We start from the raw sequence: 56436 nt of genomic DNA on the forward strand, positions 1-56436 counted from the left end.
CCGCCGGGCGCTTGCGTGTACTGCTCAGACCTCGAGCTCGCGCTCGATGCGGGTGAGCTTGTGGCGGGCCAGCGCCAGGTTCGCGCGGGACTTGTCGAGCATCAGGTACATGAACAGGCCCTTGCCCGACCGCGAGGTGACCGGACGGATCACGTGGTACTGCGTGACCAGCGTGACCAGGATGTCCTCGATCGGCTCCTCGAGACGCATCAGCTCGAGCGTGCGCATCTTCGCCCGGACGAAGTCGGTGGTGCCGGCGGCGATGATGTCGAGGTCCAGGTCGGACACCGAGGTGAGGGTGCCCAGCGGCATGCCGCTGTTGTAGTCGATGAGCGCGACGCCGATCGCACCCTCGATGTTCATGGCTTCTTTGAGCGAGGCTTCCAGGTTCATTACTTCTACTCCTGTTCGTACTGTTTCGTCATGCTTGTCACTACTGTCGCCGGTCTGATCGGCGACCGGTTCGATTCGCGCCCCCTCCGGCGTGGCCCGCTCCGGCGCGGCCCCCTCCGGTGCGGCCCTGGCCGGCGCGGCGCGCGCCTCCGTCGGCGGCCCCGGTGCGGTGACCTCGGGCTCGGGCGGCGGTGCCACCGGCGGGAACGGCGACGAGGCCGCGTACTCCTCGTCGACCGGCGCGCGGACGAAGACCGGGTACTCGGCGTCCGCGTCGTACCGTTCCTCGGGCGCACCCGAGCCCCCCGACGACGGCGGCGGACCGCTGCCGTTCGCCACGGCCGCGTCGGCCGTGAGGTGGGGTAGCTCGGCGTCCGACGCCGTGCGACGGCGATGCCGTCCACGCGCGCGCGCCCACCACCGGTTGCTGTTCAGTGCCAACCGCCCAGGGTTCCGCGCGCGGTGCCCTCCGCCGCGTCCACCAGTGCGCCGACCCGGTCGGCCAGCGCCCTGGCCTCCAGGTGCAGGCGGCCGAGGTTGGTGTCGGAGGTGGCCAGCACGGTCAGCACCGCGTAGGTGCCGGCCGCGTACGTCACCACGTACCCGTACGCGCCGCGCACCAGCGCCTCCTGGAACCGGCCGTGGCCGGCCTCCGCAGCCACCCGCTCGGAGAGGCCGAGCGTGGTCGCGGAGAGCGCGGCCATGCCCTCGGGCTGCACCCCGAAGGTGTCGTGCGCGATCAGGAGACCGTCGGCCCGGGAGACGAGGCTGCCCGACACGAACCGGACCCGGTCACGTAGGGCCCGGATCTCGGTCATCACTTCGTGCTCGAGGTTGTCCACGCGTCTCCCTTCTCGGTCAGCGGGCGTCGGATCGAAGGTGTTCAGGAGAATTCCTGCAGTGCGTCACGGAATCGGCGCAGCGAGGAGATCGACGGCGCTTCGGCGTAGATCTCCGGCGGCGGCGACGGCCACCGCGGCCCGGGGCTGGTGACCAGGGCGGGTGCGGGTTCTCCGGGTTCCTGCGGCGCGCGCCCCTGCTGGCTCGGCCGCACGACACGCGTCGGGACCCGTTTCGGCAGCGGCGGCAGCGGTTGGATCCGCTCCCCGGCCGGCCGCTCGGGCTCGATCGGGTCTCCCCGCCGGGGCAGCGGCACGGCCGCCCCGTTCACGGCCTTCCCGCTCGCCCCGTCGCCGTTCACCCGGCGGGGCAGCGGCGCGGGCTCCGCGTCCGGCGCACCTTCGGCTTCCCCGACCGAAGGTGCGCTGGCCGCGGTCCGTGCCGGCGGTACGGGCTCGGCGGCACCCCGCCGATCGCCGGGCCCGAACAACTCCGACAGGGTCGAGGCGGCCGGAATCGGCTTCGTTCGGCCGACGGCCGGGCGGTAGGGAGAGACCGCCGGACGTGCCGCCGCACCGGTGGCCGACGGCGAGAGCGCGAGCCCGATCGCCGCGAGCCGCCGCACCTCCAGCAGCGTGGCGAACCCTCCGCGGCCGAGCATCCGGGCCAGCTCGAGCGGTGTGCGCCGCCCGTCGGCGTTGAGCAGCAGCTCCCAGCGCAGGCCGTCGACGACGATCTGTTCCTTGGGCAACCGCGTGACCAGCGTGAGCGCCGCGGCGTCGAACTCGGACGAGGGGAACACCGTGGTCAGCTGGTCCTGCCGGTGCGTGACCTCACGGACGAGCCGCTCGACGTCGACGCGGAGCGTGCCGCCGAACCAGGACCGCTCACCCTCCGCGAACTTCACCGACGTCGGCTCGAGCGTGAGCGCGAAGTACGCGGCGTCGAACAGCGCCCCGTTGACGCAGAGCTCCAGCTCGCCCTGGCTCAGGTAGCCCTGTTCGACCAGCAGCGCGCCGACCCGCCCGGTCGGAGCGCCCACCGTGAGCACCGACTCCCACACGTCCTTCGAGAGCCGCCCGGACGCGGTGAGCAGCGTGCCGATACCCGGCGCCGAGCCGGCGTCGATGTGCGCGACGGCCCCCTCCACCAGGTAGAAGACCGCGCCGGAGAAGGCCTCAACGTGCAGCGCACCGGTCGCGCCGAGCGTCGCGAGCTCGCGGAGCGTCGCCGCGACCGCATTCATTGCAGTACCAGCTCGTCGGCGAGGCGACGCAGCTCCAGGCGTGCCATCGCGAGGTTGCTCTGGCTGCGGTCGAGCCAGAGATGGAGGAAGAACCGGCCGTCGAACTGCGTGTGGAGAAAACGGAGGAGGTCGTAGCGCCCCTGAGCGGTGAGCACGATGTCCTCCCAACGGTCCTCGTCGTCGGCCGCGCCGCCGAACCGTTCCGGCCCGACGAACGCCGAGTTGTCCCGGGCGGCCCGCACCACCTCGGTGGCGCCGGCGGCCGCCGCGTCGGGGCCGCCGTAGGGCCAGTCACCGACCGTGCCGACGACGAGGCCGCTGGTGAAGTCGACGATGTTCGCCCCGCGTGCGCCGGAGATCGCCATCGCGCGCTGCAGGCTCTCGTCGATTCCCGGCATGCCTTCGGACCTCCGTGACGGTGACACCATTCACCGCGCGGTGGTAAACGGCAATTTCCGTAGCGGCGGCCGTTCGCCGCCTACGGCACATCCTGCACCCTAGCGCGCACTTAACGCTGCTTCCACTGTGCTTAACAAAGATCTGGGATTTGCACCCGATCTACTCCCACATGTCACAAAGCGTCGTCGGACGATTACCGACAGCCCAATACGAGGTAGGCATTCCGACACCCCTCGGTGCATAAGAATGCGGCACCCACCCGGCTTCGCCGCTGCTCACCGGGGGTCCGGATCGGTCCGTGCCCCCGAACGGGAGTCATCGGACCCGGTCGATAACCGTCCATTGAGTACGATGGGAAGAGATTTCGATCGCACCGGAAACGTCGATCACCCGCAGATAACGGGGCGACGGAAAAGCCCACCGTGTCACTCTCCGAAAGGGGTACGGTTGACGCTATTCAGCTGAGTGAAAAGCAGCCGAATTCCGGGAACTCATCCGCCGCAGCCGATGTTCTGGGGGCCAGCCCTCCCCCGGCAGGCGTGTCGCCCCCACAGCGGATGTCCGTTCCGTAGGCAAGGATGACGAACGTGACCGCCTACCTCGCTCTTCTCCGCGGCATCAACGTCAGCCGCAACCAGCGGATCGCGATGGCCGATCTGCGCACTCTGCTCACCGGCCTGGGCCTCGACGACGTCACCACCTACCTGCAGAGCGGTAACGCACTGTTCCGGAGCGACCGCACCGATCCGGTCGCGATCGCGGCCGAGATCGAAGCGGCGATCACCGGCGAGCTCGGGCTGACCGTCCGTGTCCTGGTGCGCGACGAGGACGACTTCCGGCGCGTGCTGGACGCCAACCCGCTCGGCGACGTGGCGACCGACCCGTCGAAGCTGCTCGTCACGTTCCTGTCGGCGCCCACCGCCGAGGCGCGCCTGGACGAGGTCGACCCGGCCACCCACGCGCCCGAGGTGATGGCGGTCGGCCGGCGCGAGGTCTACGTCTGGTACCCGGACGGCGTCCGTAAAGCCAAGCTGAGCCCGCCGTTCTTCGAGAAGCGCTACCCGAAGGACGCCGACGCGGCGGCCACCGCACGCAACTGGAACACGCTGAGCAAGCTGCTCACGATGCTGGACTGAGCAGGCGCAGCCCGTTGTCGTGCAGCACCGCGCGGAGCCAGTCGTCGCCGAGGTCGAGGCGGACCAGGCTCTCCACCTGGTGGGCGTAGGGGTACGGGATGTTCGGGAAGTCCGAGCCGAGCACGACCCGGTGCGCCAGGTCACGCAGCCGGGGGCGCAGCGCCGCCGGGAACGGCGCGATCCGCTCGACGAAGTCCGTGAACGTCATCGTGGTGTCGAGGTGGACGTTCGGGTAGGCCTCGGCCAGCGCGAGGAACTCGGCGTACTCCGGCTGTCCGAGGTGAGCGACGACGAGCGTCAGCGACGGGTGGCGGGCCAGCACCTCACCGATCGGGCCCGGGCCGGTGAACCGGCCGGGCATCGGCCCGCTGCCGCAGTGGCACACCACCGGCACGCCGGCGTCGGCGAGCAGGCCCCACACCTCGTCGAGCAGCGGATCGCGCGGGTCGTACGCGCCGACCTGCACGTGTGCCTTGAACGCTCGGATCCCGCTCTCGAGCGCGCGCCGGACGTACTCGGCGGCCCCCGGTTCGGGGAAGAAGGTGCCGGTCGGGACGCTGTTCGGCGCGTTCTCGGCGAACCGCAGGGCCCACTCGTTGAGCCAGGCGGCCATCGCGGGCTTGTGCGGGTAGAGCAGCGCGGTGTGACGGATCACGCCGAGCTCGGCGAGGCGCGCCAGCCGCGCGGTCTCGTCGAGCCGGTACTCGATCGGCCATTCGAGCACGTCGAGCGCGTCGAAGTAGGCCCACACCTTGTGGAGCACCCGCTCGGGCATGAAGTGGACGTGGACGTCGGCGAACCCGGGGATCCCGAGCTCCCGGCAGAACGCCGGGAGCTCGGTGTCGGTCATGGCCACACCGGCATCAAACCGCGTCGCGCAGGACCACGTCCTCGTATCCCGCCGCTCGCCAGGCCAGGATCGCGGCGCCGAGCCGTCCCGCGTCGCCGCCGAGCGGGCTGTTCGCGACCGGGGGCGCCTCCCGCCAGGCCAGCGCGCTCTGCAGTTCGGTCCGCACCGGGCGCAGCAGCGTGTCACCGGCTCCGGTGAGCCCGCCGGCCAGCACGATCAGCGCCGGGTCGAGCAACAGCGTGGCGGTGGCCAGTGCCAGCCCGAGCGCCTCGGTCGCCTCGCGCCAGACGCGCGCGGCCACCACGTCGGAATCCAGCGACGACGCGACGTCCGCGGCGGTCGCTCCGGCCCGGGTGCCGCCGGCCGCCGCGTACCGGCGGGCGATCCCCGACGCCGACGCGTAGACCTCCAGGCAGCCACGCTGACCGCAGGCGCAGCGCTCGCCGTCCGGGTAGACCGGCAGGTGACCGAGCTCGCCGGCGCTGCCGTCGGCGCCGGCCAGCGGCTGGCCGTCGACGATCAACCCGGCCGCGACCCCGGTGCCGAGCACGACCACCATCAGGTCCCTGGCGTCGCGCCCGAGCCCGATCTCGCTCTCGGCCACCGCGGCGGCGCGGCAGTCCTGCTCCAGCACCACCGGGACGCCGACCTCCTCGGCGACCAGCGCGGCCAGCGGCGTGTCCCGGAAGCCCAGGTTGACCGCGTGCCGGGCGACGCCGGCCGCGGTGTCGACGATGCCGGGCACCGAGAGCCCGACACCGACCGTGCCCGCGTCGGCCAGCTCTTTCGCCACCGCCCGCACCCGGGAGACGACCTCGGCCTCCCCGAGCGACGCCCCGGTGTCGCGGTCGAGCCGGACCAGTTCCCGCCCGTCCGCGCCCACCAGCGCGCCCTTGATCGTCGTCCCTCCGATGTCGAGCGTGACGACCGACGGGCCGGTCATTTGACCGATCCGGCGGTCAAACCGCCCACCAGGTGCTTCTCGATCACCGCGAACAGCACGACCACCGGCACGATCGCGACGATCGACGCGGCGAACAGCTGGTCCCAGTTCTGGTCGTAACCGGTGACGTACGAGCTGATGCCGACGGTCAGCGGCTTCTTGTCGTCGTCCTGCATGAGCGTCAGCGCGACGACGTACTCGTTCCACACCGCGATGAACGTGAAGATCGTCGCGGTGACGACGCCCGGCAGCGTCAGCGGCAGCATGACCCGCAGCATCGTGCCGAGCCGCCCGTTGCCGTCGAGCTCGGCGGCCTCTTCGAGCTCACGCGGCAGCGCGGCGAAGAACCCATGCAGGATCCAGACCGCGAACGCCAGGTTGAACGCCGAGTTCGTGAGGATGAGCGCGCCGTACGTGTTGACCATCGACAGCTCGAAGAACTCGCGGTAGATGCCGACGACCAGCGACGTGGGCGCGAACATCTGCGTGACGAGCACCAGGAACAGGAACGCGGTCTTGCCCGGGAACTTGAACCGGGCGCTGAAGTAGGCCGCCGGGATCGCGACCAGGATGACGATCGCGGTCGAGGCCAGCGACACCAGCAGCGACGTCTTCAGCCAGTTCTGGAACCGGGAGTCGCCGAGGATCTCGCCGTAGGCGTCCAGCTGCCAGTGCTGGGGCAGGAACGTCGGTGGTGACGCCAACGCCTCCGAACCCGGACGCAGCGAGTCGAGCAGCATCACGATGTAGGGGGCCAGGAAGACGACCGCCACCAGCAGCCCGAAGATCGGCAGGGCGACCGGGCGGATCTGCCGCCAACTCATGACTCCTCCTCTCGCCACTTCACCAGCCGCAGGTAGAGGACCACCGCGACCAGGATCAGGAGGACGTTGAACACACCGGCCGCGGCCGAGGCGCCCACGTCACGATCGGCGCTCTTGAACGCGAGCTTGTACATGAAGGTGATCGTCGTGTCGTGCGTGTAGCCCGGGTTCCGGTCGTTGAGCGTCCAGACAATCGGGAACGAGTTGAACACGTAGATCATGTTGAGCACGGCGCTGACCAGCAGGGCCGGCCGCAGCAGCGGGAACGTCACCTGCCGGTAGGCCTGCCAGGCGCTGGCACCGTCGATGCGCGCGGCCTCGTGGACGTCGTCCGGAATGGAGTTCAGCCCGGCGAGCAGCACGTACGCGGTGAACGGGATCGAGACCAGGACACCGACGAGGATCATCGACGGCATGGTCCAGGTGTCGTTCCCGAGCCAGTCGATCGGCTCGTCGATGACGTTTATCGACGTCAGGAACACGTTCAGGATGCCGTGGTAGTAGTCGAAGATCAGCGTGAACAGGCGCGCGGTGATCACCAGCGACGCCGCCCACGGCACCAGCACGGCCCAGCGCACCACACGCCGGCCGAAGAACTCCTTCGACAGGAACTGGGCCAGGCCCAGGCTCAGCACGATCGTGATCAGCACGACCGCGGCCACCCAGATCAGCGTGTTGAGCAGCACGGTGCCCAACGCCGGGTGGCTCAACACGTGCGAGTAGTTGTCGACGCCGGCCGAGCCGCGGCGCAGACCGGTGATCGAGTAGTCGCCGGTGGAGGCCCGCACGAGCTCGATCGCCGGGTAGATCACGACACCGAAGATCAGCGCGAGCGCGGGGCCGAGCCAGATCAGCGCGACCCACCACGGCGCGCGGCCCCGCGTCGTCTTCCGGATTTTTGTGGCCGGCGCGCCAGCGCCCGGCGCACCGCCCCCGTTGCTGGAGGCGGGCGCCGGGCTGTCAGTGACGGCGCCGGGCTTGGAGTCAGCCCGGAACGCCATGTCAGCCGCCGTTCTCTGCGGTCTTCTGCAGGTCGTCCAGCACCTTCTTCGGGTCACCCGACGGGGAGACCGCGGTGCCGAGGTTCTGCTGGACGGCGAGCTTGATCTTGTCCCAGGCCGGGTCGTCGGTCGGGGTCAAGTGGATGTTCGGCAGCGTGTCCAGGTAGACCTTGAGCGACGCCTCGCTGGAGAACTCCTCCAGGCCGGACTTGGTCACCGGGAGGAAGCCCTCGGACTTGATCCAGGTGTTGACCTGGTCCTTGGCGTAGTAGAGCTCGTAGAACTTCTTGATCGCGTCCTGGTTGCCCTTCTTCTTGAAGGACATCAGGTAGTCGGTGACGCCGTAGGTCTGCGGCGCGCTGCCGTCCTTCGTCGGCATCGGAGCGATGCCGTACTTGACGTTCTTGAACTTCGTGTCGAGGTCGCCCTGGAGCGGGCCGAAGCCGACGATCATGCCGGCCTTACCCGAGGTGAACAGCGGGAAGGCGCCGTCGGTGCGGTTGGTCTTCCCAGGGTTGTTCTGGGTGACCTTGTCCTTGACCGAGAGGTCCTTCAGGAACTGCAGCGTCTCGACGTTCTTCGCGGAGTTGATCGTCCACTTGCCGTCGGACTTCCAGTCGCCGCCGTTGTTGAACAGCCAGATCGAGTACTCGGCCTGGGCCTCTTCCGGGCCGAGCGGCTGGGCGTAGCCGATGTTGCCGCCGCCGAGCGCCTGGACCTTCTTGGCGTCGGTGACGAATTCGTCCCACGTCTTCGGAGGAGCGGCGATGCCGGCCTTGGCGAACAGGTCCTTGTTGTAGAACAGGGCCCGCGCCGACGACAGGTCGGGCATTCCGTAGAACTTGCCGTTGTACGTGCCGCTCTTGACGAACGCGTCGATGAGGTCCGACTTGACCGCGTCGGTCAGCACCTCGTCGGAGTTGTAGAGCAGGCCGTCCTTGGCGTAGCTGGCGTACGCGTTGAGGTTCAGGATGTCCGGCGGGTTGCCGTTCTGAACCATCGTGCTGGCCTGCTGGTCGATGTCGTTCCAGCTGATGATCTGCAGGTTCAGCTTGACGCCGGTCTTGTCCTCGTACGTCTTCTTGAACGCGTTCCAGAAGGTGGCCGTGTGGTCCTTGCTGTATTCGGCGATGACGACCTTGATCTCCTTGGCGCTGTCACCGCCACCGGAGTTGTCGGCGTCGCTGGCACCGGTGCCGCCGCTGCACGCGGCCAGCCCCAAGGCCAGCGCGGTCGCACCGGCCAGACGCGCGATCCAGCGCGTCCTGCCTGTTGCACCCATGCGTGTTCCTTCCGTCGAACGAGGAGGGGGTTATTAACGAATGGATCGTTAGTATCGCGCGGGTGTGACGCACGTCAATCGGTCCTTCGGTACGTGACCGACTCGTTATGGCAGTCGTTGCTCGGCGTGATCCAGCGCGCGACGCACGGCACCGAGGGCCACCGCATCGCTGCCGAGGTCGGAGAGCACCAGGCGCGGCGACGTGAGGATCCGCGGGCGCAGGTGCCGGTCGATGGCCGCGAGCAACGTCTCCCCCGCCCGCGACAGACCACCGCCGATGATCACTTCACGCGGGTCGAGGATGAGCAGCAGGGCCGCCAGACCACGGGCGAACCGGGCCGCGATGCGGTCCACCACCTCGAGCGCGGCCGGGTCACCCTCGGTCGCGGCGGCGAAGACGGCCGCCACCGCGTCGGGAGACGGCGCGAGGGCCTCGGCCGCGTGCGCCAGGTCGGCGATCGTCTGCGCGCCGACCGCGTGCTCGAACGCGCCCTTCTCGCTCACCGCGTTGGCCGCCCGCGCGCCCAGCAGCGGCGCCGGATCCGGGCCGTCGAGCCCGGAGAACACGTCGACGAACCCGATCTCGCCGGCCGCGCCGTTCGCACCGCGGTACGGCTTGCCGTCGATGATGATGCCCGCGCCGATCCGGACACCCCAGTGCACGAACACCAGGCTGTCGCTGCCGACCGCCGCACCGCACCAGCGTTCGCCGAGCACCGCGAGGTTGATGTCGTTCTCGATCAGCACCGGGCTCGGCGTGATCGTGCGCAGCTCGTCGAGCACCGGCAGGTGGGCCAGGCCCGGGATGCCGGGCGCGAGCAGCACCTCGCCGCTGCTCTCCTCGACGATGCCCGGCGTCCCGACCACGATCGCCCACACGTCCTCGCCGGTGAGGTCGGCTTTCGCCAGCGCCTCGGCGATCGTGTCGCGCACCGACTGGAGCAGCCGCTCACCGGTGGCCATCTGACGCGACGCCACGACCGTGCCCGCGAGGTCGGCCACCATCGCGACGACCTTGTGCGACCCGACGTCGACCCCGACGACGTACCCGGCCTCGGCACGGAACCGGATCCACTGCGCCGGGCGCCCCATCGAGACCTGCGCGGTCTCGTCGACGTCCGCGACCAGGCCCGCGTCACGCAGCTCGGCGACCGCCCTGGTGACCGCCGGGCGCGAGAGGCCGGTCGCCTGCATCAGGTCGGCCACCCGGGCCGGCGAGCGTTCCCGCACCGCACGCAACACGGCGCGCGAATTGATCTGCCGCAACACGTGCGGTCCCCGGGCGGACTCGTGCGGCTGCACCGTGTGCCTCTTCTCTCGTGCGGCGGAAACTAGACCGTAACCCGCCGACACCGGCCACCGTCACCGGAGACCACGAAGCACGCTCCGCGGTCTCCGGGACGAGTGGATCAAGGCACCATCCACGACAGCACGGCCGTGGACTGCAGCCAGCTGAGCAGGCAGATCCCGGCCAGGAACACCACGCTCCACCCGACGACCCGGCGGAAGATGTCGCCCTCGCGGTTGTCCAGGCCCACCGCGGCCGCGGCGATCGCGAGGTTCTGCGGGGAGATCATCTTGCCGAGCACGCCCCCGGAGCTGTTCGAGGCGGCCATCAGCGTCGCCGACAGGTCGGCCTGGTTCGCGGCCGTCACCTGGAGCGCCCCGAACAGCGAGTTCGCCGACGTGTCCGACCCGGTCACCGCCACCCCGAGCCACCCGAGGATCGGCGAGATCAGCGCGAACAGCCCACCCGCACCGGCCATCCACGTACCCAGAGTGACGGTCTGCCCGGACGCGTTCATCACGAACGCCAGCCCCAGCACCGCCATCACGGTCAGGATCGCCCACTTCAGCTGGTTCAGCGTCGCGCCGTACGCACGCAGGGCCCGCCCGACCGACACCTTCAGCACGACCATCGTGATCAGGCCCGCGACCAGCATCTGCGTCCCCGGCGTCGTGAACCAGTTGAACTTGAACGCGACCGAGGAGAGCTCCTTGCCGGACGTGTTGGTCAGGTGCAGACCCGGCCAGTCGACGATCGTCGTCGCCCGTTCCAGGAATTCCTTGATCGGCCCGATCTGACAGATCACGAAGACACCGATGATGATCGCGTACGGAGCGTAAGCACGCACGACCTCGGCCCTGGAGTCCGGCGCGACGGGTTCCCGTTCCTCGGCGACGGGTTCGGCCGGCCCTTCGGCGCTCAACGCGTGCGCCGTGACCGGCGTCGCGAGCGGACGGCGGAGCCGCACCGCCACCACGAGCGCCGCCACCGACACCAGCGACGCCACGACGTCGGCCAGCGGCACCGAGACGAAGTTCGACGTCACGTACTGGGCGAACCCGAACGCCAGACCGCACACCAGCGCGTACAGCCAGGTCTCGCGCAGGCCACGGGCACCGTCCACGATGAACACCAGCACCAGCGGGACGAACACCGCGAGGATCGGCGTCTGTCGCCCCACCATCGCGCCGAGCGTGTCGCTGTCGATGCCGGTCACCGTGCCGAGCGTCAGGATCGGCGTGGCCATCGCCCCGAACGCCACCGGCGCGGTGTTCGCGGTCAGCGCCAGCACGGCCGACTTGATCGGGGAGAACCCGAGCGCCATCAGCATCACCGACGTCACCGCGACCGGCGTCCCGAAGCCGGCCAGCGCCTCGATCAGCGCCCCGAACGAGAACGCGATGATGATCGCCTGGATCCGGCGGTCGTCGCTGATCGACGTGAAACTACGCCGGAGGACGTCGAAGTGTCCGGTCTCGACGGTCATGTTGTAGACCCAGATCGCGTTGATGACGATCCAGAGAATCGGGAAGAAGCCGAACGCCGCGCCCTCCGACGTGGCCAGCAGCGCCTGACCGACCGGCATCCCGTACACCGCGATCGCGACGACGAGCGCCACGGCCAGCGCGATCAGCGACGCGACCCAGGCACGCAGCCGGAACACTCCGAGTAGGACGAACAGTACGAGTAGCGGGATCGCCGCGATCAGCGAGCTCCAGGCCAGCGAGTGGGCGACGGGATCCAGCACCTGTTGGTACACGGGGGCCACCTCTCCGAAGAGCAGCAGTGCCCGTCCGATGATGGCCCCAACTATCGCGAACCGCGATCAATCCGCATCACTCAGTGAGAATCGGGATTACTCCACGTACCCAGGGCCACTGCCGTGGCGCGCTCCACCGCGGCCTGCACCACGGCCGGCTCCGGCAGGTCGTCCAGATCCTCGAGCAGTACCTGCAGCGCGGCGGTCACCGCGCCGGTGAACGCCCCCACCATCGCGGCCGCCGTCACCTCGTCGAGTTCGGCCGGGAACTCCAGCGCCAGACTCCGGGCGATCTCGCGGGTCACCTCGGACTGGATCTGCAGGCCGCGGCCGCGCACCGCGGGCACCGTCCGCACCAGGTAGAGCCGCAGTGCGGCGTACCGGCTGCTCAGATCGTCGCTGTCCTCCCCCACGATCCGGAGCGCGCGGAGCAGCACGTCGACCGGACCGTCGCCCGGACCGCGACCCTCGATCGCCTCCTTCGCCGCGCGCAGCCGCGCGTCGGTCTCGGGGAAGAGCAGGTCCTCTTTCGTCGGGAAGTAGCTGAAGAACGTGCGCGTGCCGATCTCGGCCGCCGCCGCGACGTCGGCGATCGTCGTCCGCTCGTAGCCGTGCCGCTCGAACACCTCGCGGCCGTGCTCCACCGCGCGGCCCGCGACGACGCCGAGTTCGTCTTCGGCGACACGATCACCGCACTCCACGAGGACGCCGCGGGAGTCGACGTGTCGTTCCGGCGCGGTACGTCCCGCCGGTTCGACTACGTGATCGGCGCCGACGGTCTGCACTCGACCGTCCGCCGGCTGGCCTTCGGGCCGGAGGAGCGGTTCGTGCACCACGCCGGGCTCTACATCGCGACGCTCGTGCTCGGGGGCGCACCCGCCGAACCGCACGACGTGATGCTCTACAACCAGCCGCGACGCCTGGTCGCACTGCACCCGGCCCGGGGCGAGGCGGGCGCGGCGTTCATCTTCCGCGGCCCGGCGCGGCCCAGTTCCGAGTACCGCGATCTCGAGCGTCAGAAGCAGATCGTCACGACGGTGTACCGCGACGCCGGGTGGCGGGTCCCGCAGCTGCTCGACGCCGTCCGAAACGCTCCGGACCTGTACTTCGACGCGGTGAGCGCGGTCCGGTTACCCCGGTGGTCGACCCGCCGCATCGCGCTGGTGGGCGACGCGGCCTCGTGCGTGTCCCTGCTCGGCGACGGGTCGAGCCTGGCCATGGCCGGCGCCCACACGCTGGCCGGCGCACTAGCCGGCGGCGGCGGGTTCGCCGCCTACGAGGCCGAACACCGCACGCTCACGAACCCCAAACAGCGCCGGATCGCCCTGGCCGCCGGCCTGCTCGTACCGAAGACGGCACTGGGCCTCGCGCTCCGCAACACCACCGGCCGCCTCCTCGTCAGGCGTTGAGGCGGCGGTAGACCGGGGCCAGTTGTTTGTGGAGGGTGCGGTACGAGGCGAAGAGGTCGTCGTAGATCGCGCGCTTGGCGGCGTCCGGGGTGAAGCAGTGGTCGTTGCGGGCCAGGTCGCCGATCTCGGGGAACGTGACCATCCCGGTGCCGACCGCGCCGATCCAGCCCGCGCCGCGGGCGTTGACCGCGACCGGCCGGGCGTCGCGGCGGATCTCGACGCCGAGTACGTCGGCGAAGATCTGGCACCAGGCGTCCGAGCGGGCCCCTCCCCCGGTGATCACCAGCGACGACACCGGCGCACCGAGGAACTTGTCCACCGCGGCGCTCAGCCAGCGGGTGTTGAACGCGACCCCCTCGAACACCGCGCGCAGCAGGTCCGACCGGTTGGTGTCGAGCGAGATGTTGAAAAAGCCCGCCCGGAGCTTCGGATCGTCGACCGGTGCACGCTCGCCGTAGAGCCACGGCGTGTAGACGACGCCGTTCGCGCCCGCCGGCACCGTCGGCAGGATCCGGTCGAACGCGTCGAAGATCGAACCCTCGTCGCGGCTGACGTGCCCGGCCCCGACCAGCGGGTCGTCGTACTCGACGATCTTGTCGCGCAGCCAGGTGAGGTTCGCGCCCGCGGTGGCCTGCAACGCGGTCATCAGGTACCGGTCGGGCACCGCGCACGGCACCGACGCGATCTGCGCGAACACGTCGGTCTTCTTGCGGCGGACGTGCGCGGCGATCCACGACGACGTCCCGATGTACAGGTGCGGCTGGTTGTCGGCGACCGTGCCGGCCCCGACCGCGGCGGCCGTGTTGTCGATCGCACCGGCCACGACCCGGGTGGCGAGCGGGAGCCCGAGATGCGCGGCGGCCTCGCGGGACAGCTCCCCGATCACCTCGGTGCAGGCGACGATCGGCGGGAACTTGTCCCGGTCGATGCCGGATCCGGCGACCAGCCCGGCGTCGTAGTGGATGTCTGCGGGGTTCCGGTTGTCGGTGACCCAGGACGTGAGGATCGAGTCGACGGTCGCGACCGTCCGGCCGGTCAGCTTGAGGTTGATCCAGTCCAGGACGTTGAGGAACGACACCGTGCGCTCGTAGACCTCGGGCAGCTCGTCGCGGACGTAGAGCATGTGCGCGGCCGGATCCTTGCCGGTCGTCGACGGCATGCCGCCGGTGAGCCGCAGCCAGCGCGGGATCCGGCGCACCGCGATGCCGTCCATCGCCGGGAACCCGGCGAACTGTTTCTTGAGGTGCCGCGCGCCACGCATGTCCAACCAGGTGATGCACCGGGTCAGCGGTTCGCCGGCCGCGTCGACCGGGATCGTGCCCTCGCCCTGGGTGGAGGAACAGATCGTCGTCACGGCACGCAGGTGGTCCGGGTGGGCGCGGCCGAGGTCCGCGACGACCTCGGCCAACGCGTCCCACCAGTCCCGCGGATCCTGCTCGGCGCCGCCGCCCGGCAGCACGTGGAGCTTGACCTCGCGCTCGGCCCAGCCGGTCACGGTGCCGTCGGCCGCCACCAGCGCGGCCTTCATGCCGGAGGTGCCGAGATCGATCGCCAGCACCTGCGGTTCTCCGGTCACACGCCCTCCACCAGGGAAAACACCTGCTCGAACCGGCCCAGGGCGTCGTCGATGACCTCGTCGGTGTCGGCCATCGACGTGTACATCCGCGACCCGGCGAGCGTGATGATGCCGTGCGCAGCATAGGCCGCGCTCATCTGCTCCATGAGCCGCTTACGCGGCTTGTTCTCCTTCAGGAGCTTCACCGGGTGACGCATGTCGAGCAGCATCACGCCGCTGACTTCCAGGTGGACGATCGAACCCTGGTTGTAGGCCACGTACGGCAGACCGAAGTCCCCGATGAGGCGCTGCAGACCCCGGGTGAGGCGGTCCCCGGCCCGCCCGGCCTTGACCGGGGCGTTCGTCCGGGCCATCTCCTCGATCGCGAAGTAGCCGGCCGCGCAGGAGAGCGGGTTCGCGCTCAACGTGCCGCCCACCTGCACGTGGGAGCCGTTCTTGCCGTCCAGGCCGGAGCCGAACACGGCCATCACGTCGGCGCGGCCACCGACGCCGCCGGCCATCGGGTAACCGCCGGAGACGGCCTTGCCGAGCACGGTGAGGTCGGGCGTGACGCCGAAGTACCCGGACGCTCCGCCCATTCCCAGCCGGAACCCGGTGACGACCTCGTCGAAGATCAGCAGCGCGCCGAACTCGTCGCAGAGCTCGCGGACCTTCGCGTTGTAGTCCTTCGGCACCGGGCGGGTGCCCGACTCCGGGCCGACCGGCTCGACGATGACCGCGGCCGTGCCGCCCCGGGCCCGGTTCTCGATCAGCTTGCGCTTCAGAAGACGCAAGTCGTGCGGGAAGGCCTCGCGGGTGCTGTTCGTGGCCCCGAACGGGATGCCCTTCGCGTTCATCCGGTACGTACCCGGCACGCGCAGGCCGTAGACCATCGTGTCCGACCAGCCGTGGTACGCGCCACCGACCTTGATCACGACGTTCTTGCCGGTGAACGCGCGGGCGCCGCGCACCGCCGCCATCACCGCCTCGGTGCCGGAACCGAGCGAGCGGTACATCTCGATGTGCGGCATGTACGTGTGGATGATCTCGGCGAGTTTGAGCTCGTACTCGTGGAAGAGGCCGGTGACCGGACCGGACCTGGTGATGACCTCCGCGACCTTCTCGTTCACCGGCGCGTAGTTGCTGCCGAGCAGGGTGGGGCCGCCGGCCTGGAGGAAGTCGATGTAGGTGTTGCCGTCGCGGTCGGTGAGGTAGGCGCCTTCGGCCTTCTCGATCGCCAGCGGGAACGGGTAGTTGAAGGCCAGGTTGTGCTGGACGCCGCCGGGGATGCGCGTCTTGGCGCGGTCGGTGATCTCCTTGCTGGCCGTGCACTTGGTCTCGAAGTAGTTGAGGACGTCGAGCATCGCGTCGTGACGCAGGCCCCGGACCGGCTGGGCGACCAGCGCTTTGAGGCGCCGCATCGTGTCGGGGACGTCTGGGTAGGCGCTGATCGCGTAACCGAGGTCGGCGACCGTCTCGTCGGGCGTCTCCGCGGCGCGGGGGGCCGGGGTGGGCTCGGAGGGAGCGCCGACCGGGTCGTCGCCGGCGGCCGACGCCAGGTCGGCGATCGCGCCGATCGGGCCGGTCCCGGCCGGGCCGGTCGCCGGCTCGGACGCGTCCGGGTGCTGGAGCGCGGCCGAGCCCGCGAGCTCGGGGGTGCCCACGCTGGGCAGGTCCTCGCCGTCGGGCACCCGGATCGGGGTCACCGCCGCGGTGATCTGCGCGGCGATCTTCTTCTCGTCCTTGCGCAGCTTGGTGAACGCGACCTCCCTGATCGCGTCCGGAATCGTGTAGATCTTGCCCGACTCGGTGGTCAGCGCGAGCAGGTACGCGAGCGACACCTTCTCCAGCAGCGCCATGTTGAACACGGCACGATCGGGGTCGGTGCCGACCGCGATGATCCCGTGGTTCGCGATGATGAACGCGTTGTCACCGCTCGTGACCTGCTTCTGCACCTTCTTCGCCAGGAACGACGTCCCCGACGGCGCATACGGGATGATCGCGACTTTGCGCCCGAGGAACCGCACCTGCTCGTCGGTGAGCGCCGGGATCTCCTTGCGCAGGAACGCCAGCGCCGACGCGTACGGCTGATGCGTGTGCACGATCGCGTTCACGTCCGGCCGCTCGCGGTAGATGTTCGCGTGCATGCCGCACTCGATCGACGGTGCCAGGCCCGACGCGTCGTCGTCCGGAAGCGGTTTGCCGTCGAAACCGACCAGGCAGATGTCCTCGGGACGCATCTTGTCGTAGTCGTAGTTGCTCGGCGTGACCGCGTAACAGTCGTGGCTCGGCACCCGGACCGAGACGTTGCCCTCGGTGGCCTTCAAGTACCCACGTTCGAGAAGGGTGCGGCACATGTCGACGACGTGCTGACGCGAGCGCAGGTGCTTCATCGGGCCTCCCGGAGTCGTGTTCCTCATCCTGGCGGTACCGGGGAGCGAAATCTCCGTCCCCGGATCAGTAGGTTTTCGGGCACGATTTAGCACGTGGAGATAGATACGCCGTGGCGACGCCTGCCGCCGGACCTCGCCACCGCGCTGCGGCCCCGCTTCGAGGAGACCGTGCGCGAGATCGCCGACGCGGTGACCGCGGCGTCGCCGGCGTTCCGGGGCATCTCCGACCCGAAGTTCTCCCGCGACGTGAACACCGCGGTCACCGTGGCGCTGGGGCGCTTCCTCGACCTCGCCGGGACGGAGTTCCCCGCGCTTCCCCTCCAGACCCGGGCGGTGTTCGTCGGCCTCGGCGCCGCCGAAGCCCGCGAGGAGCGGGGGCCGGACGTGCTGCTCGCGGCGTTCCGCACGGCCGCGCGGCTGATGATGCGGGCCTGCGGGGAGGCGTTGGCGGAGTTGCGGCCGGTCAGCGCGGCCGAGCTGATCGACCTGTCGGACGCGATCACCGCGTTCGTCGACGAGTTGTCGGCCGGCAGCACCGAGGGGTACTCGCGGCAGCTGCGTGAGCAGGCCGGCGAGGGTGACCGGCTCCGCCGCCAGTTCGCGGAGCTGCTGCTGCGCGGCGGAGCCGCCGAGAGCGTGGTGCGGAGCGCCGCGGCCCGGATCGGATGGGCCGGGTCGCCGGCGATCGTGCCGGTGCTGCTGCCGCTGGACTCGGCCCGGGAGGCGCGGTTCCGGTTCGGCGCGTCCGGGATCGTGGTCGAACGGGACCGCGACGCGCTGCTCCTGCTGCGCTCGGGCACCCGGGCCGCGCTCAGCGAAGCGCTGGCCGGCCGTTCCGCCGTGGTCGGGCCGTCGCTGGCCTGGGAACGCACCCCCGAGGCCGTGCACCTCACCGAGCTCACCGCCGCGCTGCTCGACGGGCGCCCGGAACCGGCGTTCGTGGAGGACCACCTGGCCACGCTGGTGCTGCGCGGAGAGCCCGGCGCGCTGGCCGTGCTGCGGGCCCACCGGCTCGCTCCGCTGGACCAGGTGCGCCCATCGCAGCGCGAGCGCCTGTTGACGACGCTGCACAGCTGGCTGCGGCACTGGGGTGCGCGTAACGAGGTGGCGGCCGACCTGTTCGTCCACCCCCAGACCGTGAGTTACCGGCTCAAGCTCCTCCGCGATCTGCTCGGTGACGCGCTCGACGATCCCGGCGCCCGCTTCGAACTCCTCCTGGTCCTCGCCGCCGGAGCCCAGGCCACCCGCCTCTGAGTAATCCTGCTCATGACGACGAAGGCGCTGGTCACGGAGCATTTTTGCCATGACGAACCCCCTCCAGCGCAAGATCACGACCGGCTTCTTCCTCCAGGCCGGTATCTCGTTCGGCGTCGCCGTGATCGCGACCGGCGCCGCCGTGGTCAACCTGCCGGTCGGCCCGTGGCCGCGGGCGTTCCTGGCGCTCAGCCTGCTCTACGTCGTCACGGCGACGTTCACGCTGGCCAAGTGCGTCCGCGACCACCAGGAGTCGACCGAGGTGGTGAGCCGCGTGGACCAGGCCCGGATCGACAAGCTTCTCACCGAACACGACCCGTTCGCGTCGACGCACTGACCGGCCCACGTCCACCCGGATTGGACTGCGTGAACCCCCGGCGGGTTCGCGAGACTGTGCGGGTGGACGAACTACGCACCGATCGGCTCCGCCTCCGCCGCTGGCAGCCCGACGACGAGCCCGCGATGGCCACGATCAACCGCCATCCCGACGTCGGCCGGTACCTGAACCGCCCCGTCGACGAGGCATCGGTGAACGCGTTCTACGGCGTGATCGTCGACCACTGGGAGACGCACGGCTTCGGCCCGTGGGCCGTCGAACACGAGGGCGAGTTCGTCGGATTCGCCGGTCCGGCCCACGTGCCGCCGTTCCTGGCCGAGGCCGGTCCCGCCCCCGAACTGGGCTGGCGCCTGCACCCGGACGTGTGGGGGCTGGGGCTCGCCACCGAGGCCGCGACCGCGGCCAGGGACGACGCCTTCGAGCGGCTGGAGCTGCCCGAGATCATCTCGATCATCCACCCGCAGAACACCCGGTCACAGCGGGTGGCGACGAAGCTCGGCCTGACCCGCCACCGGCAGATCCACAACCCCGCACTGGGCATCTCAACGGACATCTGGCTCGGCCGGGCCTAATCTGCACGGGTGGACGTCGACACGCTGATCCGTAACACCACGATCGTCACGATGGACGCCGAACGGCGCATCGTCACCGACGGTGCGATCGCCTGGTCCGGCGACCGCATCGTGGCCCTCGGAAAAACCGCCGACGTCGACGTGACCGCGAAGACGACGATCGACGGGCGTCGTTTCCTCGTCACCCCCGGCTTCGTGAACGGCCACGTCCACCTCACCGAGGCCCTGCTCAAAGGCTTCATGCCCGAAGCACTGCCGTTCGACGAGTCGCTCTTCACCTGGGTGATGCCGCTCTACGAGGCCCACACCCCGGCCGAACAGCAGGCCGCCGCCCGGCTGGCCGCACTCGGCATGATGCGCACCGGCACCACCACGTTCCTGGACGCCAGCACCACGGTGGCCCTCGACGAGGTCTTCGAAGCGGTGGAGCCCACCGGCCTGCGCGGGCGGTTCGGCCGCTGGCAGCAGGACCGCGCGTTCGGACCGGACGGCCAGCTCGAGGCGACCGACGCCGCGCTCCGCTCGCTCGAGGCCGACCTGGCCCGCTACCCGGGCGGCAGCGGCCAACGCCTGGCGGCCTGGCCGATGCTCGTCGGCCACAACACCAACACCGACGAGCTGTGGCGCGGCGCCAAAGCCCTGGCCGACGCCCACGGGGCGGGCATCTCGGCGCACCTGAGCCCGGCCCCGAACGACGCCGAGTGGTTCGTCGCGAACACCGGCCGGCGCCCGGTCGAGCATCTCGCGCACCTGGGCGTGCTCGGGCCGAACCTCAACCTCGTGCACATGGTGCACGTCGACGCCGCCGAGCTGGCCCTGCTCGCCGGGTCGGACACCAACGTCACGCACTGCCCGGCCGCCGCGCTGAAGGGCGGTTACGGGAGCGCAGCGGTGGGCCGCTTCCCGGAGATGGCCGCGGCCGGCGTCAACCTGGCTCTGGGTACCGACGGGTCCGACATCGCCGACATGATGAAACCGATGAACCTGATGGCCGGCCTGTTCAAGGACGCCCGGCGGGACACGTCGCTGTTCCCGGCGACGAGCGCGCTCGAGATGGCCACCGTGAACGGCGCCCGCGCGATGGGCCTGGCCGACTCGATCGGCAGCCTCGCCGTCGGCCGGAAAGCCGACGTCGTCCTCCACGACCTGGACCGGCCCGAATGGCGACCGCTGAACAACTACGTGCGTCAGCTGGTCTGGTCGGCGGACGGGCGGGGCGTGCACAGCGTCTGGATCGACGGCAGGCGCGTGGTCGACGACTACGTCTGCACGACGCTCGACGAAGAGAAGGTGCTGGCCGAGGCGCAGGCGGCCGCGGACGCGATCATGGGCCGCTCGGGCCTGCCGTACGTCTACGAATGGCCGGTTGTCTGACTCCTGGTCGCTTCCCCTCAGCAGTGCGACGCGCTGGCCGATGACTGATCGTCCGGTGAACGTCAAGAAGAGGCGACCCGAATGAGCTTCAGACACCGCATCAGCACGCGTTTGATCGTCGGATTCGCAGCGCCGTTGCTGATCCTGGTGATCGTCGGAGCGATCTCGTACCGGAACACGAACCAGCTGGTGTACACCGGTAGCCGGGTCACCCACACCTACCAGGTGCTGGACGGCCTGGACGACATCATGGACGCGGTGAAGGACGGCGAGACCGGTCAGCGCGGTTACCTGATCACCGGTGAGGACTCCTACCTCGCGCCCTACACCGCGGCGAGCGACAGCGTCGGTTCACGCATCGACAAGGTCGCGTCCCTCACCGCCGACAACCCCGTCCAGCAGAAGCGCATCGAGACGCTCCGGGCGCTCGTCGAGGCCAAGTTCGCCGAGCTGAAAGAGACCATCGACCTGCGTCGGAGCAGCGGTTTCGCAGCCGCGCAGCGCGTCGTGCTGGAGAACAAGGGCAAAGCGGTGATGGACCAGATCCGCTCGGTGCTGGACGCCATGAGTTCCGAGGAGTCGGCCCTGCTGGGCGCGCGGGCGAAGACCACCTCGGACACCGCGACCCTCTCACGCACGTCGATCATCGTCTCGATCGTGGTCGCGCTGGCGCTCGTCGTCACGCTGGCCCTGCTGATCAGCCGCAGCATCCTCCGGCCGCTGCAGGCCCTGACCACGCGGATGGCCGACATCGCCGACGGCGAAGGCGACCTGACGAGCCGCGTCGACGACACCCGCCGCGACGAGTTCGGCCCACTGGGCAGCGCGTTCAACCGCTTCGCGGAGAAGATCGCACGCTCGGTACGCGAAATCGACCACGAGGCCTCACGCATGGCCGCCGCCGCCGGCTCGGTCGCCGAGGCCGCGACACGCATCTCCAGTACCGCGGCACGCACCTCCCATCAGGCCAACGCGGTCACCGACTCGGCCCGGGAGATGAGCGTGTCGCTGGAGACCGTGGCCGCCGGATCCGAAGAAATGGGCGCGTCGATCGGCGAAATCTCCGCCAACGCGAGCGACGCCGCCCGCGTCGTCTCGGAAGCCGTCTCGGTCGCCAACTCCGCCAGCGAGACCGTGAACGAACTCGGCACCTCGTCGGCCGAGATCAACAACGTCATCCAGCTGATCACCGCGATCGCCGAGCAGACCAACCTGCTGGCCCTGAACGCGACGATCGAAGCCGCGCGGGCCGGCGAGTCGGGCAAGGGTTTCGCGGTGGTCGCCAGCGAGGTCAAGGACCTCGCCCAGGAGACCGCGAAAGCCACCGAGGACATTTCCCGGCGGGTGGAGAGCATCCAGGGCAATGCGACCGCCGCCACCGCGGCGATCAACCGGATGAGCGAAATCGTCGTGCGGGTGAACGACTACCAGACGACGATCGCGGCGGCCGTGGAGGAGCAGACCGCGACGACGAGCGAGATGTCGCGCGGGGTCACGATGGCGTCGGGGAGCACGAGGGAGATCACCGACAGCCTCGGAGACGTGGCCGCCGCCGCGGTGGAGACGACCCAGGCGTTGGATGGCGCGTTGCACTCGATCAACGAGTTGAACGAGATGAGCGCCGGCCTGAAACGCATCGTCGGCCAGTTCAAGTACTGACCCGCGAACCGAATCGCCCGGTTCAGGGCCCGGGGTGATGATGGCCAGCCGTACGCGCCCATTCCGTGGCCAGCTTCCGGTGAGCTGCGTCGTCCGTTCTCGCCGCCAGCGCCCGGAGGTCGCCGGTCGCCTCAGGCCGGCCTTCCAGCCAGACAGCAGCCACGGCATCACGAACCGAGTGCGGGGAATCGACTGCCGCGGCGATCACTACTTCGGCGGTTTCGTCCCGGAACGCCTCCACGGTCGGCACGTCGACGCCCGTGCCGCGAAGGTGCCCTGCCATCAGCGCCCTGCCCAGCGGCGTCAACACCGTCTGCCCAGCGTCGAGGTCGACGACGCCGAGGAGTGTCAACGCCTCCAGCGCGCGCCGAGCGTCGTGATCGCAGGACTGGCGCCATGGCGTGTCCATCTCGCCAACGTCGGTGAACCAGCTTGCGGGCGCTCTTCACCGGCAACAAACGCCCTTTGACGACCCGCACGATTCGCGCGACTCGGGCCCAAGCCAGCACGATCGACGTTTCGTACAGCTCGTCGCTGCTCTTCGTCGTGACCGTTCGTTGCCCGATCCGCGGGTCGATCACGTCAGCCAGCCCCAGGAGGCTGATCACCTCGCGGGCATCGGCGAGGCGGAGGCGGCCGGTCGCCGTCAAGACGCGCCCGTCGCCGACCCACTCGACGAACTCGACGAGACGGTTCACCATCCGCGACTTCGCCGCCGCCGCCCGCAACTCGTCGTTCGGCCGGAGCGCCACCACGGGCAGCGGCGGAGGTGACTCGGCGTCCATCCGCTCGAAATGGCCAACCATGACCTGCTCGAGAAGTACCTCGTCCACCTCGACACGGCCCGCGCGTACGTCGTCGATGAATCGCTGGGCGGCTTCCGGGTCAGCCGGGTCTACGCCGGCGTCGAGCATCCGCAGCGACCAGAACTTCGCCGGTCCGTACCGCGCCGGGTCGGCCATCGCCCGGTCGAAGTCGTCCGCCAGCGCGTCGAGCGCGGCATGCAGAACCTCGGGCTCCGCACCCCGGGCGTCCGCGAGGCCGCGCTCGTGCAAGAAATCGAGGAACCCCCGCACCGTCGGGAGGACCATTGCCCACTCGTCGGCGCGCATCGTGACCGCGCGGGGAAACCACTCGCACAGCAGCAGACCGAGATCGTCCGGCTGCCAGCGGCCGAGCAGCCCGTCCCCCTCCGACCACCGGTGCTCGACCATCGCCTCGACCACGAACGGATCAGCCGACGCCCGGCTCCGCCCGGCCCAGCGCCCGAACTCCGCGACCAATCGATCCCGAGCTGGGTAAAAGACCTCCTCCGGCGCGTGCGTGTAGACCATCCGCATGCCGCCGCACTCTACGGTCCGCTCGCACGACACGGAGGCCCGAGGCACACCGGGCAGTGGCGCCGGGCCCGGCGAGTTGGCGTGCTCCCCTACCCAATGCGCTCGCCGAGAGCCGCGGACTTTACGACGCACCGAGACCGCGCTGTCGCTGACTCCGGACGCCCTGATCACGGTGATCGACTCCGCCGGTGAGAACGCGGAAATGACGAACGCCCTGGCCTACTCGACGACACGAGTGACCAGGGCGTTTGTTCCGACCCGATGGGGTGGAGCTGAGGGGACTCGAACCCCTGACCCCCACACTGCCAGTGTGGTGCGCTACCAGCTGCGCCACAGCCCCGTCCGGCCCGTTCCGGACCGACTGCTGAATAGTACACAACCAGCGGACGACGTCCGAACCGGGCCACCCGCCCTCAGTTGAGCTGGGGGTCGGCCGGGTAGAACGCCAACGCGGCCAGCATGCCGCCCTGCCGGCGCAGCACCATCGACCACAGGTCTTCCGGCTGCGGCATGAACGCGTCGCCCGGCAAGGCGTCCAGGACCAGCCAGGCGCCCTGCTCGATCTCCGTCTCCAGCTGGTCGGCGTCCCAGCCGGCGTACCCGGCGAACACCCGCAGGCGGTCCAGCGAACCGTTGAACGCGTCGGGGCTGGCGGACAGGTCGACCGTGCCGACGACGCCCTCCACCCGGCTGAAACCGTCGGGCGAGGCGCCCGGACGCACCCGCGCCAGGCAGATCGCCGCTTCGGGCTGCACCGGGCCGCCTTCGAACACCACCTGGGGCTGCGCCGCGAAATCCTGCCAACCGTCGAGCACGTCTTCGACCTGGACCTCCGTGGCGCGGTTGAGAACCACGCCGAGCGCACCGCTGGGTTCGTGCGCGATGAGCAGCACCACCGAGCGCTCGAAGTTCGGATCCTTCAACGAAGGTGAGGCGACCAGGAGGCGCCCCGTCAGGTCTTCCGAGGGCATGCCCGTGATCATGCCGAACCACCCCCGCCGTCGTTCGCGCTGTCGCCCACGAGCGCTCGACGGAGCATGTCATTTTGTCGGGCGACACGCGAGCGTCTCGTCACACCCGCGACGAGTGCTTACCCACGGGGGCACCGTGAAACGCACAGCAAAACGCCGACCCCCCGAGGAGGGCCGGCGACGCTATGTGACTACTTCTTGAATGCGTCCTTGACGCTGTGAGCCGCGTCCTTGATGTGCTCACCGGCCTGCTTGATGCGGGACTCCGACTTGTCCGCAGCGCCCTCGGCCTGCAGACTCTCGTTGCCGGTGGCGCCGCCCCAGCGCTCCTTGGCCTCGCCCTTCAGCTCCTGAGCCTTGTTCTCGGCCTTGTCGTCGAAGCTCATTCCGGACTCCCTTCCGATGACTGATGGTTAGGTACCCCACCGCCGTAGCCCTAACCATCGAGGGACGTAAGGTCGGCCACATGACGACTGCGCGGCCGGACGTCGCCGTGATCGGAGGCTCCGGCCTCTACGCACTGCTGGACGACGTCGACGAAGTGACGCTGGACACGCCGTACGGAGCGCCGAGTGATCCGATCACGATCGGCACCGTCGAGGGGCGGAGCGTCGCCTTCCTCCCCCGCCACGGGCGGGACCACCGCTATCCGCCGCACCAGATCCCGTACCGCGCCAACGTCTGGGCGCTCCGCTCGCTGGGCGTGCGTCAGATCCTGGCGCCGTGCGCGGTCGGGGGCCTGCGCCCGGAGCTGGGCCCCGGCACGTTCGTCGTTCCCGACCAGCTCGTCGACCGCACGTCCGGGCGCGCCCAGACGTTCCACGACGTGGGTGCCGTGCACGTGTCGTTCGCCGACCCCTACTGCCCCACCGGCCGCGGGAAGGTGCTCGCCGAAGCCGCGGCCACCGAGGTCGACCCGGTGGACGGCGGCACGATGGTGGTCGTCGAGGGGCCGCGGTTCTCCACCCGCGCGGAGTCGCGCTGGTTCAGCGCGCAGGGCTGGTCGGTCGTCAACATGACCGGGCACCCGGAAGCGGTGCTGGCCCGCGAACTGGCCGTCTGCTACACGGCGGTGGCGCTGGTGACCGATCTGGATGCCGGGGTGGACGCCGGGGACGAGGTGACGCAGGAGGAGGTGTTCCGCGTCTTCGCGGAGAACACCGACCGGATGCGCGCGCTGGTGCTGCGTACCGCCGCCGCGCTGCCCGAGGAGCGCGACTGCCCCTGCTCGCACGCGCTCGACGGCATCACGATCGCGTTCGACCTGCCGTAGGGCGACTCGCTGGCCGGAGTCGAACCGGCGTCTCCCCAGAGATGCTCCAAGGGCTCTGTCCACTGAGCTACAGCGAGTGGTCCGATCAGTGTGGCGCATCGGCTGCGTTCCAGGGGCACTCTGCGTTCAACTCGCATCGCGCCGCGGCGCACGGCCACGGGCGCAGACACCACGCGCAGACCGCCCCGTCACCCGCGTCCGCCCGGACGTGCGGCGAGCGCCGCACCCACCTGGACCCGCACCGCACCGCCATGCCCGACCCCCCGAGAGGCTCCCGACGACGCGCTCGTTATAGCCACCCCCACCGACATCAGCGCGACGGTGTCGAGGTTTCCGTCTCTTCCGGGCGGACGCCGGACGGGCGCGGGGCCTCGAAGTCGGTGATGAAGCGGCTGAGCAGGTCGACGAGCTGGTGCACGTCGTCGGCCGGCCAGTGCTCGAGGACGGCGGCGAGGTGCTCGTCGCGCCGGCGTCGCAGTGCGGCCATCGTCTCGTGGCCGGCGTCGGTCGGCACCAGCACGCAGGCGCGCCCGTCGGCCGGGTCGGGCTGGCGTTCGACCAGGCCGCGCTCGACGAGCTGAGCGATCTGACGGCTCACCGTCGACGGGTCGGCGTGCACCGCCTCGGCGAGCGCACCGGCCCGCTGCGGACGCTCGGCCAGCGGAAAGAGAAGACCGTAGGCGGCGCTGGCGGCCTGCTGGGCCTTGTAGCGCACCATCGCCCGGCCGAAGCGGGCGAGCTGGCGACCCAGCTCGGTGACGGTGTCGTCAGGGGTGGCGGGCGCCTGCTCCGGGGCGATGGCGCTCGAGTCAGCCATGGGGGATGCGTCTCCTCGAACAAAAAGCTTGCTTGGTACAACTGTAGTGGTGTATGCGTGCGTCTGCCATCAGCTCGGAACGGTTCGGAAACCCGGACTCCGTACGCTGCCGCCGTGGAAGACCCGATGCACCTCGTGTGCGACTGGTTGGCGGCCTACGACAAGCCCCCGATGACACTGTCCACACTCGGCCCCGACGGATACCCGGACGCGCGAACCGTGCTGCTCAGCGGCGTCGACAGTGGCAGTGTGCAGTTCCACACCGACGCCCGTTCGCGGAAGGCGGCCCAGCTGGCGGCGGATCCCCGCGCCTCGGCGGTGGTCCTGCTGGACGGGCGGCAGATCGTTCTGGTCGGCGACGTCGAGCCGCTCGACGCACCCCAGCAGGCGTACCGGCGGCGGACCCGGTACCTCCAGGTTCTCGCCTGGGTGAACACCGACGAGCTCGCCGCGCGGCCGCCGGACGTCCGCCGGAGTACGTGGAAGCAGTTCGAGGCGGAGCACCCGGACACACTCGAGCCGCCGCCCACCTGGGCCGGCTACCGGCTGCGGCCGCACCGGCTGACGTTCTGGACGGCCGACGACACCGGCCCGAGCACCCGCGTCGAGTACACCCGCGACGGCGCCAGGTGGACCGCGCGGTCGCTCGCGGGATGACGAAAGCCCCGGCCGCTGGGGCCGGGGCTTTCGTCAGCGTGGAGGTGGCGGGAATCGAACCCGCGTCCACCGTCGCCTCAACAGGTCTTCTCCGGGCGCAGTTCGCTATGCCTCTACTTGGCTCCACCGGTCACGCGAACAAGCCGATGTGACGAGCCCAGCCACTGTGAGTTGTCCTAGTTCGTTCCGATAGCCGAACTAACTAGTGAGCCCTCTTGCTGATGCCAGGATCCGGGCCGAAGGCACTCCCGGTCTGACAGCGTTGCTCTAGCTTAGGCAGCGAGAGCGAACGCGCGCTGATCAGAGTCGGCGCTTAATTGGTTGCAACGCATGGTTTACGAGGTCATCGTTGCCTTCCTCGGCCCGCTTCCCCTGTCTCAACGTCCGGTGTCGAGACCAATCACCCCCTGGTCGGTGTTGCCCTTCCAGTCTAGCGCCGTCCCTTGAGATTGCGCCCGTAGGCCTTGGCGATCTCCCGGTCGGCGTCCCGCTTGGCCATGTCCTGCCGCTTGTCCCACGCCTTCTTACCGCGCGCCAGCGCCAGCTCGACCTTGGCCCGCCCGTCGGAGAAGTAGAGCGACAGCGGGACGAGCGTCAGCCCGCCCTCCTTGATCTTGCCGATCAGCTTCTCGATCTCGGCCCGGTGCAGCAGCAGCTTCCGGACGCGACGCGGCGCGTGATTGGTCCACGTACCGGCCACGTACTCCGGGATGTGGACGCCGTGCAGGTAGACCTCGCCGTCGTCGACCAGGGCGAACCCGTCGACGAGCGAGGCCCGACCGGCACGCAGCGACTTGACCTCGGTGCCGGTCAGCACGATGCCGGCCTCCCAGGTGTCGAGCACGGCGTAGTCGTGCCGAGCCTTGCGGTTGGACGCGATGACCTTGCGTCCGGTTTCCCGCGGCATCGACCCTCCTGCCTGTAAAAGATTCCGAACATCAATCTTACGGCGGGAGGCCAGACGATATTCCCTCAGAGGTACCCGAGCGGGTTCACCGGATTGCCGTCGACGCGTACTTCGAAGTGCAGGTGGTTGCCGGTCGACGCGCCGGTGGTGCCGACCAGGCCGATCGTCTCCCCCCGGCTCACCTGTTCCCCGGCCCAGACCAGGATCTTGGACTGGTGGCCGTAGCAGGTGGACAGGTTCCCGCCGTGGTAGATGCAGGTGTAGTTGCCGTAACCGCCGTTCCACCCGGCCCGCACGACCACACCGTCGGCCGCCGCCCGGATCGACGCGCCGGCCGGCGCCGCGAAGTCGGTGCCGGCGTGCAACTGCGCGCGACGGTAATAGGGGTCGAACCGCCAGCCGAAGTCACTGGACTTCCAGCCGGACACCGGCATCGACAGCTGCCCGGGGCGGGTCAGCATGCGCGGCCGGGAACCTCGGATGCGGGAGGTCCCGCCGCGTACCTGGCGCGCCGCCTCACGCAACGCCTGCCCGATCCGGTAGGACTCAGCGCGCGCCTCGTTGTACCGGGCCACGCTGGCCTGCCGCTCCTGACCGGCGACGTGGACGGCGTTGCGGCGCTGGGCCAGCAGGCTCTCCATCTCGGCCTGGGCGGTGAGCGCGGCGCTCTGCTCGGCGCGGGCCTCGCCGAGCGCGTGGCGTGCGGCGGCTCGCGCGACGTCGGCCTGCCGCTTCTGCTCGGCGACGGCCGCGCGTTCCTCGGCGAGGTCCTGGCGCCGCCGCTCCACCGCGTCGACGGCCCGGCCCTGCCCGCCGACCAGGCGCTCGACGTAGTTGAGCCGGTCGAGCAGGTCCTCCGGTCCACCGCCGGCTCCGAGCGCCGACAGCACCATGTACGAACGGCCCTGATAGGTCGATCGCACGTAGGTGCCGAGTTGCTCGCGCGCTGCCTCGACGGCCGCCTGCGCGGCGTCGAACTGCGCTTGGGCGACGCGCAGCGCACGGCCGGCGCGGGCCGACGCCCGTTCCGCGGAGGCGGCGCGGACCTGGGCCGCAGCGACCCGGCCCTGGGCCACGGCCACCCGGTTCTGCACGCCCGGCAGCCGCTGCGTGGTCTCGACGAAGGCCTGGGTGGCCGCTCGGGCCCGCTCGGTCGCGGTCTCCATGATCGCGGCGGCCCGCTCCATCGCACGCCGGGCCTCGGCCGGTGACGGGCCGTTCCGGGCACGCGCCCCCGGCGAGTCCACGAAAAGCGCCCCCGACACCGCGAGCACCACACAGACCGCGAACACGCGGCCACGTTCCACCCGCATCCCCACCCCCGCGCCACTGCTGACGACGGGAATTACGGTACGACTAGTCCGATTAGTTCACAAAAGTCACGGACCTACCGGCGCGTCACCCGGACGTCAGACCTTGACGTAGAAGCGCAGCGTCGTCCAACCCGTGATGCCGGCCGTAACCACCGCGACCAGCGCGAGGATCGGCGCGGTGACCGCGATCTCGCTCCACCCGATCGACGGCACGACGCTGTTCTGGCCGAGCGCCTCCAACGCGTCGTCGATGACGATCACCTTGGCGATCGCCAGACCGACCGAGGCCAGGATCGCACCGATCAGACCGGCGACGGCGGCCTCGAGGATGAACGGCAACCGCACGTACCAGTTCGACGCACCGACGAGCTTCATGATGCTGACCTCGCGCCGACGGCTGTAGGCCGCCACCTGGATCGTGTTACCGATCAGCAGGATCGCGGCGGCGCCGGAGACCAGCGACACCACCAGCGCGAGGTTCTTGACCGCGTCGATCGCGTCGAACAGACGGCCGACCAGCTCCTGCTGAGTGGACACCTGGTCGACGCCGGCTTCGGTCTTGTACTTCGCGTCGATGGCGTTGGCCTCGGAGGGGTCCTTCAGCTTGACGCGGAAAGACTCCGGCAGCGACTCGGGCTTGGTGTTCTCGACCAGGTCGGGAGAGTCCGCGAAGAGCTCCTTGAAGCGCTCGTACGCCTCCTGCTTGCTTTCGTACGTGACCGACTTGATCTCCGAGTCGCTCTCCAGCTTCTGCTGCAGGGCGTCCTTCTGCTCGGCCGTGACCGCGGTCTCCAGGAAGATCGTGATCTCCACCTGGGCGTACAGCAGGTCCTTGGTTTTGTTGACCTGCGTGTACAGCAACCCACCCGCACCGAGCAGCGCCAGCGAGATGGCCGTGGTGAGGATCAGAGCAACCGTCATCGTGACGTTGCGCCACAGGCCGGTCGCAGCCTCGGTCAGGACGAACTTGGCACGCATGGATTCCTCAGAAGGATGGAATGGGGGGCGCTAGCGCTCGGTGCCGGACGTGCTCATCCGTAGACACCGCGAGCCTGGTCACGGATGATCCGGCCGCGGTCGAGCTCGACCACGCGGCGACGCATCTGGTTCACGATGTTGGAGTCGTGCGTCGCCATGACGACCGTGGTGCCGGTGCGGTTGATCCGGTCCAGCAGACGCATGATCTCGATCGACGTGTCGGGGTCGAGGTTTCCGGTGGGCTCGTCGGCCAGCAGCACCAGCGGCCGGTTGACGAACGCGCGCGCCACCGCGACACGCTGCTGCTCACCGCCCGAGAGCTCGTGCGGGTACCGGTTCTCCTTGCCCTCCAGGCCCACCAGGCTCAGCACCTCGGGCACGACCCGGCGGATGACCGAGCGGGTCTTCCCGATGACCTCCAGCGCGAACGCGACGTTCTCCGCCGCGGTCTTGTTGGGGAGCAGCCGGAAGTCCTGGAACACGCAGCCGACGCTGCGCCGCAGCTGCGGGACCTTCCACGGGCGGATCGTCGCGACGTCCTTCCCGGCGACCAGCACCTGGCCGCTGGTGGCCGTGTCCTCCTTGAGGAGCAGCCGGATGAACGTGGACTTCCCCGAACCCGACGGCCCGATGAAGAAGACGAACTCGCCCTTCTCGACGTTGACGTTCACGTCGTCGAGGGCGGGGCGACGCGACTTCGGGTACGTCTTGGTCACGCGGTCGAGGGTGATCACGGTGGCCGAGTTTAGCCACACCGCCCGGGCGCTCAGGCCGGGCTACACAGCTCTCCTACGGTCTTGTTCAGAGTTGTGCCCCCAGCACGGTCGGATCGGGGGCGCCGACCTCACACTCTCGTGTCCGGAAGCTGGGAGTTCTTCCTGGGGCCGGTGTGACGGCGGGGGTCGCCGACGGCGGCTCACTCTCCGCGATGACCGTACGTTGCCAATGCTCTGTCATCGAGAACGCAACCCCGGGCGTCCGGAGCCCACCCCGGACCCACCGCAGCGACCTCGGAATTGCTTCCCGAGCCGGTTCAACCGGCCGCGAATTCTTAATGCGGTGATAAGAATCGGCTAGAGATGCGAATAGGTTCGGCGCTTACCAGCAGATCCGCGCAAGCAGTTGGCCCGGCCGCAACGAGGCGGCCGGGCCAACTATTCCTTGCGCTATCGGTCGTGCTACTCGCTAGCGAGCCTTACGTCAGGCGCGCTTCTTGCGGCGGGTGAAGACCACCATGCCGACACCCAGGCCGAGGACCAGCACGGCGGCGGCGATGAGACCACCCAGGCTGGCACCGGTCACGGGCAGGCTGCCCTCTTCGGCGGCCGGCGACGGCGCGGCCTCGTTGTCGTCCCCACCGGAAGCGACCTGGCTGGCGCTGGCGCTCGGGCTGGCCTCGGGAGACGTGGTCTCCTCGGCGTTGTTGTCCTCGTCCTCGCACTTGGTGACGTCGAGGCTCTTCTGGGCCAGCTTCTTGTCGCGGTTCACGACAGCGACCGTGATCTTGGAGAAGTCGAGCTCGCCGTCCTCGGACACCTTGGCCACCGAGCCGGCGTCCTCCTTGTCGAGGTCCTCGGGCAGCGTCAGCGTGTCGCCGGCGTCGACCTTGAACTCCTCGGTCAGCGGGCGGTTGTCGTCCAGCTTGATGAAGACCTTGAAGCGCACCGGCCGGTCAGTCGGGTTGGTGAGCTCGATCGAGAAAGCCTCGCAGCTCAGGACGATCGCGGCCGAAACCTCGTCCTCGCTGGGCTTGTGCGTCGGCTTGGGCGACTCGCCCTTGACCGGGGGCAGCGGCACGTCGACGAACTCGTCGTGCTCGACCTTCTTGCCGTCCTTGCGCCACTCGCCGTGGACGTGGATCTTGGCGACGTCGCGGCCCTGGGCGTCCTTGATGCCCTTGCTGCCCTTGGGCAGGAACTGCTTGCCCTCGATCGTCTCGCCGGCCTCGATCTCGTCGTCGAGTTCCAGCTTGCTGCCCTCGGGCCAGACGACCGTCGTGATCTTCTCGTCGGTCTCCTTGTCCTGGTTCGTCACCGACCATTCGACGACGTACCGACCGTCGACGAACTCAGCGGTGCCCTTGACCAGGTTCTCGGACTTCTCAGCTGCGTTCGCCGGAGCGGCGGACAGCGACATCGCGCCCATGGTCACCAGACCGGTCACCATCGTCGCGGCAAGGCCACGGCGGAGCGCACCGCGTAAGCCTCGGGCCATCTCAAGCACTTCCATTCCCTCGGTGGACATCAAAAGAACATCTGGGAACGACAAAGGACACGCCGTGGACGGGATCAGCGCATACGCCGACCCATAACGTCGTGCCCCCTAGTAGCCGCGATTCCCAGGTACTGCTGGACTCGCTGCTGGTGCCAGACCATACGTTAACAATGAGATGTCACGCCATAGCTATGAGAATGTTGTGTGAGGGATTTAAGAGGCGAGATGGCCCGATGGTTAAGGTGAGCGCGACAACCATTAAGCGTTGTTGACGCATCCACCATCATGTGTCGGAGCACGATGTGACCGCTGGTCGCGCCGGTCGTCGCTGGTCGTGGGTCGACCGGACCATCACCGAGCGCGTCGCCGCGAACGGCGGACACGGGCAAAAACAGGTCTAAGGCAACCTGGACGGAGACGCGGAAAGGTTGACCGCTGGTTAACCGATCGGACGATCAGCTCGTCAGCTCGAGACTTCGGTGTCCTGCTGCCGGCGCCAGCGGATGCCCGCCTCGATGAACCCGTCGATGTCGCCGTCGAACACGGCCTGCGGGTTGCCGGCCTCGAACTGCGTACGCAGGTCCTTGACCATCTGGTACGGGTGGACGACGTACGAACGCATCTGGTTGCCCCAGGAGTTGCCGCCGTCGCCGCGCAGGGCGTCCATCTCGGCCTTCTGCTCCTGACGACGGCGCTCGAGCAGCCGCGCCTGGAGCACCCGCATCGCGGCCGCCCGGTTCTGGATCTGCGACTTCTCGTTCTGGCAGGACACCACGATGCCGGTGGGGATGTGCGTGATGCGCACGGCCGAGTCGGTGGTGTTGACGCTCTGACCACCGGGGCCCGACGAGCGGAACACGTCGATCCGCAGATCGTTCTCCGGGATCTCGACGTGATCGGTGGTCTCCACGACCGGAAGCACCTCGACGCCGGCGAACGACGTCTGGCGGCGACCCTGGTTGTCGTACGGGCTGATGCGGACGAGACGGTGCGTGCCCTGCTCGACCGAGAGCGTGCCGTACGCGTACGGGGCCCGGACGGTGAACGTCGCCGACTTGATGCCGGCCTCTTCCGCGTACGAGGTGTCGTAGACCTCGGTGCTGTAGTGGTGCCGCTCGGCCCAGCGCAGGTACATGCGCAGCAGCATCTCGGCGAAGTCGGCCGCGTCGACGCCGCCGGCCTCGGCCCGGATCGTCACGAGCGCCTCGCGCGGGTCGTAATCACCGGAGAGGAGCGTGCGGACCTCGAGTTCCTCGACCGTCTTCTGGAGGGACTCCACCTCGGCGGCGACCTCCTGCACCGAGCCGGCGTCGTCCTCGGCTTCGGCCATTTCCAGCAGCAACTGCGCGTCGTCGAGACGTTGGCGCAGGCCACCCACCTTGTTGAGCTCGCCCTGGACGAAACTCAGCCGGGACGTGACCTGCTGGGCACGCTCCTGGTCGTCCCAGAGGCCGGGCTCAGCGGCCGCCTCGTTCAGCTCGGCCAACTCCCGCCGGAGCTTGTCGAGGTCGAGCACGGCTTCGACCGAGGTCAGCGTCGTGTCGAGAGCCTTGAGCTCTTCATGAAGGTCGAGGGCAGCCACAGCAGACCAGCCTACGCGGTCCGGGGCACTGCCCGCTCGACCGCGGGCTGCCCTGTGGGGTCAGCACGTCGAAACTTTTCGTTCCCGGCCGAGCGTGATGCCACCCGGTAGTCACGCGCGGCCGGGAACGGTCGGATCAACTCCCGGAGCCGCCGGGAGCGGTGTCGAGCCACTTCAGGATCGACCGCTGGTACTGGATCGCGAATTCCAGCGTCGCGGCCTGGAAGGCGTCATCGCGCTTCTTGACCTCTTTGAGCTCCTCCCGGAGCTCGGCCAGACGCGCGGTGTGCTCCTCCCGACGCTCCGCGTACAGCTCCTGGAGCTGCTGCGGCTTGTGCAAAGACCCGAACGCCGCCCGCAACATGAGCGGATTACGCAGCTGATCGCGCCCCGCGTCCTCACTCAGCCATTTCGCGAACACCCGCTTACCGGACGCGGTGATCGCATAGGGCTGGGAAGAGCGGGGGCCGGGTCTTCCGAGCCGAACGAACCCTCTCTCGGCCAGCACCGGCAGTTCGCGGTATACCTGGCTCCGAGTAGTGGTCCAGAACGGACCCAATCTGTTCTCCGCAGTGGCCATGAGCTGGCCACCTGTCATCGGACCTTCGTGGAGCAGCCCGAGCAGGGCTGCCGCCGTCGCATTGAGACCTTTCTCCGCCATGTTAGCCACGGTGACACGATTCGGGCGGTCGCGCCATACGCCACGCCTTCCAAAGTGGAACCCATCCGAAGTCGGACAGTTCCCAGGTCACCGGGTACGACGTTCTACCCGGGAACGATCCCGGCCAATCGTCGAGAAGCGTCGGTCACAGTCCGATCAGGTGCTCCAGGGTACTCGCGCGGAGCTGATTACGACCCTCTCAATTCCGTCCGGTATACCGAACAATCGTCCGAACGGGAGGACTGCCGTATGCGTACAGACCAGGGTGATCTGATCATTTTGCACGCTCAGACGCGTGATGGCCCCTTCGTTTTGTATACCCCCGAGGTAGGTCCCCAGCTCAGCGGCTAATTGATCGGGGGTGGGATCGGCTCCGTAGACCGCAATTCTGGCGAGTTCGGAGGCGGCGGTGAGGGCGGCGGCGTCGCACCAGCTCTGGAGGTTCCGCTGGGCGAGAAAGGCGCTGGAGGCGGTGGTGGCGCCGGCGATGAGGAGCAGAGCGAGGAGCGTGGAGAGCAGCACGAGCGGCGTGAGGCTGCCTTGGTCCCTGTTTTCTCTGCGGCTGGCCGGCCTCTTGTAGTCACTCATGGTGCGCTCCGGAGGTCGTCCACGTGTACGACGAAGCGCGCCTCAATCGTGTTCTGCCGGGCGTCGAGGAAGGTCGGGACACCGGGCAGGCGGTAGGTGCGACGCACGCAGAACTCGAACCGGGCGCCCGGCCCCAGGGGCGGCGGGTTAACGGAGCTAACCGTGGAGTCGACGGTGAGCCCGTCACAGGACCGGCCGATCGGCCCCCAACGGAGCTCGGCCGGGCCGGTGAGGTTCTGATCATCGAGCGCGAGCCGAACCGCGTAGGTGGCACGCGCCGGTGCGGTGGCCGGATCGTCGGCGGTGACGTAGGCCCGCCCGGCCTCCCGAACGGCCTGAGTGACCGCGAAGGCGTTGCGCTGGATCTCGGACAGGGAGATGGCGAGGTAGAGGAGAGGCACAAGAAGGAGCACGCCGGCGAACACGAACTCCACGGTGGCGGCACCGTGGTCCTGGTGGAGGCGGCATCGCCGCAGGTCCCAGGGCTGGGTTTTCGCGGCCGGAGAGCGCGCCACCGTCGACGACGGACCGGCCGCAGCGGGGCGGCCCGCAGCCGACGGGCGGGTCGGGTTTTCAGAGCGAGGCGCTGCGGCGGCGCTGGCGGAGTTCGCACAGCGCGCTCGCCTCGCAGAACAGGCCGGGCTCGCAGAACAGGCCGGGCTCGCAGAACAGGCCGGGCTCGCAGAACAGGCCGGGCTCGCAGAACAGGCCGGGCTCGCAGAACAGGCCGGGCTCTCGGAGCCGATGGGGCTCGGCCACCCACAAGGCACGGTTGCGGCGCGCGGCGCGACGACAGCGTGGGGCGCTGCCGCAGCGTGAGGCACGACCACAGCTTGGGATGGGAATGGCCGGCGGTCTGAGGTCGCCATCGACGCTTGAGGCGCGGTTGCGGTGTGGCTCGCCATCGGGGCGTGCCCCGCAGTCGCGGGGTGGCGCGGAGCCTCCGGGCGGCCCGACGCATCGACCTCGTCTGCAGACACGGCCGCGGACCTGCGATGGGGCACAGCGGCAATGCTGAGCGCAACTGACGTTCCCGCAGCTGGAGCCTCGGCCACCGAATGAGGCACCGCCTCTACGAAAGGTGCGGCCGCAGCGTGGGGCACAGCGGCAGAAGGTATGGCAGCGGACCACGGCATGGCCACGGCGCGAGGTACAGCGGCAGCTCGCTGCACGGCAGCGGGGAGCGCCAGTCCGGCGGGGCGAAGAACGTCGGCGCAGCGCGGCACACCAGCGCAGCGCGGCACACCAGCGCAGCGCGGCACACCAGCGCAGCGCGGCACACCAGCGCCGTGCGGCTTAGCTGGCGGTGCCGGGGGTGCCGGGGGTGCCGGCGGTGCGGGCAGTGCCGACGGTGCGGGCGGTGCGGGCAGTGCGGGCGGTGCGGGCGGTGCGGGCGGTGCGGGGGGTGCGGGCGGTGTGGGAGGTGCGGGCGGTGCGGGCGGTGCGGGCGGTGCGGGGGGTGCGGGCGGCAGGTGGGGTGGGGCTGCGGGGCGGTGGGGTGGGTGGCTCATTGGGGGCGGCTTTCTTCGACCGCGTGGGCGGTTACGCGGAGGGGGAGGGTGTCGCCTACGGGGGCGAAGAAGACCGGGAGGGCGCCGGCGCACTCCACTGCGACCAGCCGCAGACCACCTTCGCCGAGCTCGTCGCGGCCTATGCAGGTGACTCGCTCGGCGACGCTGGTACCGGCGCCGCGACGCAGGATCTCTTCGGCCCGCTCGGCGCCCTGGCCCACGTCGACATCGGCGTTCGCGGCGAAGCGGGCGCCCTCGGCCGCGCATGCGGCGGCGATGTTGCGCACGTACAGGTAGACGGCCACCTGCAAGACGCCGAGTAGCAGCAGGAGCAGCACCACCGAGACCAGCGCGAACTCCACCACCGCCGACCCACGGTCGCCGCGCACCACCGAAGTCGCCGGAGCCACTGGATGCACCCGGGCCAGCGCGCCCACACGGCGACCCGAGCCCGACCGGTCACCCGAGCCCAACCGGCCACCCGAGCCCACCCGGTCGCCCGAACCCAACCGGCCACCCGAGCCCAACCGGCCACCCGAACTCACTCGCTCGACCGAACCTATTCGCCCGACCGAACCCAGTCGGTCGCCTGAGCTCGCTCGCCCGACCGTGCTCCTCCGCCCAACCGGTGTCGCCCACCGAAGCCAGCCCACCCATCCGTTCGGAGGCACGCGGCCGGCAGAGAGCGCAACGCTGGCAGAGGGCACTGGGACCGCAGAGGGCACTGGCGCCGCAGAGGGCACTGGCACCGCAGAGGGCACTGGCACCGCAGAGGGCACTGGCACCGCAGCGGGCATGCCGCTGACCGAGCCGACCCGGCCACCCGGGCTCACCGAACCAACCACCGGAACCCGGCCAACCAAAGGCACCCGGCCACCCAAAAGCACGCAAGGCGGCCAGGACCATGCCCAAGAGCGGGCACCCCACCGCGGCAGCACCCGGCTAGCCGAGAACACACGGACGCTTGAGAGCACCCGGCCGCCCGCAAGCCCGCGGCCGCCCGAAAACACGCGGCCACCCGAAAACACGCGGGCAACCGAACACACCCCGCGCCCCACCAGCGCCCCCACCATCGAGAACGGCCGGGTCACCGCCACCAAGAACACCGGGAACTCACCGGCCCGTGTCGGAGACCACCTGGTCCAGCGCGTTCTGCACTGCGATCACTATCGCTTCGCGGAACACCGCGAAGACTGCCGCGACCAGGCCGGCGGTCATGACGGTGACCATGACCCAGCCGGGTACGTCGCCGCGATCACCACGCGGGCGGCACGACAGACGGATCCAGAGTCGGGTGGGAGGCAGCATGGGACGCCCTCCGTGCGGTCGACGCGATTCCCAAGGCCCCGCACCAAGCGTACGGACCCCCACCCCACCCCGACGACCGTTCACCCGAACTGTGGATAACCGAACAACCACGAGAAGTGACCACGCACGGAAGCGGTCCCGTTGCGACATGCCGGAGCACGCCGTAACGGGACCGCTAAAGCGAACCTCAGGCCAGCTCAGACGGCCGGCTCACGTCGTTCTCGTCCAGAATCGCGCGGAGCGCGTCCGCCAACCGGTCCGGCGGGATCTCGTCCTCCGGGCTCATCGGCCGGTCCGAGCGCCGGAAGCTGCGCTCCCACCCGTGCCTGCCGTCGGCGAAGACCAGGACGCCGTCGCCGTCACCCTCGACCTCGGTGGCCCAGTAGCGGTCCTGGTGCTGGCCGGTCAGCTCACGCATGAACGAACCGAGTTTGCGTGACGTGCCGGGGTTACCCGCCTCGCCCATCGCGGCGAGGAACGCGTCGACCAGACGGGTGCGTTCGGCCCGTTCCGCTTCGAAGCCGGGCTCGGTCTCCGAGAACCCGTGCTCTTCCTTCCGGACGTCGACCATGGAACTGGCCTCCTTCGTGTTGTCCCTGGTCTCGTGCCCGAACATGCGTCAGCGAAACCTACCCAGCGGGTCACGACCACCGACATAAGACAAGTAAACGACAAAATGTCTAAAGCTGGTCAATAGCCAAAGCCGTCATCAGCCCGACCGCCGCTGCGCCCATCCCGGCACACAGGCTCGCGACGACGTACAGCAGGGCCGCGAACGGTTCGCCGCCGCGGGTCAGCCGGAGGGTGTCGTAGCTGAACGTCGAGTACGTGGTCAGGGCACCGCAGAAGCCGGTGCCGGCCAGAGCGGTCACCGCCGGGGACGCCGGCAACCCGGCCAGGAACCCCAGGAGCAGCGAGCCGACGACGTTCACCGCGAGCGTGCCCCACGGGAACGCGGTGCCGTGCCGGGCCTGGACCGCCCGGTCGGTGAGATACCGCAGCGGCGCGCCGACGGCCGCGCCGAGCGCCACCAGGAGCACGGTCACCGGCGCCGCCGCGCGACCAGGTGAGCGGTGCCGGTGGCCCCGGCCCAGACCGCGACCAACGCGGCGATCACGGTGGCGAGGAAGTAGGCCAGGCCGATCGCCGCCGCGCCGGAGGTCGCGTTGTGGCCGACGTCGATCACGTACGTCGAGAACGTGGTGTACCCGCCGAGCACGCCGACGCCGAGGAACGGCCGCACCAGCCGCTGGTTCGGGTACACCTCGGTGAGCACCACCATGAGGACGCCCATCAGCAGGCAGCCGGACACGTTGACGACGAACGTCGACCAGGCGAACTGCCCCGGCCCGTGCGGCCACGCGACCGAGAGGCCGTAGCGGGCCAGCGCGCCGATCACCCCACCGGCGGACACCACCGCGACGACCTGCTTCTCCCCCGGCACGAGGCAACGTTAGCGTCCCTCATTGCGTCAGCAGGCTGATCGAGACCAGGCCCGGGTAGAGGGCGAAGAGCACGGTGACCGGCAGGATCAGAAAGACGACCGGCACCATCATCGCGATCTCCCGGCGTCCGCCGGCTTCGAGCAGGGCGCGGTGACCCGCCTCGCGGACGTCGGACGCCTGGGCGCGGAGCACCTCGGCGAGCGGCGTGCCCCGGTCGAGGGCGATGACGAAGCCGTCGACGAACCGGACCAGCGGCTCCAGCGCGGTGCGGTCCGCCAGCTCCTCGAGTGCGGTGGTCAGGCCCGCGCCCGATCGGCTCTCCTCCAGCACCCGGGTCAGTTCGCGGCCCAGCTCGCCGCGGCAGGCCGCGCTCACCCGGCGGAGCGCGGCGGTGGGGGACTCGCCCGCGGTGACGGCGAGCGCGAGGAGCTCGGCGATCACCGGGAGCTCCGCGCGGAGCGCCTCGGTGCGGCGCCGGACCTGGATCGAGAGCCACCAGTCGCGACCGAGGCCACCCGCCAGCGCACCGATCGGGGTGAGCAGGACGAGCCCCACGCCGCCGCCCAGCGCGCCACCGCTGACCGCACCGGCGAGCAGCCCGGCGGCGGCCCACCGCACCTGCTCGGCCCGGAACGCCGCCACCGGACCGGGCCGCCCCGCCGCCGACAGCCGCCGTTGGATCCCCGCGCCGCCGGGCAACAATCGGGCGACCCCGTCCGTCAGGGCGCGCCCGGCCACCGCCCACTCCCTCGGGTGTCGTCCCGGCCGCGCTTCGGAGCCGCCGGGGTTCAGCGCCGCCCGCGACAGCTCGGCGCGACCCACGTAGGGGGCCAGACGATCGTCGAGACGGGGGTGGCGTGCCGGTGGGCCGCCCCGCACCACCAGCACGACCCCGAGCGCGAACACGAGCCCCAGCAGCGCCCCGACGGTGGTCACGCCAGCACCCGCCGATCGGTCGGCAGCCGCCCGATCCGGAGCATCAGGCGGTAGGCCAGCACGGTGACCGCGCCGCCGAGCGCGAGCAGCACCCGACCGGACGTGCTGTCGAAGACGCCGAGCGTGGTGGACTGGGCCGCCAGCAGGAGCAGCACGAGCCAGGGTGCGGCCACCGCGAGGCGGGCCGCGTTCACGGTCCACCCCTGACGGGTCTCGAGCTCGGCCCGGATGCGGGCGTCCGCGCGCAGGAAGCCCGACAGCGTGCGCAGCAGCCGACCCAGATCGGTGCCGCCGACCTCGCGGGCGACGCGCAGCGCTTCGCAGATGCGGTCGGCCACCGGGTCGGCCAGGTCGTCCTTGAGGCGGTCGAGGCAGAGCAGGAACTGGCCGGTGGCCCGGTGGTCGGCGGCGAACCGGGCGAACGCCGGCCGCAGCGGCGCCGGGCCGCGGTCGGCGAGTGCCGCCACCGCCTCCGGCAGCGACAGGCCGGCCCGGACGGCCGACGCCAGGTTGTCGACCACGTCCGGCCAGGCGTCACGCAGCGCACGCACCCGCGCCGCACGCAGCCGCCGGACCAGCGCGACCGGCGCCAGGTAGCCGAACACCGCGAAGCACGTCGCCACCGAGGTGCTGGCGGTGACCACGAACGCCACCGCACCCGCCACCAGCCCGGCGACGACCTGGGCCGCCACGAGCTGCGCCGGCCCGACCTCCACCAACCCGGCGGCACGCAACAGCTCCCGCCGCCCGCCACCCCGGCGCCCGGCTCGCCTGGGCACTCTCCGGGCGCCGGGGAAGACGCGACGCAGGAGCAGCACGAGGCCGCAGCCGAACACGAACCCCAGCAACGCACCCATCACGCGGCCCCCGCCAGCAGGGCGGGCAGATCGACGCCGGCGCGGGCGTAGCGCTCGCCGTGGGATGGGAAGCCGTCGCGGCGGGCCAGCCCGTCACGTGTGGTGGAGAAGATCTCCGCGGTCTCGACCGCGCCGTCGCCGGTGCGGCCGCCCACCGCGACGATCTCCCGGACGCGACGCTCACCGGCCGCCGTGAGCTCCACGTGCACGACCAGATCGACGCAGGTGGCCACGGTCGGGACGACGAACGACGGGTGCACGTTCACCCCGGCCAGCAGCGGGAGCGTGCAGAGCTTGGTGACGGCCTGGCGGGCGGAGTTGGCGTGCACCGAGCAGAGGCCGGGCAGCCCGGCGTTGAGCGCCAGCAGCAGATCGAGCGCCTCGGCCTGCCGTACCTCACCGACGATCAAGCGATCCGGACGCATCCGGAGCGCCTCGGTGACCAGGCGACGCAGCGGGATCTCGCCGGTGCCCTCGAGGTTGGGCTGCCGGGTCTGGAGCGCGACCCAGTCGGGGTGGTGGCGCAGCTGCAGTTCGAAGACTTCTTCGCAGCTGATCACGCGCTCGCGGGCCGGGATGGCGCCGGCCAGGCAGTTGAGCAGCGTGGTCTTCCCCGTTTGCGTGCCGCCGCTGACGATGACGTTGACGCCGGCCACCACGGACGCCTCGAGGAAACGGGCCGCGTGCGGGGTGAGCGTGCCCAGCGCCACCGCCTCGACCAGCGAATGCGCCCGCGCGACGAACTTACGGATGTTGACAGCCCAGTGCTCACGCGTGACGTCGGGGATCACGACGTGCAGCCGCGATCCGTCGCTCAGCATCGCGTCGACAAAAGGCGTGGACAGATCCACGCGCCGGCCGCTGTGCTCCAACGCACGCTGCACCAGTTCCTCGACCTGGCCGGACGCGAGGATCGTGGTGGTGAGCTCGGACCGGCCGCCGCGCGCGACGAACACCCGGCCCGGGCCGTTGACCCAGATCTCCTCGACCGTCGGGTCGTCGAGGAAGCGCTGGAGCGGACCGAGCCCGGCCACCGCGTCGAGCACGGCCTGGCGCGTCTCGGACGGAGCGAGCGGTGAGGTGGCGAGCACCTCGTCGATCAGGACGCCGACGGCGGCGGGATCACCCATCGGGTCGACGCCGCGGCGACGTACGAGATCACGAACCTGTTGCTCGACGCTCTCCACCACACCTCCCGGCCCGTTCCGCTACGCCGACGGTAGCGAGCACGGAACCGGGAGTGACGAAGTTCAGTCGCCGCTGTGGATAACCCGGTCAGTTGATGGGCTGGCCGATTTCTCCGCCGTTGGACGGCATCGAGGTCGGCATCGGGTTCGAGGGTGCGTTCGTCTGGTCGGGCTCGGGAACGACCGGCACACCGGAGGGCCCGGTCGAGGGCAGCTGGTTGCCCGGCTGCGTCGGCGCCGCGCTGGGCGTCTGGCTCGGGGACGGCTTGGCCGGTTGCGTCGACGGTGCGGTCGAGGGCTTGGGGTCGGCTTCGTCGCCCGACGATCCGAGCACGGCGATCGCGCCGCCCACCGCGCCGAGCACGACGAGGAGCAGGATCACCAGGCCGACGACCAGCGGCCAGCGCTTCTTCTTCGGCGGTTCCTGGCGGGGCGGGATGGTGCCGGCCGGGAACGCCCAGCGCGGCGGCGAGAGCGTGTCGTCGAACGACGGCGGTTTCGCCCCGGAATCAGCCGGCGGACCGGCCGGGAAAACATTCGTCGGCGCCAGGCCACCGGACGGCGGCTGACCGTACCCCCCGGACGGCGGCGGCGGTAACGGCGCACCCGGAGCGGGTGAATCCCACCCCGGCGTCCCGTTCGACGGTGACCCCGAAAGGTCCGGCTCCGACGGCCCTACCATTGCGAATGCCTCTCCCGGTCGAGTTCCGCTCGGTGATACGGGCGCAGCCGCACCGACGAGCTCCGGCGTGAACGCCGGCGCCGGCTCAGGCTCCGGCAACGCCAGCGTAGGGTTCGGCCGCACCTGCGGCCGCGCCACGGTCGGCTGTGCGACCGGAGAAACCGCCAGCACCGACGTGACCCGCTCGTCCGGTTCCACTCCCCCGGTGATCGACTCGACCACCGGCACCGCCCGGAAGTGCGGCGTGCCCTCCGGGAGCGGCGTCGCCGCCGCCGTACCGGCCAGTTCGGGCGCGACCGCGCGCAGATCGGCCGCGAACGCCTCGGCCGTCGGCCGCCGGGCCGGGTCGCGGTGCAGGCTCGCCGCCAGCACCGGACGCACCGCGTCGGGCACCGCGTCGGTCCAGACCGGTTCCGAGTTGAGGTGCCGTTTCATCACCTCGGCCGACGTCCCGCCCCGGTACGGAGTGGTGCCGGTCAGCAGCTCGTAGAGCACGATGCCGAGCCCGTAGACGTCGCTCGCGGGAATCGACGCGTGGCCGCCGACGACCTCCGGCGCGATGTACTCGGGCGTGCCGTAGCTGAGCTTCGCCGGGCCGTGCACCAGGCGCGACACCCCGAAGTCGGCCAGCCTGATCGAGCCGCCGTCCGCGGGCACCAGCACGTTCGCCGGTTTCACGTCGGCGTGGACGATGCCGGCCCCGTGCGCGGCGGCCAGCGCGTCGGCGATCGTCGCGGCCATCAGCACGGCCGACGTCGGCGCGAGCGCGCCGGCCACCGCGAGCGTGTGCCGCAGGTCGGCCCCGTCCACCAGATCCATCACGAGGCTGATCTGCTCGCCCTCCACGACCAGGTCACGGATCCGGACGACGGCCGGGTGCTGGATCGACGTCAGTACCCGCCGTTCACGCAGGAAGCGGTCGACGACGTCGGCGTCGGTGGCCAGCTCGGCCCGGATCTGCTTCGCGGCGACCAGCTCCCCGGTCGCCAGCACCCGCGCGCGCCACACCGAACCCGTGGCACCGCCGGCGATCTTCTCCACCAGCTCGTATCGGCTGCCCAGTGGCGTGGTCATGTGACCGAGTATGCAAACCCCCCGCACCAGGGGTCTCCCGAATTCGTGCCACTTCAGGCGCGCGAGTCACTCACCCGACAGCATGTGCGGGTAGCGATGATCGGTCGCGGGCGCGAACGTCTCCTTGATCGTGCGCGGCGACACCCAGCGCAGCAGGTTCAGGATCGATCCGGCCTTGTCGTTCGTGCCGGACGCCCGCGCACCGCCGAACGGCTGCTGCCCGACGACCGCCCCGGTCGGCTTGTCGTTCAGGTAGAAGTTGCCGGCCGCGAACCGCAGCCGCTCCGACGCCGTCACCAGTGCCTCGCGATCACGCGCGAAGATCGAGCCGGTCAGCGCGTACGGGGTGTCCGCCGCGAGGTCCAGCACGGCGTCGAAATCGTCGTACACGTGGACGCCGAGCACCGGGCCGAAGTACTCGGTGCGGAACAGCTCGTGGTTCGGGTCGGCGCTCTCGACCACGGTGGGCCGGACGAAGTACCCCACGGAGTCGTCGGTCTGTCCGCCGGCCAGCACGGTGCACTCGGACGAGAGCTTCCCGAGCACGTCACGCAGCCGGTCGAACGCCCGCCGATCGATCACCGCACCACCGAAGTACCGGAAGTCGCGCACGTCGCCGTACTCCAGTTCGGAGACGGTCGCCGCCAACCGGTCACGCAGGCCGCCCTCCCAGAGCGACCGCGGCACGTACGCCCGCGAGGCCGCCGAGCACTTCTGCCCCTGGTACTCGAACGCCCCACGTACGAGCGCGGTGTGCAGCGCGTCCGGATCCGCCGACGGATGCGCCACCACGAAGTCCTTGCCGCCGGTCTCGCCGACGAGCCGCGGGTACGCGGCGTACCGGTCGAGGTGGCGCCCGACCGTCTCCCACAGGTACCGGAACGTCCTGGTCGAGCCGGTGAAGTGGATTCCGGCCAGGTCCCGATGGGTCAGCGCCACCTCGGAGACCGCCGCGCCGTCGCCGGTCACCAGGTTGATGACGCCCGGCGGCAGCCCGGCCTCCTCGAGGATCCGCATGAAGTAGTGCGCCGACAACTGCTGCGTCGGCGACGGCTTCCAGAGCACCGTGTTGCCCATCAGGGCCGGCGCGGTGGGGAGGTTGCCGGCGATCGCGGTGAAGTTGAACGGGGTGATCGCGAGGACGAAACCCTCGAGCGGGCGGTGGTCGAACTGGTTCCAGGTACCCGCGCTCGACGACGGCTGCTCGGCGAGGACACGTTCGCCGTAGTGCACGTTGAAGCGCAGGAAGTCGATCAGCTCGCACGCGGAGTCGATCTCGGCCTGCTGGACGGTCTTCGACTGGCCGAGCATGGTCGCGGCGTTGAGCACGTCACGCCACGGCCCGGACACGAGGTCGGCCGCCCGGAGGAAAATCGCCGCCCGATCGGCGTAGGACATCCGCTGCCACGCCGGGGCAGCCTTGGATGCAGCACCGATCGCATCGGCTACGTCGCTCCGCGTAGCCTGCCGCAGGGTTCCGAGGAGGTGGGCATGCGAATGCGGTTGCACCACCGGCACTTCGTCGCCGCCACCCCACCGGGACACGCCACCGATCGTCTGGGTGAGGTCTTCGCGCTGGTCGTCCAGGCGGTCGATGGCCGAACGCAGCGACGCTCTCTCCGCGCTCCCGGGCGCGTAGGTACGAACTGGCTCGTTCACCGGCTCGGGTACCCGGGTGACGCCGTCCATTCGGTCACCTCCGGCTCGTCCCAGTGGAGAATTCCACTGTATCGGGCGCGCTTCTGCCCCTATCCAGCCGCTTTGGGGATCAATCGGCTATGGGGCAGACTGCCGAGTGCCGATTGCCGCTACCTAAGATGCGCCTGAAGACCGTGTCCGCTCCTGCTCAGAAGGGAGTCGACGTGGAGTCCGGCCCTGCGCCCGCCCACCCGCTCACCGAACCCGGTCGAACCACCGTCCAGTTATTGGTCGCCTCGTCGGCAGTACTAGCTCTCATACAGCTGGTCGCCGCGACTTCCGTCGACGTCTACAACGGGGAGAGAGCAGGGTGGTGGATCGCGATCCAGGGCGCGACCGTCGCGTTCGCGGCCGCGTTCGCCGGAGCGGCGGCTAGCGCCAGCGGCGCCTCGTGGCGACGTGCCCAGCAGAAGTCGTCGAGCACCACACCCGGCAGCCTCGGCACCGGTATCGCGGCGGCGAGCGTCGCCGGTGCCGTGTTCTCGATGCTGTGCTGGGCGTCCACGTCGCTCGGTGACGCCACCTACCCGATGGTCGTCGCGGTGTTCGTCGCCGCGATGCTCGGCGGGGTGGTCGGCGCCGTCCGCGTCGGCGGCGCCGTGCTCGGCGGCTTGGTGTCCACGTTCGCCGCCACGCTGGTCAACCTGGTCGGCCAGGCGCTGATCAGGCTGTTCACCTCGGGCGACGCCGAGAGCGGCATCCCGCTCGGCCTCAGCGCCGCCAACTGGGGCGTCGCCGCCGTCGTCGGCTCGGTGGCCGGCGTGTGGTGGCTCTCGCGCCGCCGTCAGCGCAGCTGGTGGTCGCACTGGTCGATCGTCGGGCTGTTCCCGGTGATGCTGGTGGGCATCGGCGACTTCGCCGAGCTGCTGGCGTGGCTCATGGTCGACGACCCGGAGAAGGGCGAGGCCCTCGGCCAGGCCGTGGCCGGGCACGTCACGCAACTCGTGGTGATGGCCGTCGTCGGCGGTGCCGCCGCCGTCGTGGCCGGCCGGGCCCTCCGGGCCCACCCCGAGTGGCTGGTCCGCCCCCAGCCCGCCCGCGTTCCCACGGATACCGACGCCCTGAGGGCGGACATCTCCGCACCGCCCACCGCGCTGCACGACGAGTTCGCCGAGCTGGCGGAACGTGCGGCGCAGGCGCGGGAAGCCGAGCTCGCCCGGGAGGCGATGCTCGACGACGACGAGCCCGAGCTGGACCTGACGCCTGAGCAGGCCCAGTTGATCGCGCTGGCCGACCGCGCGGTCGAGGCCCGTGAGGCGGAACTGGCCCGCGAGGCCGGGCGCCCGGTTCCGCCGGCTCAGTCCGAGCGGGCGGTTCGCGCCGCCGAGGCCGAGCGTGCTGCGCAGGCTGAAGAGGTTCAGCGGGCTGCGCAGGCTGAAGAGGCCCAGCGTGCTGCGCAGGTGGAGCGAGCTGCGCAGGCCGCCGAGGCTGCTCAGGCCGCCGAGGCCGAGCGCGCCGCGGAGGCTGAGCGCGCTGCTCGTGCGGCGGAGGCCGAGCGGGTTCGCATGGCGGAGGTTGAGCGGGCTCGGGCAGAAGAGGCTCGAGCCGCTGCGGAGGCCGAGCGTGCCCGGGCTGCGGAGGCTCAGGCTGCGCGGGTTGAGCAGGCGCGGGTTGCCGAGGCGGAGCAGCAGGCGCAGGCTCAGCGGGCGGCACAGGAGTTGGCTCAGTGGGCGGCGCAGGCTGAGCTGGCCCAGCAAGCGGGGCAGGCACGGCAAAGCGAGCCCGCGAACCGGGCTCAGGGGGTCGAGCAGGCCCAACCGGCGCACGATGCCGAGCGGACGCAGGCTGAGCGTGCGCAGGAGGCTGAGCGGGCTTGGCAGGCCGAGCGGCTTCGCGCGGCGCAGGCGGCGCCTCCGGTGGAGTCGACCGGGCAGGCTGACCAGGCCCAGACGGCGAGGCTGGCGGCCTTGATCCGGGCCGCTCAGGCTTCGGAGCGGGCCGCGCAGGAGCATCCGACGCAGACCGCGGAGTTGGCCGAGCGCTTCGACCGGGCCCAGCGGCTCGAGCAGGCTCAGCAAGCGGCGTTGGCGCGTCGGTCGAACGAAGCTCAGCGGCCGGTGCCGTCTCCCCTCGCCGGGTCCGAGGCGCCGACCCAGCCCATCCCGACCCTCCCGGGACGGCCTACGAGCCCGGCGCAGTCGCCTGAATCGTCGAGTCCGACCGCTCCGACCGCCGGAACTGGCCCGACGGGCGGAACTCGCCCGGCAGACGGAACTGACCCGGCAGGCAAAGCTGGCCTGACCGGCGAAGCTGGCCTGACCGGCGAAGCTGGCCTAACCGGCGAAGCTGGCCTAACCGGCGAAGCTGGCCTAACCGGCGAAGCTGGCCTAACCGGCGAAGCTGGCCTGACCGGCGGAGCTGGCCTGACCGGCGGAGCCGGCCTGACCGGCGGAGCTGGCCTGACCGGCGAAGCTGGCCCGATAGGCGGAGCTGCGCCGGCAGGTGCGGAGCCCGTTAGCGGAGCCGAACCGGCTCGTGGTGCTGAACCGGCTGGTGGAGCCAACCTGACGCACGGCACCTACTCGACCGGTAGGACCGAGCAGGGCGGGGTGGAGCCGACGGAAGCGGCCGAGCCCACTGGCGCATCGGGGGTGGCGAGCCAGCCGCTTCCGCAGCGTCCGACCGCGGCGCCGACGGTGGCGCCGGACCAACCGACCGTGCCGATCCCGACGCAGCCGGTGCCGGGCCAGCAGGACGGCGGCTCGTCCGATGAGCCCGAGGTGAACGAGGACACCGACTCGGACACCACCGTGCCGATCCCCGTCCCCACACGGCCGTCGGCCTTCCGGAACGGCAACGGCTCGGTCCACACCAACCTGACCGCGCTGATCCCGACCCAGCCACACCGCCCCGACTGACCCACCCCGCCCCGGGGCCGCCGATCAACCGGCCCCGGGGCAACACCCCACCGACACTGGGCCGCCAACCAGCGCCGGCGGAGCGGCGCCGGGCGGCAACGAGCGGCAACGAGCGGCAACGAGCGGCAACGAGCGGCAACGAGCGGCAACGAGCGGCAACGAGCGGCAACGAGCGGCAACGAGCGGCAACGAGCCCAGGCCTAGCTCAACAGCTGGGGAATCTCCTGCACCGCGTACCACTCCAGCTCGTGATCTTCCGTGCCGTCGACCGTGAACTGGGCGTCCTCGTCCCCCAGATCGGCCTCCATGATCACCTTTGCGGCGGCGGCTACGTCCGGCTCGGCGTCCGCGCCGTCCACGTGCACGGACGCCAGGCGGTCCAGCGGGATCGGCACCGTGCTGCGCACCACCGCGCGGTCCAGGTCGGGGTGCAGGGTCACCTCGTGGTCCGGCACGTCGGCGGACAACACGACCCGGCGGCGGGGGGCCAGCGGGTCGGCGTCCAGGAGGCGCAGGGCGGCCCGGGCGGCCTGGGTGAACGCCGCGTACTCCAGCACCTCTTCGTCGTCGTCGAGGTACCACTCGCGCAGCGCGGGCGTGACCGCGAACCCGGTCAGCGGCGCGGGACCCACCGCCGAGTCAGCATCGATTTCGCGAAGCATCGCCAACGTCGCCGGTAGGTAGATCCGCATCCCCCCAGTGTGGCCCACCACCCCGGCGGCAGGCTCCGCCACCCCGCAGGTAAGCCCCGCCACCCCGCAGGTAAGCCCCGCCACCCCGCAGGTAGACCCCGCCACCCCGCAGGCAAGCCCCACCACCCCGCAGGCAAGCCCCGCCACCCCGGTCGACACGAGCCGGAGACCACAGCCCCACGAATCAGCCGGCGATGCGGAGACTGCGCTCCCCGGGGTCGGGACGCAGCGCTGCCCACGACGTACGCAACGAGGTTTCCAGCACGTCGGCCCGTCGCTTGGCGTCCATGAGGTTGCTTCCCAGGACAGCGAGGTCCTCCGGGCCGGGACCCAACAGCGTGACGCGCGTGCCGGAGGCACGCAGTAGCTCCGCCTCGCGGAGCAGTTGCTGGGTGAGCAGCCGCCGGAACCGGCGCTCCAACCGGCCCGCGAACGACGTGGGCGCGTCGAACGCGAACGAGGCCATCGGCGTCAGCACGTACACCTCGTCCAGGTCGAGACCGGCCAGGAGGTCCACGGACGCCGTCGAGTACGTCCCACCGTCCACGTAGCGGCGCCCGCCGATCTCGACCGGAGCGAACCAGCCGGGTACCGCGCAGGAGGCGCTGACCGCGTCGGCCAGCGGAGCCGACGGCGCTTCGTCCTGACCGAACACCACCCGCTGCCCGGAGCGGTAGTCCATCGCCACCACCCACGGGCGGGGCCGGTCGGGCCACTCGTCGCACGGCAGCACCGAGCCGATCAGCCGCCGGACTCCGGTGTGCGCGGCCCGCCCGCGTGGCAGCAGCCCGGACAGCGCCACCATCGGCGACATCGACGACGGGCTCCGCGCCGCCTGCCAGAGCAGCCCGGGCGAGCCGAGCGCCAGCGCCGGGAGCGGCGGGCGCGGACCGGCGCCGTCGACGTCCTCGTCGTAGTCGACGACCGGGTCGCCGGGCACCGAGATCCCCTGCTGGTGCCGCACCATCGACTCCACCGGCACCCCGCACCCCAGCAGGGACGCCAGGATCGAGCCCGCCGACGTGCCGACGAGCGCGTCGACCGAGCGACAGTCGAAGCCCTCGGCACGTTCGAGCGCGGCGAGCGCCCCGGTCGCCCACGCGAACCCGAGTACCCCGCCGGCACCGATCACCAAGCCGCGTCGCGTCATACCATCGCCTCCGTCAGCTCGTCGATGGACTCGGCCAGCAGCCCGGCGAGCACATCGAGGTCCGGCATCGCGTCCCAGTCGGCGTTCAGGCCGTAGTAGACCTGTCCGTCGTACGAGGTCACTCCGATCGCGAGTCCCTGCCCGGGCGCCAGCGGCACGAACGGGTAGATCTCGCGGAGGCGGGCACCGGCCACGAACAGCGGGCGCTGCGGGCCGGGTGCGTTGGTGACGACCAGGTTGAACAGCCGGCGCGACAGGCCGGAGGCCGCCCGCACCGCGAGCGCGTTCAGCGTCGCCGGGGCGAATCCCGACAGCGTGACGAGCGTGTCCGCGCCGACCCGGCGGCCGGGTTCGGCGTGCGCGCGCATCGCGTACGCGATCTGGGTCAGGCGGACGGTGGGGTTCGGTTCGCCGATCGGCAGGTCGACGAGCGACGTGGCGACGTTCGCCCCGACGTCGCCGCCGAACGCGGCCGGTGGGCCGCCGCGGACGCTCGTCGGGACTAGGGCGCGGAGGACCGAATCAGGGCGGACCGGCTCGCCGCGGTAGAGCAGCCAGGACCGCAACGCCCCGGCCACGGTGGCCAGCACGGCGTCGTTCACCGTGACGTTCGGGCGGGACCGCAGCGCGCGGTACCGATCGAGGTCGGTGTGGGTGGTCGCGAACCGGCGCTGCTTCCCGGGCTCGGCGTTCAGTGGGCTGGTCGGGGCCGGGCGGGCCGAGGCCAGCACGCGGCCGGCGCCCTTGACCACGCCCACCAGCTGCCCCGGGTGGCGGACCAGGTGCGCGGCGGCGTCAACCATCAGTTCGGCGGGGCCCGGCTCCGGCGCGGGACGCCAGATCGGTGTCACGCCGTCCGCAGTAGCCGGGCTGTCGTCGAGCAAAACATGCAGCAGGTCGACGCCACCCACGCCGTCGACGAGCGCCGGGTGCGACTTGGTGAGCACCGCGACCCGGCCGCCGCGGAGGCCTTCGACCAGGTAGAGCTCCCAGAGCGGCCGGGACCGGTCGAGGCGGCCGGACAGGAGCCGCCCGACCAGCGCGTGCAGCTGCTCGTCACTGCCGGGGGTGGGTAAGCCCGTGCGACGGACGTGGTAGGCCAGGTCGAACCGGGAGTCGTCGACCCAGACGGGCGGGGTCAGGCCGCCGAGCACCCAGCGCACCCGCTGCCGGAACCGCGGCACGAGCGAGATGCGCTGTTCGACGCGACGACGCAGCCCGGCGACGTCGAGGCCCGATCGGGCGGGCTCGAGAATCGCGAGGCCACCGACGTGCATGGGGGTGTTCGGCGTCTCGGCCGAAAGGAACGAGACGTCCACCGGGTGGAGGCGATCGGACATCTGCGCCCCCTCTCGGGTGACACTCCGCTGTGACACCGATGACACCCTCATGGTGACATGGGTTACTCGTTGGTAGACCCCCTCAAACCGAACTGCACCGATACGGACGTTGCGAGTTCAGTAAGCGCTCGACGCAGGGGCGACTTCTCCGCGACCTCGGCGAGCGTGCGGCCCTCGGCCAGCGCACGGTCGGCGGACCGGCGGTCGTAGGGCAACGTGCGCACCCCGCGCACGCCGGCGAACCGTTCCAGCGCGGTCGCCACCTGCCGGGCCGGGTCACCCGGGATCGGGCCGCGTCTGACCCGGTTGATCACGATCTCCGGCTCGGCGAACTCCTTGAGCTCGGCCAGGCCCCGGATCAGCCGTTGCAGGCCGACCGGGTCGGCGGTGCCGATGGCCAGCACGGCGTCCGCGGACTCGACCGCGGACACGGTGGCGCCGTTCCGGCGGGGCGCGGCGGTGTCGTAGACGAGTTCTTCGTCCTGTTCGAGGCAGAAACCGCAGTCGACGATCGTCAGCGTGCAGAGCGCGCGGGCCTGGTCGAGGATCGAGGTGAGCGCTTCGGGGCGCACCTCGGGCCAGCGTTCGGCGCGGCCCAGCCCGGTCAGGACGCGGAAATCCGGGGTGATGGCGCGGGCCAGCGCGGCCAGGGCGGTGGGGGTCAGCCGGCCGGTGTCGGCCAGCCGGGCGGCTGACGCCAGCCCGGACGCCTCGTCCAGCAGCCCGAGGTGCTGCGCGACCACCCCGCCGTAGGTGTCGGCGTCCACCAGCAAGGTGCTGACGCCGAGGCGCGCGGCCTCGTCAGCGAGGCCGATCGCCACCGTGGTGCGACCGGGTGCGCCGGTGGGGCCCCAGATCGCGATCACCCGCCCCGGGGCGGCGCCGTCGGCGAGCACGACGTCGGCGGGGTCGCGGAGCAGTACCTGCCGGCCTTCGTCCGACGGCGGCGGGGCGCCGCCCGGAGCAGGTTCGTCAGTCGGGCCCGGGATCTCGTCGGGATGAGGCGCACCCGGCGGGAACGCGCCTCGGCCCTCGAGGCGGGATCGGGCGATCGAGGGCGGGGTGGCTCCGCCACGGGTCGGCCAGCGACCGGGGCCAGCACTCGGATCGTCGCCCGGCGCCCGGTGGACGCCACCCCCGGGCGGCCGCCCGCCCGCGGACACGAGGGCCGTGGCGGCTCGGAGGGCGCCCGCCACGGCGGAGGGAGCGGCGTCGGCCGGGAGCACGTGGTCGATGCCGAGGGCCCGTAATCGGTTCCGGCCGGCGTCGTCGGCCGGATCGACGATGCCGACGACGGCCACACCGCTGGACGCCAGCCGCGTGAGCAGCGGGCGGTCGAGATGGGCCAACCCGGCGGGCAGGACCGCCGCGACCGCGACCCCGGTGGAGGCCACCGCGAGCAGCTCGGCCGCGCCGGTGCAGCGGCGCACGACGGTGACACCGGCGTCCCGATCACCCCAGGCCGCCACCAGCGACGCCTCCCAGTCGGCCCCGTCGGCGACCACCGTGAGCACCGCCAAGGTCATCCGCCACCACCGTCGGGATCAGCCCCGTCCGGACCGGTGCGAGTCGAACCGGTCGTGGCCGGGCCGGTGGGAGCGGGAGGGAAGGTCAGCGTGGCCCCCGGCGTCGGTGAGCCGCTCGGGCCCGCCGAGCCGCCGCACCCGTCGCCCGGCGAACGCCCGGCGACCACCACCACGTCGATCTCGGCCGTGCGGACCGCACGCACCACCGCCGGGGCCAACTCGTCCGCGACCCGCACGACCAGCGCCGAGCCGCCGCCGAGGTCCGACCCCCGCACCGCGTCCTGCACGGTCACCGCCGCGAGCACCCGCGTGGGCTCCCCCTCGCGGGCCGTCGCGAACACGTCCACCTTCACGCCCCGCCGGACCGTGGCCGGCACGTGCAGCGCCGCGACCGGAATGCTGACCTCGCTCCCGCACGCCCGATCGATCAGCGCGGCCCGCGGTAACAACTCCCCGGCGCCGACGTCACGGGTCAACGAACGACCCACTGGCGCGGCACCGCCGGCCGCGAGGTACTGCGCCCCGCGTCCGGGCAGCCGGACACGCACCACCTCCACGTCGCCCCGGGTGAGCACGGTGCCGGCCCCGAGATCGCGGGTGACGGCCCAGACCGGTGCCGTGCGGTCGGCCGCGGCGAACAGCCTCGCCCCGGCGACCACTGACGCCAACACCAGTACCGCACCGAGCACGAATCGAAAGTCGAACCAGGAGGGAACACGGCGCCGCCGCGCGGGTGGTGATGCCGGAGCTGACATCCGCCTCCCTTCGGGCGTTTATCAGGTCGGATCCAGGCCACTAGGAACTCTCCACATCGTCGCGTATCGCACGCCACCTCGGAGCCGACTATCCACAGGTTGGTGGCGGCTGTGGACGAACTCGAACGAGGGAAGGGCGGCAATGGCAGACTCAAGGACAGGCGGCGGGAGGTGAGATGGCCACCGATCGATTTCTCCAGCTCTCTGACGTAGCGGAGATCCTCAACATCTCCTCTTCCCAGACGTATGCGCTGGTCAGGTCCGGCGATCTTCCCGCGATCAAAATCGGCGGTCGCGGCCAGTGGCGGGTCGAACGCGCTGAACTCGAGCACTACATCGAGCGGATGTACAAGGAGACGCGCGATTTTGTGCGCGCCCATCCGTTCACCTATTCCGACACTCCCGACGAGGAAATTGGTTGAGCACTTCAACCGGCATGCACGGCCCGAAGCGCTCCGAGCGGAATGCTGCGGATCGATCCGACCGCGGCGGCTCGGCGCACCTGTCCCGGTAAATGCTCGGCGAGCTCGACGAAGTCGCGCCCCACCCGGTCGAACGTTCCTCCGGTCACCCGGCCACCGCGCAATACCACCCGGACCGGTATCCGGTCGCGCGCCAACCGACGCAACGCGTAGCGGAGATCGAGCCTCGCCTCGACCTCCGCACCGGCGCCGGGAACCATCGTGCGCCCGGGCAGCCCGGCGACCGCGGACACGGCCGCGAGCGGCACCAGAACCTCTCGTCGGCCCTCTCCGCTCAGCAACATCCAGTCGGGCCCGATCCGCACGAGCGCGCCACGCACCGGCTCGGCGTCCAGCCACACCTCGACCTCGGCACCCACCGCGCCACGCAACCGGTGCACGAACTCCACCAGCGCGAACTCCCGCCGGCTGCGGTCCGCGGCCTCCGCCTCCACCTCTCCGCGGCGCAACGCCTCGAACTGGGTCTCGGCGTCGGCGAACAGCGACTCCCACCGGTCATCCATCGCTCCACTGTGGGGCATCGAGTCGCGGCGTGAACGTGATTGTCCACAGTCGGCAACCAGAGTCTTGCGCAGAGCTACCTAGCCGACGTTTCCTTATTCAAACGAAAGCAAACGAAGGAAACGTACATGCGGAGTGTCCCGGTGATCTGTCGTCCTCCCGCGCTCGAGCCGCCGGCCGTCGTGCTGCTCGTTCCGGGCCCCGTGCTGGCCCGTGCGGTGGTGCCGCCGGAGCTGCCGTTCCCGGTCGATCGCCCGCCCGAGCGGCGTGCGGAGGTCTCGTTCGAACCGCAGGCGACGCCGCGCCGGGCGTTGCCCGATCCGGCCGGGCACGCCCGCGCGCTCGTGCTCGCGCTGCTCGAGGTGCTCAGCGGGCGTCGTCCGGTGCGGCAGTTACGCCCGCACCTCACCGAGGAGGCGTACGAACGGCTGAGCGGCCGGTTGCACCGGGCGTCCGGGGCCTCGGGGCACCGGCCCCGCCCCCGTACCCGGATCCACGTCGGCCGGACGCTGGTCTGCGAACCGGCCGACGGGATCGCCGAGATCACGGTGCTCGCCCGGGTGGGCAGCCGAACCCGCGCGATCGCCGTCCGGCTGGAGGGCCTGGACGGCCGCTGGCG

At 70.6% G+C, this 56436-nt stretch carries 56 protein-coding genes, 2 tRNA genes, 1 other RNA gene and 1 pseudogene (1 of these 60 cut by a window edge); 12 read left to right on the forward strand and 48 right to left on the reverse strand.

Annotated elements, in window-relative coordinates:
- Positions 1–24 precede the first annotated feature (24 nt).
- The 4 genes from ABD437_RS04510 to ABD437_RS04525 form a co-directional block, all read right to left on the reverse strand.
- Positions 25–393 carry a roadblock/LC7 domain-containing protein gene (locus ABD437_RS04510; RefSeq protein WP_344647529.1) on the reverse strand — a complete coding sequence of 123 codons (369 nt, stop codon included), beginning with the start codon at positions 391–393 and terminating at the stop codon, positions 25–27.
- Between the two features lie 431 nt (positions 394–824).
- On the reverse strand, positions 825–1235 hold the full coding sequence (locus ABD437_RS04515; protein WP_344647462.1) for a roadblock/LC7 domain-containing protein: 411 nt from the start codon (positions 1233–1235) through the stop codon (positions 825–827).
- A 41-nt stretch (positions 1236–1276) separates the two neighbouring features.
- On the reverse strand, positions 1277–2479 hold the full coding sequence (locus tag ABD437_RS04520) for a DUF4388 domain-containing protein (protein ID WP_344647463.1): 1203 nt from the start codon (positions 2477–2479) through the stop codon (positions 1277–1279).
- Positions 2476–2877, reverse strand: coding sequence for a hypothetical protein (locus tag ABD437_RS04525; RefSeq protein ID WP_344647464.1), 402 nt, complete (start codon positions 2875–2877; stop codon positions 2476–2478). The genes ABD437_RS04520 and ABD437_RS04525 overlap by 4 nt, the downstream gene beginning before the upstream one ends.
- Positions 2878–3465: 588 nt before the next feature.
- Here ABD437_RS04525 and ABD437_RS04530 point away from each other — a divergent pair.
- Complete coding sequence (locus tag ABD437_RS04530; RefSeq protein WP_344647465.1) at positions 3466–4014, forward strand: DUF1697 domain-containing protein; 549 nt, start codon at positions 3466–3468, stop codon at positions 4012–4014.
- On the opposite strand, the gene ABD437_RS04535 is transcribed toward ABD437_RS04530, so the two are convergent.
- From ABD437_RS04535 to ABD437_RS04570, 8 genes are all read right to left on the reverse strand, one after another.
- Positions 3998–4864, reverse strand: a complete 867-nt coding sequence (locus tag ABD437_RS04535) for an amidohydrolase family protein (RefSeq protein WP_344647466.1) — start codon at positions 4862–4864, stop codon at positions 3998–4000. The two genes, ABD437_RS04530 and ABD437_RS04535, sit on opposite strands and share 17 nt — an antisense overlap.
- A gap of 13 nt (positions 4865–4877) precedes the next feature.
- Entirely contained in the window at positions 4878–5807 is a 930-nt protein-coding gene (locus ABD437_RS04540; protein ID WP_344647467.1) for an ROK family protein, read from the reverse strand.
- Positions 5804–6631, reverse strand: coding sequence for a carbohydrate ABC transporter permease (locus tag ABD437_RS04545; RefSeq protein ID WP_344647468.1), 828 nt, complete (start codon positions 6629–6631; stop codon positions 5804–5806). Before ABD437_RS04545 ends, ABD437_RS04540 begins: the two co-directional genes overlap by 4 nt.
- On the reverse strand, positions 6628–7632 hold the full coding sequence (locus tag ABD437_RS04550; RefSeq protein ID WP_344647469.1) for a carbohydrate ABC transporter permease: 1005 nt from the start codon (positions 7630–7632) through the stop codon (positions 6628–6630). The genes ABD437_RS04545 and ABD437_RS04550 overlap by 4 nt, the downstream gene beginning before the upstream one ends.
- Before the next feature lies 1 nt (position 7633).
- Positions 7634–8914 (reverse strand): extracellular solute-binding protein, encoded by a 1281-nt coding sequence (locus ABD437_RS04555; RefSeq protein ID WP_344647470.1) that lies wholly within the window; start codon positions 8912–8914, stop codon positions 7634–7636.
- A gap of 105 nt (positions 8915–9019) precedes the next feature.
- Positions 9020–10183, reverse strand: coding sequence for an ROK family transcriptional regulator (locus ABD437_RS04560; protein WP_344647471.1), 1164 nt, complete (start codon positions 10181–10183; stop codon positions 9020–9022).
- A 140-nt stretch (positions 10184–10323) separates the two neighbouring features.
- Positions 10324–11961 (reverse strand): L-lactate permease, encoded by a 1638-nt coding sequence (locus tag ABD437_RS04565; RefSeq protein WP_344647472.1) that lies wholly within the window; start codon positions 11959–11961, stop codon positions 10324–10326.
- Between the two features lie 80 nt (positions 11962–12041).
- Positions 12042–12587 (reverse strand): TetR/AcrR family transcriptional regulator, encoded by a 546-nt coding sequence (locus ABD437_RS04570; protein ID WP_344647530.1) that lies wholly within the window; start codon positions 12585–12587, stop codon positions 12042–12044.
- Here ABD437_RS04570 and ABD437_RS04575 point away from each other — a divergent pair.
- Positions 12543–13370: pseudogene (locus ABD437_RS04575) on the forward strand (FAD-dependent monooxygenase); the annotation flags it as partial. The gene ABD437_RS04570 and the pseudogene ABD437_RS04575 sit on opposite strands and share 45 nt — an antisense overlap.
- On the opposite strand, the gene ABD437_RS04580 reads toward ABD437_RS04575, so the two are convergent.
- Both ABD437_RS04580 and ABD437_RS04585 read right to left on the reverse strand, forming a co-directional pair.
- Entirely contained in the window at positions 13360–14946 is a 1587-nt protein-coding gene (locus ABD437_RS04580) for a xylulokinase (RefSeq protein WP_344647473.1), read from the reverse strand. The pseudogene ABD437_RS04575 and the gene ABD437_RS04580 sit on opposite strands and share 11 nt — an antisense overlap.
- Entirely contained in the window at positions 14943–17318 is a 2376-nt protein-coding gene (locus ABD437_RS04585) for an aminotransferase class III-fold pyridoxal phosphate-dependent enzyme (protein ID WP_344647474.1), read from the reverse strand. The genes ABD437_RS04580 and ABD437_RS04585 overlap by 4 nt, the downstream gene beginning before the upstream one ends.
- A 93-nt stretch (positions 17319–17411) precedes the next feature.
- On the opposite strand from ABD437_RS04585, the gene ABD437_RS04590 reads away from it, so the two are divergent.
- The 5 genes from ABD437_RS04590 (at position 17412) to ABD437_RS04610 (ending at position 22514) form a co-directional block, all read left to right on the forward strand.
- A complete protein-coding gene (locus tag ABD437_RS04590) occupies positions 17412–18572 on the forward strand; it encodes a PucR-like N-terminal domain-containing protein (RefSeq protein WP_344647475.1) in 1161 nt (386 codons plus the stop codon).
- A 49-nt stretch (positions 18573–18621) separates the two neighbouring features.
- Complete coding sequence (locus ABD437_RS04595; RefSeq protein ID WP_344647476.1) at positions 18622–18909, forward strand: YiaA/YiaB family inner membrane protein; 288 nt, start codon at positions 18622–18624, stop codon at positions 18907–18909.
- A gap of 62 nt (positions 18910–18971) precedes the next feature.
- Positions 18972–19481 carry a GNAT family N-acetyltransferase gene (locus ABD437_RS04600; protein ID WP_344647477.1) on the forward strand — a complete coding sequence of 170 codons (510 nt, stop codon included), beginning with the start codon at positions 18972–18974 and terminating at the stop codon, positions 19479–19481.
- A gap of 9 nt (positions 19482–19490) precedes the next feature.
- Positions 19491–20855: an amidohydrolase family protein gene (locus ABD437_RS04605; protein ID WP_344647478.1), complete on the forward strand. Its 1365-nt coding sequence runs from the start codon at positions 19491–19493 to the stop codon at positions 20853–20855.
- 81 nt (positions 20856–20936) lie between these two features.
- Positions 20937–22514, forward strand: a complete 1578-nt coding sequence (locus ABD437_RS04610) for a methyl-accepting chemotaxis protein (RefSeq protein WP_344647479.1) — start codon at positions 20937–20939, stop codon at positions 22512–22514.
- 167 nt (positions 22515–22681) lie between these two features.
- Here the strand turns inward: ABD437_RS04610 and ABD437_RS04615 are convergent, their stop codons facing one another.
- From ABD437_RS04615 to ABD437_RS04630, 4 genes are all read right to left on the reverse strand, one after another.
- Positions 22682–23854: a hypothetical protein gene (locus ABD437_RS04615; protein ID WP_344647480.1), complete on the reverse strand. Its 1173-nt coding sequence runs from the start codon at positions 23852–23854 to the stop codon at positions 22682–22684.
- Positions 23855–24121: 267 nt separating this feature from the next.
- Positions 24122–24194: transfer RNA gene (locus tag ABD437_RS04620), tRNA-Ala, on the reverse strand.
- A gap of 73 nt (positions 24195–24267) precedes the next feature.
- Positions 24268–24825, reverse strand: coding sequence for a YqgE/AlgH family protein (locus ABD437_RS04625; RefSeq protein WP_344647481.1), 558 nt, complete (start codon positions 24823–24825; stop codon positions 24268–24270).
- 191 nt (positions 24826–25016) lie between these two features.
- Entirely contained in the window at positions 25017–25211 is a 195-nt protein-coding gene (locus ABD437_RS04630; RefSeq protein WP_344647482.1) for a CsbD family protein, read from the reverse strand.
- A gap of 80 nt (positions 25212–25291) precedes the next feature.
- Here ABD437_RS04630 and ABD437_RS04635 point away from each other — a divergent pair, with 80 nt between their 5' ends.
- Complete coding sequence (locus ABD437_RS04635; RefSeq protein ID WP_344647483.1) at positions 25292–26098, forward strand: S-methyl-5'-thioadenosine phosphorylase; 807 nt, start codon at positions 25292–25294, stop codon at positions 26096–26098.
- A 4-nt stretch (positions 26099–26102) separates the two neighbouring features.
- Here the strand turns inward: ABD437_RS04635 and ABD437_RS04640 are convergent.
- Positions 26103–26175: transfer RNA gene (locus ABD437_RS04640), tRNA-OTHER, on the reverse strand.
- 233 nt (positions 26176–26408) lie between these two features.
- A complete protein-coding gene (locus tag ABD437_RS04645) occupies positions 26409–26915 on the reverse strand; it encodes a MarR family winged helix-turn-helix transcriptional regulator (protein ID WP_344647484.1) in 507 nt (168 codons plus the stop codon).
- A 114-nt stretch (positions 26916–27029) separates the two neighbouring features.
- On the opposite strand from ABD437_RS04645, the gene ABD437_RS04650 reads away from it, so the two are divergent.
- Positions 27030–27572 (forward strand): pyridoxamine 5'-phosphate oxidase family protein, encoded by a 543-nt coding sequence (locus ABD437_RS04650; protein WP_344647485.1) that lies wholly within the window; start codon positions 27030–27032, stop codon positions 27570–27572.
- Between the two features lie 36 nt (positions 27573–27608).
- Here ABD437_RS04650 and ssrA read toward each other — a convergent pair.
- The 22 genes from ssrA to ABD437_RS04760 all read right to left on the reverse strand — a co-directional run bounded on the left by ssrA (position 27609) and on the right by ABD437_RS04760 (position 47036).
- Positions 27609–27980: a transfer-messenger RNA gene (gene ssrA, locus ABD437_RS04655) on the reverse strand.
- Between the two features lie 22 nt (positions 27981–28002).
- A complete protein-coding gene (gene smpB, locus ABD437_RS04660) occupies positions 28003–28479 on the reverse strand; it encodes an SsrA-binding protein SmpB (protein ID WP_035848832.1) in 477 nt (158 codons plus the stop codon).
- Positions 28480–28544: 65 nt separating this feature from the next.
- Complete coding sequence (locus tag ABD437_RS04665) at positions 28545–29771, reverse strand: peptidoglycan DD-metalloendopeptidase family protein (RefSeq protein WP_344647486.1); 1227 nt, start codon at positions 29769–29771, stop codon at positions 28545–28547.
- Between the two features lie 117 nt (positions 29772–29888).
- Positions 29889–30770 carry a permease-like cell division protein FtsX gene (gene ftsX, locus ABD437_RS04670; RefSeq protein ID WP_344647487.1) on the reverse strand — a complete coding sequence of 294 codons (882 nt, stop codon included), beginning with the start codon at positions 30768–30770 and terminating at the stop codon, positions 29889–29891.
- A 53-nt stretch (positions 30771–30823) separates the two neighbouring features.
- Positions 30824–31504: a cell division ATP-binding protein FtsE gene (gene ftsE, locus ABD437_RS04675; protein WP_344647488.1), complete on the reverse strand. Its 681-nt coding sequence runs from the start codon at positions 31502–31504 to the stop codon at positions 30824–30826.
- A gap of 466 nt (positions 31505–31970) precedes the next feature.
- Complete coding sequence (locus tag ABD437_RS04680) at positions 31971–32984, reverse strand: LPXTG cell wall anchor domain-containing protein (RefSeq protein ID WP_344647489.1); 1014 nt, start codon at positions 32982–32984, stop codon at positions 31971–31973.
- Between the two features lie 463 nt (positions 32985–33447).
- Positions 33448–34566, reverse strand: coding sequence for a peptide chain release factor 2 (gene prfB, locus ABD437_RS04685; protein ID WP_344647490.1), 1119 nt, complete (start codon positions 34564–34566; stop codon positions 33448–33450).
- A 136-nt stretch (positions 34567–34702) separates the two neighbouring features.
- Positions 34703–35227, reverse strand: a complete 525-nt coding sequence (locus tag ABD437_RS04690; RefSeq protein ID WP_344647491.1) for a PadR family transcriptional regulator — start codon at positions 35225–35227, stop codon at positions 34703–34705.
- 156 nt (positions 35228–35383) lie between these two features.
- Positions 35384–35815, reverse strand: coding sequence for a pilus assembly protein TadG-related protein (locus ABD437_RS04695; RefSeq protein WP_344647492.1), 432 nt, complete (start codon positions 35813–35815; stop codon positions 35384–35386).
- Positions 35812–36240, reverse strand: coding sequence for a hypothetical protein (locus ABD437_RS04700; RefSeq protein ID WP_344647493.1), 429 nt, complete (start codon positions 36238–36240; stop codon positions 35812–35814). The genes ABD437_RS04695 and ABD437_RS04700 overlap by 4 nt, the downstream gene beginning before the upstream one ends.
- A gap of 148 nt (positions 36241–36388) precedes the next feature.
- Positions 36389–36574: a hypothetical protein gene (locus ABD437_RS04705; protein ID WP_344647494.1), complete on the reverse strand. Its 186-nt coding sequence runs from the start codon at positions 36572–36574 to the stop codon at positions 36389–36391.
- Between the two features lie 748 nt (positions 36575–37322).
- Complete coding sequence (locus ABD437_RS04710) at positions 37323–37763, reverse strand: TadE/TadG family type IV pilus assembly protein (protein ID WP_344647495.1); 441 nt, start codon at positions 37761–37763, stop codon at positions 37323–37325.
- Between the two features lie 676 nt (positions 37764–38439).
- On the reverse strand, positions 38440–38634 hold the full coding sequence (locus tag ABD437_RS04715; protein ID WP_344647496.1) for a hypothetical protein: 195 nt from the start codon (positions 38632–38634) through the stop codon (positions 38440–38442).
- 187 nt (positions 38635–38821) lie between these two features.
- Positions 38822–39205, reverse strand: a complete 384-nt coding sequence (locus ABD437_RS04720; RefSeq protein WP_344647497.1) for a hypothetical protein — start codon at positions 39203–39205, stop codon at positions 38822–38824.
- Between the two features lie 109 nt (positions 39206–39314).
- Positions 39315–39680 (reverse strand): fluoride efflux transporter CrcB, encoded by a 366-nt coding sequence (gene crcB / locus ABD437_RS04725; protein WP_344647498.1) that lies wholly within the window; start codon positions 39678–39680, stop codon positions 39315–39317.
- The gene (locus ABD437_RS04730; protein WP_344647499.1) at positions 39677–40078 is read right to left on the reverse strand and encodes a FluC/FEX family fluoride channel; all 402 of its coding nucleotides are present in this window, start codon (positions 40076–40078) and stop codon (positions 39677–39679) included. The genes crcB and ABD437_RS04730 overlap by 4 nt, the downstream gene beginning before the upstream one ends.
- Positions 40079–40097: 19 nt before the next feature.
- The gene (locus ABD437_RS04735) at positions 40098–41015 is read right to left on the reverse strand and encodes a type II secretion system F family protein (RefSeq protein ID WP_344647500.1); all 918 of its coding nucleotides are present in this window, start codon (positions 41013–41015) and stop codon (positions 40098–40100) included.
- Positions 41012–41872, reverse strand: coding sequence for a type II secretion system F family protein (locus ABD437_RS04740; RefSeq protein WP_344647501.1), 861 nt, complete (start codon positions 41870–41872; stop codon positions 41012–41014). Before ABD437_RS04740 ends, ABD437_RS04735 begins: the two co-directional genes overlap by 4 nt.
- Positions 41872–43002, reverse strand: coding sequence for a TadA family conjugal transfer-associated ATPase (locus tag ABD437_RS04745; protein WP_344647531.1), 1131 nt, complete (start codon positions 43000–43002; stop codon positions 41872–41874). The genes ABD437_RS04740 and ABD437_RS04745 overlap by 1 nt, the downstream gene beginning before the upstream one ends.
- Positions 43003–43147: 145 nt before the next feature.
- Positions 43148–44815 (reverse strand): serine/threonine-protein kinase, encoded by a 1668-nt coding sequence (locus ABD437_RS04750; RefSeq protein WP_344647502.1) that lies wholly within the window; start codon positions 44813–44815, stop codon positions 43148–43150.
- A gap of 66 nt (positions 44816–44881) precedes the next feature.
- On the reverse strand, positions 44882–46504 hold the full coding sequence (gene pruA / locus ABD437_RS04755) for an L-glutamate gamma-semialdehyde dehydrogenase (protein WP_344647503.1): 1623 nt from the start codon (positions 46502–46504) through the stop codon (positions 44882–44884).
- Positions 46505–46802: 298 nt separating this feature from the next.
- Entirely contained in the window at positions 46803–47036 is a 234-nt protein-coding gene (locus tag ABD437_RS04760) for a hypothetical protein (RefSeq protein WP_344647504.1), read from the reverse strand.
- Between the two features lie 7 nt (positions 47037–47043).
- On the opposite strand from ABD437_RS04760, the gene ABD437_RS04765 reads away from it, so the two are divergent.
- A complete protein-coding gene (locus ABD437_RS04765; RefSeq protein WP_344647505.1) occupies positions 47044–49371 on the forward strand; it encodes a collagen-like domain-containing protein in 2328 nt (775 codons plus the stop codon).
- Positions 49372–49571: 200 nt separating this feature from the next.
- Here ABD437_RS04765 and ABD437_RS04770 read toward each other — a convergent pair whose 3' ends face one another.
- From ABD437_RS04770 to ABD437_RS04790, 5 genes are all read right to left on the reverse strand, one after another.
- Complete coding sequence (locus tag ABD437_RS04770; protein ID WP_344647506.1) at positions 49572–50063, reverse strand: DUF6912 family protein; 492 nt, start codon at positions 50061–50063, stop codon at positions 49572–49574.
- A gap of 184 nt (positions 50064–50247) precedes the next feature.
- Entirely contained in the window at positions 50248–51213 is a 966-nt protein-coding gene (locus ABD437_RS04775) for a patatin-like phospholipase family protein (protein ID WP_344647507.1), read from the reverse strand.
- Complete coding sequence (locus tag ABD437_RS04780; RefSeq protein WP_344647508.1) at positions 51210–52553, reverse strand: WS/DGAT/MGAT family O-acyltransferase; 1344 nt, start codon at positions 52551–52553, stop codon at positions 51210–51212. Before ABD437_RS04780 ends, ABD437_RS04775 begins: the two co-directional genes overlap by 4 nt.
- Before the next feature lie 62 nt (positions 52554–52615).
- Positions 52616–54079 (reverse strand): CpaE/TadZ family protein, encoded by a 1464-nt coding sequence (locus tag ABD437_RS04785; protein WP_344647509.1) that lies wholly within the window; start codon positions 54077–54079, stop codon positions 52616–52618.
- Entirely contained in the window at positions 54076–54768 is a 693-nt protein-coding gene (locus ABD437_RS04790; RefSeq protein WP_344647510.1) for an SAF domain-containing protein, read from the reverse strand. Before ABD437_RS04790 ends, ABD437_RS04785 begins: the two co-directional genes overlap by 4 nt.
- A gap of 242 nt (positions 54769–55010) precedes the next feature.
- On the opposite strand from ABD437_RS04790, the gene ABD437_RS04795 reads away from it, so the two are divergent.
- Positions 55011–55256, forward strand: coding sequence for a helix-turn-helix domain-containing protein (locus ABD437_RS04795; RefSeq protein ID WP_344647511.1), 246 nt, complete (start codon positions 55011–55013; stop codon positions 55254–55256).
- Positions 55257–55261: 5 nt separating this feature from the next.
- Here ABD437_RS04795 and ABD437_RS04800 read toward each other — a convergent pair whose 3' ends face one another.
- Positions 55262–55819: a hypothetical protein gene (locus ABD437_RS04800; RefSeq protein WP_344647512.1), complete on the reverse strand. Its 558-nt coding sequence runs from the start codon at positions 55817–55819 to the stop codon at positions 55262–55264.
- 126 nt (positions 55820–55945) lie between these two features.
- Between ABD437_RS04800 and ABD437_RS04805 the strand changes: the two genes are divergently transcribed.
- Positions 55946–56436: the 5' portion of an Rv3235 family protein gene (locus tag ABD437_RS04805; protein WP_344647513.1), read on the forward strand. The gene runs 25 nt beyond the window's last position; the window shows 491 of its 516 coding nt (coding positions 1–491); it begins with the start codon at positions 55946–55948; the stop codon falls past the right edge of the window.

It is taken from the genome of Cryptosporangium japonicum, assembly GCF_039524755.1.
GTDB lineage: Bacteria > Actinomycetota > Actinomycetes > Mycobacteriales > Cryptosporangiaceae > Cryptosporangium > Cryptosporangium japonicum.

Coding starts and splice junctions, on each gene's coding strand:
- ABD437_RS04510 (WP_344647529.1), bottom strand. CDS start 393: ATGAACCTGGAAGCCTCGCTCAAAGAAGCCATGAACATCGAGGGTGCG.
- ABD437_RS04520 (WP_344647463.1), bottom strand. CDS start 2,479: ATGAATGCGGTCGCGGCGACGCTCCGCGAGCTCGCGACGCTCGGCGCG.
- ABD437_RS04525 (WP_344647464.1), bottom strand. CDS start 2,877: ATGCCGGGAATCGACGAGAGCCTGCAGCGCGCGATGGCGATCTCCGGC.
- ABD437_RS04535 (WP_344647466.1), bottom strand. CDS start 4,864: ATGACCGACACCGAGCTCCCGGCGTTCTGCCGGGAGCTCGGGATCCCC.
- ABD437_RS04540 (WP_344647467.1), bottom strand. CDS start 5,807: ATGACCGGCCCGTCGGTCGTCACGCTCGACATCGGAGGGACGACGATC.
- ABD437_RS04545 (WP_344647468.1), bottom strand. CDS start 6,631: ATGAGTTGGCGGCAGATCCGCCCGGTCGCCCTGCCGATCTTCGGGCTG.
- ABD437_RS04550 (WP_344647469.1), bottom strand. CDS start 7,632: ATGGCGTTCCGGGCTGACTCCAAGCCCGGCGCCGTCACTGACAGCCCG.
- ABD437_RS04555 (WP_344647470.1), bottom strand. CDS start 8,914: ATGGGTGCAACAGGCAGGACGCGCTGGATCGCGCGTCTGGCCGGTGCG.
- ABD437_RS04585 (WP_344647474.1), bottom strand. CDS start 17,318: ATGAAGCACCTGCGCTCGCGTCAGCACGTCGTCGACATGTGCCGCACC.
- ABD437_RS04595 (WP_344647476.1), top strand. CDS start 18,622: ATGACGAACCCCCTCCAGCGCAAGATCACGACCGGCTTCTTCCTCCAG.
- ABD437_RS04610 (WP_344647479.1), top strand. CDS start 20,937: ATGAGCTTCAGACACCGCATCAGCACGCGTTTGATCGTCGGATTCGCA.
- ABD437_RS04615 (WP_344647480.1), bottom strand. CDS start 23,854: ATGCGGATGGTCTACACGCACGCGCCGGAGGAGGTCTTTTACCCAGCT.
- ABD437_RS04625 (WP_344647481.1), bottom strand. CDS start 24,825: ATGCCCTCGGAAGACCTGACGGGGCGCCTCCTGGTCGCCTCACCTTCG.
- ABD437_RS04630 (WP_344647482.1), bottom strand. CDS start 25,211: ATGAGCTTCGACGACAAGGCCGAGAACAAGGCTCAGGAGCTGAAGGGC.
- ABD437_RS04635 (WP_344647483.1), top strand. CDS start 25,292: ATGACGACTGCGCGGCCGGACGTCGCCGTGATCGGAGGCTCCGGCCTC.
- ABD437_RS04645 (WP_344647484.1), bottom strand. CDS start 26,915: ATGGCTGACTCGAGCGCCATCGCCCCGGAGCAGGCGCCCGCCACCCCT.
- smpB (WP_035848832.1), bottom strand. CDS start 28,479: ATGCCGCGGGAAACCGGACGCAAGGTCATCGCGTCCAACCGCAAGGCT.
- ftsX (WP_344647487.1), bottom strand. CDS start 30,770: ATGCGTGCCAAGTTCGTCCTGACCGAGGCTGCGACCGGCCTGTGGCGC.
- ABD437_RS04680 (WP_344647489.1), bottom strand. CDS start 32,984: ATGGCCCGAGGCTTACGCGGTGCGCTCCGCCGTGGCCTTGCCGCGACG.
- ABD437_RS04690 (WP_344647491.1), bottom strand. CDS start 35,227: ATGGCGGAGAAAGGTCTCAATGCGACGGCGGCAGCCCTGCTCGGGCTG.
- ABD437_RS04695 (WP_344647492.1), bottom strand. CDS start 35,815: ATGAGTGACTACAAGAGGCCGGCCAGCCGCAGAGAAAACAGGGACCAA.
- ABD437_RS04715 (WP_344647496.1), bottom strand. CDS start 38,634: ATGCTGCCTCCCACCCGACTCTGGATCCGTCTGTCGTGCCGCCCGCGT.
- ABD437_RS04720 (WP_344647497.1), bottom strand. CDS start 39,205: ATGGTCGACGTCCGGAAGGAAGAGCACGGGTTCTCGGAGACCGAGCCC.
- ABD437_RS04740 (WP_344647501.1), bottom strand. CDS start 41,872: ATGGGTGCGTTGCTGGGGTTCGTGTTCGGCTGCGGCCTCGTGCTGCTC.
- ABD437_RS04745 (WP_344647531.1), bottom strand. CDS start 43,002: ATGGGTGATCCCGCCGCCGTCGGCGTCCTGATCGACGAGGTGCTCGCC.
- ABD437_RS04750 (WP_344647502.1), bottom strand. CDS start 44,815: ATGACCACGCCACTGGGCAGCCGATACGAGCTGGTGGAGAAGATCGCC.
- pruA (WP_344647503.1), bottom strand. CDS start 46,504: ATGGACGGCGTCACCCGGGTACCCGAGCCGGTGAACGAGCCAGTTCGT.
- ABD437_RS04765 (WP_344647505.1), top strand. CDS start 47,044: ATGGTCGTCGCGGTGTTCGTCGCCGCGATGCTCGGCGGGGTGGTCGGC.
- ABD437_RS04770 (WP_344647506.1), bottom strand. CDS start 50,063: ATGCGGATCTACCTACCGGCGACGTTGGCGATGCTTCGCGAAATCGAT.
- ABD437_RS04775 (WP_344647507.1), bottom strand. CDS start 51,213: ATGACGCGACGCGGCTTGGTGATCGGTGCCGGCGGGGTACTCGGGTTC.
- ABD437_RS04780 (WP_344647508.1), bottom strand. CDS start 52,553: ATGTCCGATCGCCTCCACCCGGTGGACGTCTCGTTCCTTTCGGCCGAG.
- ABD437_RS04785 (WP_344647509.1), bottom strand. CDS start 54,079: ATGACCTTGGCGGTGCTCACGGTGGTCGCCGACGGGGCCGACTGGGAG.
- ABD437_RS04795 (WP_344647511.1), top strand. CDS start 55,011: ATGGCCACCGATCGATTTCTCCAGCTCTCTGACGTAGCGGAGATCCTC.
- ABD437_RS04800 (WP_344647512.1), bottom strand. CDS start 55,819: ATGGATGACCGGTGGGAGTCGCTGTTCGCCGACGCCGAGACCCAGTTC.